The sequence below is a fragment of the Nonomuraea rosea genome (assembly GCF_039539705.1).
Taxonomy (GTDB): Bacteria; Actinomycetota; Actinomycetes; order Streptosporangiales; family Streptosporangiaceae; genus Nonomuraea; species Nonomuraea rosea.
Window position 1 is genome coordinate 55,641 of sequence record NZ_BAABDQ010000034.1, and the last position, 57,671, is coordinate 113,311.

The 57,671-nt window shown below is 68.8% G+C and carries 41 protein-coding genes and 1 pseudogene; 19 read left to right on the plus strand and 23 right to left on the minus strand.

Annotated elements, in window-relative coordinates; genetic code table 11:
- Positions 1-88: 88 nt before the first annotated feature.
- Positions 89-1,021, plus strand: coding sequence for an HNH endonuclease (locus ABEA43_RS49000; RefSeq protein WP_345572977.1), 933 nt, complete (start codon positions 89-91; stop codon positions 1,019-1,021).
- 186 nt (positions 1,022-1,207) lie between these two features.
- Here the strand turns inward: ABEA43_RS49000 and ABEA43_RS49005 are convergent, their stop codons facing one another.
- The gene (locus ABEA43_RS49005) at positions 1,208-1,504 is read right to left on the minus strand and encodes a hypothetical protein (RefSeq protein ID WP_345572978.1); all 297 of its coding nucleotides are present in this window, start codon (positions 1,502-1,504) and stop codon (positions 1,208-1,210) included.
- A gap of 213 nt (positions 1,505-1,717) precedes the next feature.
- Here ABEA43_RS49005 and ABEA43_RS49010 point away from each other — a divergent pair.
- The 8 genes and pseudogenes from ABEA43_RS49010 to ABEA43_RS49045 all read left to right on the plus strand — a co-directional run bounded on the left by ABEA43_RS49010 (position 1,718) and on the right by ABEA43_RS49045 (position 10,859).
- Positions 1,718-2,526 (plus strand): annotated as a pseudogene (locus tag ABEA43_RS49010) (SAM-dependent methyltransferase).
- A gap of 483 nt (positions 2,527-3,009) precedes the next feature.
- Entirely contained in the window at positions 3,010-4,104 is a 1,095-nt protein-coding gene (locus ABEA43_RS49015) for a substrate-binding domain-containing protein (protein ID WP_345572979.1), read from the plus strand.
- A 185-nt stretch (positions 4,105-4,289) separates the two neighbouring features.
- Positions 4,290-5,555 (plus strand): ABC transporter substrate-binding protein, encoded by a 1,266-nt coding sequence (locus ABEA43_RS49020; protein ID WP_345572980.1) that lies wholly within the window; start codon positions 4,290-4,292, stop codon positions 5,553-5,555.
- Positions 5,556-5,621: 66 nt separating this feature from the next.
- Positions 5,622-6,518, plus strand: a complete 897-nt coding sequence (locus tag ABEA43_RS49025; RefSeq protein WP_345572981.1) for a carbohydrate ABC transporter permease — start codon at positions 5,622-5,624, stop codon at positions 6,516-6,518.
- Entirely contained in the window at positions 6,515-7,432 is a 918-nt protein-coding gene (locus ABEA43_RS49030) for a carbohydrate ABC transporter permease (protein ID WP_345572982.1), read from the plus strand. The genes ABEA43_RS49025 and ABEA43_RS49030 overlap by 4 nt, the downstream gene beginning before the upstream one ends.
- Complete coding sequence (locus ABEA43_RS49035) at positions 7,429-8,427, plus strand: hydroxyacid dehydrogenase (RefSeq protein WP_345572983.1); 999 nt, start codon at positions 7,429-7,431, stop codon at positions 8,425-8,427. Before ABEA43_RS49030 ends, ABEA43_RS49035 begins: the two co-directional genes overlap by 4 nt.
- A gap of 13 nt (positions 8,428-8,440) precedes the next feature.
- Positions 8,441-10,249, plus strand: a complete 1,809-nt coding sequence (locus ABEA43_RS49040) for a DUF2264 domain-containing protein (RefSeq protein WP_345572984.1) — start codon at positions 8,441-8,443, stop codon at positions 10,247-10,249.
- Between the two features lie 220 nt (positions 10,250-10,469).
- Positions 10,470-10,859, plus strand: a complete 390-nt coding sequence (locus tag ABEA43_RS49045; RefSeq protein ID WP_345572985.1) for a hypothetical protein — start codon at positions 10,470-10,472, stop codon at positions 10,857-10,859.
- Positions 10,860-11,141: 282 nt separating this feature from the next.
- Here ABEA43_RS49045 and ABEA43_RS49050 read toward each other — a convergent pair whose 3' ends face one another.
- The 8 genes from ABEA43_RS49050 to ABEA43_RS49085 all read right to left on the minus strand — a co-directional run bounded on the left by ABEA43_RS49050 (position 11,142) and on the right by ABEA43_RS49085 (position 21,813).
- Complete coding sequence (locus ABEA43_RS49050; protein WP_345572986.1) at positions 11,142-11,876, minus strand: phosphotransferase enzyme family protein; 735 nt, start codon at positions 11,874-11,876, stop codon at positions 11,142-11,144.
- A gap of 87 nt (positions 11,877-11,963) precedes the next feature.
- Positions 11,964-12,830, minus strand: coding sequence for an amidohydrolase family protein (locus ABEA43_RS49055; RefSeq protein ID WP_345572987.1), 867 nt, complete (start codon positions 12,828-12,830; stop codon positions 11,964-11,966).
- 36 nt (positions 12,831-12,866) lie between these two features.
- Positions 12,867-13,919, minus strand: a complete 1,053-nt coding sequence (locus tag ABEA43_RS49060; RefSeq protein ID WP_345572988.1) for an aldo/keto reductase — start codon at positions 13,917-13,919, stop codon at positions 12,867-12,869.
- 124 nt (positions 13,920-14,043) lie between these two features.
- On the minus strand, positions 14,044-16,386 hold the full coding sequence (locus ABEA43_RS49065) for a glycoside hydrolase family 95 protein (RefSeq protein ID WP_345572989.1): 2,343 nt from the start codon (positions 16,384-16,386) through the stop codon (positions 14,044-14,046).
- Positions 16,387-16,415: 29 nt separating this feature from the next.
- Complete coding sequence (locus ABEA43_RS49070; protein ID WP_345572990.1) at positions 16,416-18,605, minus strand: alpha-galactosidase; 2,190 nt, start codon at positions 18,603-18,605, stop codon at positions 16,416-16,418.
- A 63-nt stretch (positions 18,606-18,668) separates the two neighbouring features.
- Positions 18,669-20,003 carry an ABC transporter substrate-binding protein gene (locus ABEA43_RS49075; RefSeq protein WP_345572991.1) on the minus strand — a complete coding sequence of 445 codons (1,335 nt, stop codon included), beginning with the start codon at positions 20,001-20,003 and terminating at the stop codon, positions 18,669-18,671.
- 31 nt (positions 20,004-20,034) lie between these two features.
- Positions 20,035-20,982: a carbohydrate ABC transporter permease gene (locus tag ABEA43_RS49080; protein WP_345572992.1), complete on the minus strand. Its 948-nt coding sequence runs from the start codon at positions 20,980-20,982 to the stop codon at positions 20,035-20,037.
- A 9-nt stretch (positions 20,983-20,991) separates the two neighbouring features.
- Complete coding sequence (locus ABEA43_RS49085; protein WP_345572993.1) at positions 20,992-21,813, minus strand: carbohydrate ABC transporter permease; 822 nt, start codon at positions 21,811-21,813, stop codon at positions 20,992-20,994.
- 436 nt (positions 21,814-22,249) lie between these two features.
- Between ABEA43_RS49085 and ABEA43_RS49090 the strand changes: the two genes are divergently transcribed.
- From ABEA43_RS49090 to ABEA43_RS49110, 6 genes are all read left to right on the plus strand, one after another.
- Positions 22,250-23,383 (plus strand): ROK family transcriptional regulator, encoded by a 1,134-nt coding sequence (locus ABEA43_RS49090; protein ID WP_345572994.1) that lies wholly within the window; start codon positions 22,250-22,252, stop codon positions 23,381-23,383.
- A gap of 25 nt (positions 23,384-23,408) precedes the next feature.
- Positions 23,409-23,993, plus strand: coding sequence for an enolase C-terminal domain-like protein (locus ABEA43_RS68360; RefSeq protein ID WP_425570551.1), 585 nt, complete (start codon positions 23,409-23,411; stop codon positions 23,991-23,993).
- A 236-nt stretch (positions 23,994-24,229) separates the two neighbouring features.
- Positions 24,230-25,759, plus strand: coding sequence for a UxaA family hydrolase (locus tag ABEA43_RS49095; RefSeq protein ID WP_345572995.1), 1,530 nt, complete (start codon positions 24,230-24,232; stop codon positions 25,757-25,759).
- 112 nt (positions 25,760-25,871) lie between these two features.
- Positions 25,872-26,633 (plus strand): SDR family NAD(P)-dependent oxidoreductase, encoded by a 762-nt coding sequence (locus tag ABEA43_RS49100; protein ID WP_345572996.1) that lies wholly within the window; start codon positions 25,872-25,874, stop codon positions 26,631-26,633.
- Positions 26,630-27,418 (plus strand): SDR family NAD(P)-dependent oxidoreductase, encoded by a 789-nt coding sequence (locus tag ABEA43_RS49105; protein WP_345572997.1) that lies wholly within the window; start codon positions 26,630-26,632, stop codon positions 27,416-27,418. The genes ABEA43_RS49100 and ABEA43_RS49105 overlap by 4 nt, the downstream gene beginning before the upstream one ends.
- Entirely contained in the window at positions 27,415-28,431 is a 1,017-nt protein-coding gene (locus ABEA43_RS49110) for a LysR family transcriptional regulator (RefSeq protein ID WP_345572998.1), read from the plus strand. The genes ABEA43_RS49105 and ABEA43_RS49110 overlap by 4 nt, the downstream gene beginning before the upstream one ends.
- Before the next feature lie 130 nt (positions 28,432-28,561).
- Here the strand turns inward: ABEA43_RS49110 and ABEA43_RS49115 are convergent, their stop codons facing one another.
- A complete protein-coding gene (locus ABEA43_RS49115; protein WP_345572999.1) occupies positions 28,562-31,423 on the minus strand; it encodes an alpha-L-rhamnosidase-related protein in 2,862 nt (953 codons plus the stop codon).
- Positions 31,424-31,767: 344 nt separating this feature from the next.
- On the opposite strand from ABEA43_RS49115, the gene ABEA43_RS49120 reads away from it, so the two are divergent.
- The gene (locus ABEA43_RS49120) at positions 31,768-33,579 is read left to right on the plus strand and encodes a glycoside hydrolase family 76 protein (RefSeq protein WP_345573000.1); all 1,812 of its coding nucleotides are present in this window, start codon (positions 31,768-31,770) and stop codon (positions 33,577-33,579) included.
- 93 nt (positions 33,580-33,672) lie between these two features.
- Here ABEA43_RS49120 and ABEA43_RS49125 read toward each other — a convergent pair whose 3' ends face one another.
- The 6 genes from ABEA43_RS49125 to ABEA43_RS49150 form a co-directional block, all read right to left on the minus strand.
- Positions 33,673-34,476: a carbohydrate ABC transporter permease gene (locus ABEA43_RS49125; RefSeq protein ID WP_345573001.1), complete on the minus strand. Its 804-nt coding sequence runs from the start codon at positions 34,474-34,476 to the stop codon at positions 33,673-33,675.
- Positions 34,473-35,447 (minus strand): carbohydrate ABC transporter permease, encoded by a 975-nt coding sequence (locus ABEA43_RS49130; protein WP_345573002.1) that lies wholly within the window; start codon positions 35,445-35,447, stop codon positions 34,473-34,475. The genes ABEA43_RS49125 and ABEA43_RS49130 overlap by 4 nt, the downstream gene beginning before the upstream one ends.
- Positions 35,429-36,760 (minus strand): ABC transporter substrate-binding protein, encoded by a 1,332-nt coding sequence (locus ABEA43_RS49135; RefSeq protein WP_345573003.1) that lies wholly within the window; start codon positions 36,758-36,760, stop codon positions 35,429-35,431. The genes ABEA43_RS49130 and ABEA43_RS49135 overlap by 19 nt, the downstream gene beginning before the upstream one ends.
- Positions 36,761-37,009: 249 nt before the next feature.
- Positions 37,010-38,743 (minus strand): substrate-binding domain-containing protein, encoded by a 1,734-nt coding sequence (locus ABEA43_RS49140; RefSeq protein WP_345573004.1) that lies wholly within the window; start codon positions 38,741-38,743, stop codon positions 37,010-37,012.
- Positions 38,744-38,803: 60 nt separating this feature from the next.
- Entirely contained in the window at positions 38,804-40,138 is a 1,335-nt protein-coding gene (locus ABEA43_RS49145) for an enolase C-terminal domain-like protein (protein ID WP_345573005.1), read from the minus strand.
- Positions 40,135-40,995 (minus strand): NAD-dependent epimerase/dehydratase family protein, encoded by an 861-nt coding sequence (locus ABEA43_RS49150; protein ID WP_345573006.1) that lies wholly within the window; start codon positions 40,993-40,995, stop codon positions 40,135-40,137. The genes ABEA43_RS49145 and ABEA43_RS49150 overlap by 4 nt, the downstream gene beginning before the upstream one ends.
- 461 nt (positions 40,996-41,456) lie before the next feature.
- Here ABEA43_RS49150 and ABEA43_RS49155 point away from each other — a divergent pair, with 461 nt between their 5' ends.
- Together ABEA43_RS49155 and ABEA43_RS49160 are read left to right on the plus strand one after the other, a co-directional pair.
- Complete coding sequence (locus ABEA43_RS49155) at positions 41,457-44,549, plus strand: glycosyl hydrolase family 95 catalytic domain-containing protein (RefSeq protein ID WP_345573007.1); 3,093 nt, start codon at positions 41,457-41,459, stop codon at positions 44,547-44,549.
- Between the two features lie 77 nt (positions 44,550-44,626).
- Positions 44,627-46,552 carry a fibronectin type III domain-containing protein gene (locus tag ABEA43_RS49160; RefSeq protein ID WP_345573008.1) on the plus strand — a complete coding sequence of 642 codons (1,926 nt, stop codon included), beginning with the start codon at positions 44,627-44,629 and terminating at the stop codon, positions 46,550-46,552.
- 469 nt (positions 46,553-47,021) lie between these two features.
- Here the strand turns inward: ABEA43_RS49160 and ABEA43_RS49165 are convergent, their stop codons facing one another.
- Positions 47,022-47,696 (minus strand): helix-turn-helix domain-containing protein, encoded by a 675-nt coding sequence (locus ABEA43_RS49165; protein ID WP_345573009.1) that lies wholly within the window; start codon positions 47,694-47,696, stop codon positions 47,022-47,024.
- Positions 47,697-47,940: 244 nt separating this feature from the next.
- Here ABEA43_RS49165 and ABEA43_RS49170 point away from each other — a divergent pair, with 244 nt between their 5' ends.
- Positions 47,941-49,149 (plus strand): serine hydrolase domain-containing protein, encoded by a 1,209-nt coding sequence (locus tag ABEA43_RS49170; protein ID WP_345573010.1) that lies wholly within the window; start codon positions 47,941-47,943, stop codon positions 49,147-49,149.
- A 540-nt stretch (positions 49,150-49,689) separates the two neighbouring features.
- Here ABEA43_RS49170 and ABEA43_RS49175 read toward each other — a convergent pair.
- The 6 genes from ABEA43_RS49175 to ABEA43_RS49200 all read right to left on the minus strand — a co-directional run bounded on the left by ABEA43_RS49175 (position 49,690) and on the right by ABEA43_RS49200 (position 56,732).
- Positions 49,690-50,520 carry a carbohydrate deacetylase gene (locus ABEA43_RS49175; protein WP_345573011.1) on the minus strand — a complete coding sequence of 277 codons (831 nt, stop codon included), beginning with the start codon at positions 50,518-50,520 and terminating at the stop codon, positions 49,690-49,692.
- On the minus strand, positions 50,517-51,914 hold the full coding sequence (locus ABEA43_RS49180) for an MFS transporter (RefSeq protein WP_345573012.1): 1,398 nt from the start codon (positions 51,912-51,914) through the stop codon (positions 50,517-50,519). Before ABEA43_RS49180 ends, ABEA43_RS49175 begins: the two co-directional genes overlap by 4 nt.
- A gap of 141 nt (positions 51,915-52,055) precedes the next feature.
- Positions 52,056-53,696, minus strand: a complete 1,641-nt coding sequence (locus ABEA43_RS49185) for an FAD-dependent oxidoreductase (RefSeq protein WP_345573013.1) — start codon at positions 53,694-53,696, stop codon at positions 52,056-52,058.
- 359 nt (positions 53,697-54,055) lie between these two features.
- Positions 54,056-54,820 (minus strand): class I SAM-dependent methyltransferase, encoded by a 765-nt coding sequence (locus ABEA43_RS49190; protein ID WP_345573014.1) that lies wholly within the window; start codon positions 54,818-54,820, stop codon positions 54,056-54,058.
- A gap of 57 nt (positions 54,821-54,877) precedes the next feature.
- Positions 54,878-55,516 carry a sulfotransferase family protein gene (locus ABEA43_RS49195; protein WP_345573015.1) on the minus strand — a complete coding sequence of 213 codons (639 nt, stop codon included), beginning with the start codon at positions 55,514-55,516 and terminating at the stop codon, positions 54,878-54,880.
- Between the two features lie 46 nt (positions 55,517-55,562).
- Positions 55,563-56,732 (minus strand): cytochrome P450, encoded by a 1,170-nt coding sequence (locus tag ABEA43_RS49200; RefSeq protein ID WP_345573016.1) that lies wholly within the window; start codon positions 56,730-56,732, stop codon positions 55,563-55,565.
- Positions 56,733-57,671: the final 939 nt, after the last annotated feature.

Genomic DNA, 57,671 nt, shown 5'->3' on the forward strand with positions numbered 1-57,671 from the left:
TGCGCTGCTTTCCGAGGAGAAACGTCCTCGCGCGGATCAAGCATCGGCCCTCTGGCAAGGCTGATCAAAAACATGCACAATTGCGCCCGTGAAAGCGTACGTCGGGATCACTGACGGAAGTTGGTACCGGTTCCTCTCCGCACGCCCGACGCTCACCGAGGTCAATTTCTGGCGACCCTCCAGCAGCCGCGAATTCCGTGCGCTCGACCACGGCGAACCGTTCTTCTTCAAGACCCACCACCCGCACAACCGCGTGGTCGGCGGTGGCTTCTTCAGCGGCTTCGCGCCCCTTCGCGTGTCGGAGGCATGGGAGTTCTTCGGGCAGGGCAACGGCTCTGCGAGCCTTAGCGAGTTGCGCCACCAAGTCGGGCGATACCGCAGCCAGCCGATAGACCCGGGAGAGGACCCGGCCATCGGCTGCGTCATCATCCGAGACGTCTTCTTCTTCCCAGACGATCGAATCGCCGGGCCACCTCCAGACTTCGCATCCAACATCGTGCAGGGCAAAAGCTACGACCTCGCACGTCACGTGGCCGCCGCATACTTCCATGACCTGTTGCAAAGGATCGGCATCGGCGTCAACATCGACCTGTCCGAACCGTGGCACCGTGACGGTCCGGTCTACGGCGACCCTCGGCTGGCCCCCCGTAGGCTCGGCCAGCAGGCCTTCCAGGCCGTGGTCCTGCATGCGTACGAACGCCGGTGCGCGATCAGCGGTGACAGGATCCGACCGGTCCTGCAGGCGGCCCACATCCGCCCGGTCGCAGCAGGCGGCGAACATCGCCTGGACAACGGACTACTTCTCCGCTCGGACGTGCACACGCTGTTCGATCGCGGCTACCTGGCGATCGACCCCAAGCGCCGACTGCTTGTCAGCCCCAGACTGCGCGAGGAGTTCGGCAACGGAGAGGACTTCTACCGCCGAGCCGGACAGGAGATCAACGTTCCGAGCCGACCTCGAGACCGGCCCCATCCCGAGACTCTCGAGTGGCACCTCGACGAGGTGTTCTTGCGCGTGTAGGCGAGCGGAACACTCGGGAATGGATGAGCCGCGGCGCAACATGGCTTACCCGCCGAACCCAGAGCACACCGGCGCCTCCCCGAAAGCCGGAGCGGTTCAGCCCTAGCAATCAACCGCTGAGGTCCCCATCAAAGTCGGGGCGGTTCACTCATCGACGACCATCTCTCTACCGTCTGGGGAGTGTCGTCATCGAACCGGGTCGCGGAGCCAGATCCTGATCGAGGCAACGTCGACGGTGCCCTGATGGATGCGCTCGCGCTTGTCGGCGCGAAGGGCCACCGCACGATGACCCTTCATCTTGTTGATGCACCGCTCGGCGGCGTTGCGCTCCTTGTACCGCTCGGCGTCAAACCCAGGCGGTCGGCCAGCACGCGCCCCGGGATGTTTGCGGGGACGGCCCAGCCCGCGGCGTGGGATGCGCAGTTTGTGATCTACGCCGTCCCCTTCGACGGAAGGTCGGCCGGTGGCGGGTTCCGGCGGCATGCTGACTGGGCACGCATGTTGGTCCGGACCCGGAAGCCTCCCACGATGTGCCGCGACGCGACCCTAGATCGTTGATCTACCGGTACGCGGGACGCGGCCCGCTGACTGGTGGCACAATGGCGCGCAACACGCCATACAAGGATCTTTGACCGAGTTCGCATGCTATGAGTCAAAGGCGTAGTGGCTCCCCCCACAGTTCATGGAAAGGCTGAAATGGCCGACGAATCCGTCTTTGCGGACAAACTCCGGTCACACGTCCCGCACACGGCACGGATCTGGAATTACTGGCTGGGGGCAAGGACAACTACGCCGCGGACCGGGAGGTCGGCGATCGCGTCCGGGAGATCTTCCCCGTGGTGATCGAACTGGCTCAGGCCGACCGGCTGTTCCTGGGCCGGGCCGTGCGCTACCTGGCCGATGAGATGGGCATCCGGCAGTTCCTCGACATCGGTACGGGGCTGCCGACCGAGGACAATACCCACCAGGTCGCGCAGGGGGTGGCCCCCGAGTCGCGCATCGTCTACGTCGACAACGACCCGCTGGTGCTGGTGCACGCGCGAGCCCTGCTGACCAGTACCCCGGAGGGCGCCACCGACTACATCGAGGCCGACCTGCACGACCCGGACCACATCATCCGCGAGACGGCCAAGACGCTGGACTTCTCCCAGCCGGTGGCGATCATGTTGCTCGGCATCATGCACTTCATCAGCAACGACGACGATCTGCAGCGCATCATCGACCGGCTGCTGGCCGCCGTGCCACCCGGCAGCTACATAGCGGTGGCCAACACCACCACGGCGGTGAACGGCGAGGTCACCGCCGAAGCGGTACGCGTGTGGAATCTCGACGCCGAGCCGAAGCTGAAGCTACGCACCCCCGAGCGGATCGCCGAGTTCTTCGGCGGCCTCGAGGTGGTGGAGCCGGGCTGGGTCTCGTGCTCGCGCTGGCGCGCCGAGCCGGACGACGACGGCAATCTGCCCATCGAGGTCGACCAGTGGTGCGGGATCGTCCGCAAACACTGACCTCGTCGCGACGGCCCAGGCTCTGCACGACGCCGTCGAGGCTGACGTTCATGACGACACTGATCGAACGCATCGGAGCGCCCCGGCACGATCACCTCCTCCATGAGCGCCGGACGCCCGGATCGAGCAGGGCGCCTTCGGCCTGCCACCCGCTGAGCCAGGAAGCGTCAGCTCGCGCCGCCTCGGCCGGCGATCTCCTCCGCCGCCCAAGCACGGCTCCACCCTGGCCGATGATGTGATCAGCGCCGATGGCCTGCCCGCCCTGCACAGCTTCGCCCGCAGCCTGGAGCGCACGAACAGGGCGTCGTCGCCGGGCTGATCCCCTCTCTGCAGCGGCCTGAGTGGCGTGACGGCGGGCCGTCCTGACGCGATACTCCTCTGCGGAGACGATCGTCGTATCCAGAAGCGGAATCGCTCGTTTTCGAAAGCGAACGTCAGCGGTACGATGACGAATGAAACACATGGACGGAGAGGAGCTCTTACGTGCTGGCCGAGGAGCGACACGGGGCGATCTTGCGAGAGCTGAGCCGTAAGGGCTCGGTCAAGGTGGCGGATCTGGCCGCCGGCCTCGGTGTCTCGGCCGTCACCATCCGGCACGACGTGCGGGAGCTGGCCGGGCGCGGGCTGCTGGTCCGGGTGCACGGCGGCGCCGTGTCGATCCCGGACGCGCCACCGCGAGAGAGGGAGGAGCCGGCCGCCGGCGAGCAGGACAGGGAGCGCGCACGGTCCGAGCCGTACCTGCTCGGCATGCTCGTGCCGCAGACGGCGTACTACTTCCCGGCGGTGATCAGGGGCGCGCAGGAGGCCGCACGCGAGCTCGGCGTGCGCATCACCCTCGCGGTCTCCCGGTACGACCTGCAGGAGGACCGCCGCCAGGTGGCGCAGCTGCGGGCCTCCGGCGTGGACGGGCTGCTCCTGACGCCGAGCGACAACCCCACGCTCTCGCCGGCCACAGAGCAGTGGGTGAACGAGCTCGACATGCCCCTGGTCCTGGTCGAACGGCAGGCGGGCTGGTCGATCCAGAAGGCGGAGCAGGTGGCCACCGACCATGCGTACGGCGCCTATCTGGCCACGTGCCATCTCGCCAGGCTGGGACACCAGCAGGTGGCGCTGTTCGCCTGCGAGAGCAGGACCACCCCGTGGATACGCCAGGGGCACGAGCTCGCCCAGCGCTCACTCGGCCTGCGGGAGGGACCGGTGCGGATGTTCCCGCGCGCCGCCCCGGGCGCGCCGGCGGCGATGGATGAGCACGTCGACGATCTCCTGGGCATCTTCAGGGACGAGGGCGTGCGTGCCGCTCTCGTGCACAATGACATGGACGCTCTCTCCCTGGTCAGGCAGCTGCGCAGCCGTGGGGTCTCGATACCGGAGGATCTGGCGATCGTGACCTATGACGACGAGGTCGCCGCCCTCGCCGACATCCCCCTGACCGCTGTGTCGCCGCCCAAGAAGGAGGTGGGGGCCACGGCCGTGCGGATGCTCGTCGATCGGCTGAACGATCCGGACCGGCCGCTGCATACCCAGCTGCTGCGGCCGAGGCTTCGGATCCGGGCTTCGTGCGGCGCGTCTCCTGAGTGATCCATACTTTCGTTTACTTTCGTTTTTCCGTCCCGTAATACAACTGTAACTGATCATCGTTCTTGGGTGCATTGACAGGCTTCATTCGAAATCAAATGATTGCAGCCATCTTCACTCCCCTCCCCTGGACGGTGCACATGAAGCCTGGATGCCTGCGGATTTCGGCCCTCCTCGCGAGTGTTGTCGTGTCGCTGCCGACACTCGCCGCCTGCGGGGGCACGGACTCGGGTGCCTCCGGTGCGAAACCGGGGCCGGAGGTCATCACGTTCCGCTCCTTCGTCAAGGCCTCTGACGCCGTCACCGCCGCTTTCAACAAGACCCACAAGGACTTCCAGGTCAAGTGGGAGAACGTTCCGAGCGGCGGGGACTACTACACCAAGCTCGCCAGCTCGGTGAAGGCCGGCAACGTTCCCGACGTGGCCATCGTCGAGTACAACCAGCTGCCGGACGTGGTCAGCCAGGGTGAGCTGGAGGACCTCACCGAGACGGCGGGCCCGGTGGTCGCCAAGGACTTCCCCCCTCAGGTCCAGCAGCTGGTGAACCTCGGCGGCAAGACGTGGGGCATCCCCCGCGACGTCGCCCCCTTGGTGTTCTTCTACCGGAAGGACTTCTTCGACAAGCACAAGCTCAAACCGGCGAAGACCTGGGACGACTACACGAGGCTCCTCGAGGAGGTGAAGAAGGCCGATCCGAAGGCGCGCGGCGGGATCTTCGCGACCGCCGACGCCGGGGTGGTGGCCGCGCTCTCCTGGCAGGGCGGCGGACGGTGGTACGGCACCGAGGGCCAGTCGTGGAAGGTGGCCATCGACGACGAGCCGTCCAAGAAGGTAGCCGCGTACTGGAACGACCTGGTCCTGAAGAGCTTGGTCGGCACGTACAACTCGACGAGCGACGACGCGTTCTTCCAGGCGGTGCAGAAGGGGGAGGTCGTCTCCTACATCTGCGCCAACTGGTGCGCGGGCGCCCTCCAGTCCACCGTTCCCGACCAGAAGGGCAAGTGGGCCATCGCGGCGGTGCCGAGCCTGGACGGCCGACCGGCCTCCGCGATGCTCGGCGGCTCGGCCTTCACCGTCCCCAAGGGCGCCAAGCACCCGGAGCAGGCCTTCGAGTTCATCAAGTGGATCACCACGGATCCCGAGGGCATGAAGGCCTGGCTGTCCAGCGGCACCAGCAGCATGTTGCCCGCCGCGCCGGCCCTGCTGCCGGCCACCACAGCCTTCAAAACCGACTTCTACGGAGGCCAGGACATCTTCTCCGTCGTCTCCAAGGCGTACGAGTCGGTGCCGGCCGGCTGGACGTGGGGGCCGAGCGCCGGTGTGACGGGGACGACGATCTCCGACTCGCTGGGCAAGGTCGCCAGCGGGGAGACGAAGCTGGCCGACGTACTCACGAGTGCCCAGCAGGCCACCGTGGCCGACTTCAAGAACCGCGGCCTGAGCGTCGCCCAGTAGTGCCATCCAGGATCGGTGTCCGCCCAGAGAGGCGGACACCCCCCTTCGACCTGTGAAGGAGATGCCGTGGCGCCTCGCTTGACCCGGCGGCAAGGACGCACCGCCGCCCTGCTCATCGGCCCGTTCCTCCTGCTCTTCCTCACCTTCTCCATCGCACCGCTGGTGTACGCGACGTGGCTGAGCCTGTTCACCGAACGCAGCTCCGGCCTCGGTTTCGGGGGCGTCGAGACCTTCTTCGCCGGCCTCGGCAACTACGGCCGGGCACTCGGCGACGCGGCGTTCCGCGACAGTTTCCTGGTCATCGCGATGTACGTGCTGCTGTACATCCCGGTGATGATCGGGGGCGCGCTCGTGCTGGCGCTGCTGCTGGACTCGGCCATGGCACGGGCGAAGCGCTTCTTCCAGCTCGGCCTCTTCCTGCCGCACGCCGTACCTGGACTCATCGCCGCGATCATCTGGGTGTACCTGTACGCACCTGGGCTCAGCCCGGTGATCGACCTGCTCGAGTCGGCCGGCGTGAGGTGGAGCTTCCTGTCGGCCGACCACGCCCTGTTCTCGGTGGTCAACATCTCCACCTGGGAGTGGATCGGCTACAACATGGTCATCCTCTATGCCGCCCTGCAGGCCATCCCGAGGGACGTCCTGGAGGCGGGGACGGTCGATGGGGCGACCGGGCTGCGGATCGCCCTGCGGATCAAGATCCCGCTCATCCGCCCGGCGATCGCGCTCAACCTGCTCTTCACCGTCATCGGCGCGCTGCAGCTCTTCACCGAGCCGAAAGTCATCTACCGGGCGTCGACCGAGATCGGCAGCTCCTGGAGCCCGAGCATGTACGCGATGCGGGCCGCCTTCGACAACCACGACTACGGCCTGGCCGCGTCCGCCTCGATCCTGCTCGCCCTGCTCGGCGGGGTCCTGTCCTTCATCGTGACCCGATTCTCCGCGCGGAGGACGCAGCCATGACTCTCACCGCCACGCCCGCACCGGCGGTTCGCGCTTCCACACCGCACAGGAAGCGCCGTACCCGCCTCATGCCGCGCCTGCTCTCACGTACGGCCGTCAACGGCGTGCTCGCCCTCGCCATGCTCTACACGGTGATGCCGCTGCTGTGGCTGCTCATGGCGGCCACCAAGAACATGCGCGACCTGTTCGGCACCAACGGCTTCACCTTCGGCCGGACCTTCGACCTCGGGACCAACCTGGCGCACCTGTTCGCCGCGGACGACGGCATCTACCTTCGGTGGCTCGGCAACACCGCCCTCTACGCCGTGGGAGGCGCCTTCATCGCGACCTCGCTGTGCGTCGCGGCGGGATACGCCTTCGACAAGTTGTCGTTCCCGTTCAAGGAGAAGATCTTCGGGCTGATCCTCCTCGGCGTACTCGTGCCGGCCAGCGCGATGGCCCTGCCGATCTACCTGCTGGCGTCGAAGGTCGGCATCGTCAACACCTTCTGGGGCGTCTTCCTCCCGAGCCTGGTCTTCCCCTTCGGGGTCTACCTGGCCAGGGTGTTCAGCGCCGCCTACGTGCCGGCCGAGGTGATCGAGGCGACCCGCGTCGACGGCGCCGGTGACCTGCGGACCTTCTTCAGCATCGGCTTGCCGATGCTCCGCACGGCCTTCGTCACCATCTTCCTGTTCCAGTTCACCGGCATCTGGAACAGCTTCTTCCTGCCGCTCGTCATGCTGACCGATCAACATCTCTATCCGCTCAACCTGGGTCTGTACACCTGGCAGACCACGTCGCTGAACCAGGGCCACCCAGAGGACTACCTGCTCGCCATCACCGGCTCGCTGGTGGCCGTCGTGCCGCTGGTCATCGCCTTCGTGGTGCTGCAGCGTTACTGGAAGGCCGGCATGACCACGGGAGCCGTCAAGTGACCCTGCCCCGCGCGTTGCTCGCCATGGAGCCGCGATTCATGGACGGCCTGTTCGGGCCGGACGGGCTCGACCGGCTCACCCGCCTGGTGGACGTCGACCCCGGCCTGGTCGTCAACGACTTCACGGACGTGCCGGAGCTGGCCTCGGCCGAGATCCTGGTCACCTGCTGGGGTTGTCCGGCCATCGACGCGGCCGTCTTGCGACGGGCGCCCGATCTGCGCGCCGTCGTCCACGTGGCGGGCACGGTCAAGAGCCTGATCACGGACGCCTGCTGGGAACGCGGCATCGCAGTCTCGTCGGGGGCCGCCACCAACGCGGTCCCCGTGGCCGAGTACACCGTCGCCGCGATACTGTTCGCCGGCAAGCGCGTCCTCGGCATCAGGGACCTCTACCGGACCGAGCGCCGCGCCCTCGACTGGGCCGCGCACTTCCCTTCGCTGGGCAACTACCGCAAGACCGTCGGGATCATCGGGGCCTCTCACACCGGCCGCCGCGTGCTCGACCTGCTCCACTCTTTCGACCTCGACCTGCTGATCAGCGATCCCTACCTCGACGAGGCCGGAGCTGCCGCGCTCGGTGCCCCGCTGGTGGGCCTCGACGAGCTGCTGACCGCCGCCGACGTGATCTCCGTGCATGCCCCGGCGCTGCCCGAGACCCGTCACATGCTGGACGCCCGCCGCCTGGGGCTGCTCTCCGACGGCGCCACGCTCATCAACACCGCACGCGGCTCGCTGGTGGACATGGCGGCGCTCACCAAGGAGCTGGTCTCGGGCCGGATCGACGCCGTGCTCGACGTCACCGAGCCCGAGATCCTCCCGGCGGACTCCCTGCTCTACGACCTGCCGAACGTCCTCCTCACCCCGCACATCGCCGGCTCGGCAGGCGGCGAGCTACGCCGCCTGGCCCACTCGGCCCTGGACGAGCTGGACAGGTACAGCCGTGGCCTCCCGTTCGCACACCCCGTTCTTCCCGAGACGATCGGCCGCTCGGCATGATACGGACAAGCCCATGACGAATCCGCTCGCCGGCAACCCGCTGCGTACCCGTGCGGACCTGCAGGAAGCGGTGCGTGACCTGTGCACGCCTCTCGCCCCCGCGTTCAGCCCCGGCGGAGCCCGGGTACGGCTCGGCAGCACGGGAGCGAGCTTCGACGACACCGCCGCGGAGCTGGAGGGCTTCGCCCGTCCGCTCTGGGGCCTCGCGCCGTTGGCCGCGGGGGGAGGGCACTTCGACGGCTGGGAAACCTACCGCCGAGGGCTGGAGAGCGGCAGCGACCCCGGGGGGCCGGAGTTCTGGGGCGATCCGGTCGACCGCGATCAGCGTCTGGTCGAGATGGCGGCGATCGGCTTCGCCCTCGCCCTCGTCCCTGAGCAGGTGTGGGAGCCGCTCGCGCGGCCGGCGCGCGACAACCTGGTGCGCTGGCTCTCCCAGATCAACCAGCGGGGGACCCCGGACAACAACTGGCTGTTCTTCCGCGTGCTGGTGAACCTCGGCCTGGCCAGGATCGGCGCCGCGCACGACCCCACCGCGACCGGGGAGGCGCTGGACCGCCTGGAGAGCTTCTCCCTGGGGGACGGCTGGTACTCCGACGGCCCGACGACGCAGCGCGACTACTACATCCCGTTCGCGATGCACTTCTACGGCCTGATCTACGCCACGCTCGCCCCCGGCGACGTCGAGCGGGCGGCGCGGTTCCGGGAGCGGGCCGCGCTGTTCGCCCGGGACTTCGCGCACTGGTTCACGCGCGACGGCGCGGCCGTGCCGTACGGGCGGAGCCTCACCTATCGCTTCGCACAGGGCGCCTTCTGGGGCGCGCTCGCCTTCGCCGACGTGGAGGCGCTGCCCTGGGGCGTGCTCAAAGGGCTCGCGCTGCGCCACCTCCGCTGGTGGAGCCGCCGTCCGATCTTCCAGCCCGGCTCGACGCTCTCCATCGGGTACGGCTACCCCAACCTGATCATGGCGGAGGGCTACAACTCGCCCGGTTCGCCCTACTGGGCACTGAAGTTCTTCCTGCCGCTCGCGCTGCCCGGCGACCATGCCTTCTGGCAGGCCGAGGAGGCGGCCCTGCCCGAACTGCCGCAGGTCCACGCGATGCCCCAGGCCGGCATGGTGATCATCAGGGACCGCGGCGGCCGGCACGTGACCGCGCTGGCCGGCGGGACCCAGTGGGCGGAGTGGGGGCCGCGCCACGCGGCGGAGAAGTACGCCAAGTTCGCCTATTCCTCCGCGTTCGCCTTCAGCGTTCCCGCCGGGGGCCACGGCCTCGCGCAGGCGGCGGCCGACAACATGCTGGCCCTGTCGGACGACGGCGTGCACTACCGGGTGCGCGAGCGGTCGGTGGAGGCGGCGGCTGACGGTGATGCGCTGCGCTCCCTCTGGCGGCCCATGCCGGGCGTGGAGGTGGAGACCTGGTTGCTGCCGAGCCCGCCGTGGCATCTGCGCGTCCACCGCTTGCGCTGCGAGCGGCCGGTGGACAGCGCGGAGGGTGGCTTCGCCGTCGGCCGCGACGGCATCGAGCCGCTGGAAACCGCGGGCGCCGCCTGGGCGGTCGGTCCCTCTGGCGGCAGCGGCCTGCTCGATCTGCCGGGTGCGTCGTCTGATGCGCGTGACGGGCGGGTCATCCTTACCGAGCCCAACACCAATCTGATCAACCCGGGCACCGTCCTGCCCACCCTCGTCGCCCGCCACGATCCGGGAGAGCACTGGCTGGCGTGCGCCGTCCTGGCCGACCCCGACGGGGATGCCTGGCGATCCGCGTGGGCGCAGCCGCCCGTGCTCCCCGCATGGGTCGCCGAGCGTGCAACCGGGACGAGATGATGTCGATCAGTTACCGGTGCGAACAGGACTGCCGCGGACCTGCGCGGTGCCCGCGAATGTGGACCTCAAAGGCCGGGCAGCGCGTTCGTTCCTTCTTCCAGGCGCGTCGATGGAGCGGCGTGAGCGGCCAGAGAATCGGTTGAACCATCCGTCATCCCGGAACGTGTTGGGGGCGAACAGTCGCACGTGTCGTTGTTCATCGGCAGATGGGAATCAGCCAATGTCTCGTCGCGCAATCGCTCTGCTCTTAGGCGCCTCGCTCGCCGCCTCGGTTCTCACCGGGCCGGCCGCTGCCGCCACTGACACCACCCCGCCCAGCGTCCCCACCATCCTGTCGGTCTTCGAGTACCAGTTCCTCGAGCTGTCCTTCAGTTACTCGCTCTCGACGGACGATGTCACACCGAAGGCCGCGATCACGTACGAGCTCTATCTCGACGGCGCATTCGAGAGCGACATCAACCCGTTCATCCGCCCCCAATTCCCGAACAGCTCCGTGGCCTTCGCCTACGCCCACGCTCCCGGACCGGTCACCCTCACCATGCGGGCAGTGGACGCCGTGGGCAACAAGTCGGCGTTGAGCAACGCCATCACGGTCACCGCGATCGAATAGATCCGAAGGCCGGCATGATGGTCGTGCGCCAGGGGGCGTTGTGCGGGCACCCGTCACGTGCCTGAGGTCGGCATGCAGGACGACGCCGCGCTGGACCAGCAGGGCCACCCGCATCCGGCGGGATCACCACCGGGCAGATTCTCGATCTGCCCGGTCGGCTGGAGACCGGCCAGGCCGAGGGCGTCACCCCGCTGGCCCGCGCCCTGCACGCCCCGGTCTTCGACAGCCCCGCCACCGCAGAGCACCGCCGCGCCAGCATCACCCGCTACATCTTCGCGTTGCCTAGACCGCTCGAACTTCGGCGAGCCGCTTGACTGCGAACTCGTCGTCCCAGCAGACGGCGGCTTCCCATGCGGCCGACGCCTGCGCGGCGATGTCGTACGCGCCGTCGTCCAGCCCTGCGGCGTTGTCAGGCAGCACGAGGTCGAGGTCGGGGACGTCGACGTGCGACTCGTCCCAGTCGATCAGCGCGACCTGATTCGCGGTCATGCGGACGTTGCCAGGGTTGTTGGGGTCGCCGTGGACGACGCATGGCTGACGCCCGGTGAGCCGCGCCCACGCTGCCCGGCATCGAGCGACGCTCTCAGGGGGCATCGCGCCGAGGTCGATCCTCGTCCCGGTCTCGGCGTGCAGGAGGTCGGTCGACGATCGCCAACCCGGGCGCTGCGGCCAGCCCTGTGTCAGCCGATGCAGCTCGCGGAGCGTGCCGGCCACGCGACGCCAGTCGGCCTGCGTCTCGGGCGGTCCGCCATCCAGGTAGGTCATCACCACCAGACCCTCGGCGAACAGGCGGCCGTCCGTAGTCGGGATCGGCACCGGCACGGTCAGACCTTCACGGTCGAGGTATTGGAGGAGCTCGGTCTCCCACGCGAGATCAGCGTCGCTCCTGGTACCGAGACGACCGACCGCGAGGTGCCCGTTGACGCGCACGCTCCACACGTCGTTGGCGACTCCGCCGGCGAGCGGTTCGATGCGAGCGACGTCTTCGCCCCACTGCCCGAGTGTTTCCCACCCCACTGGCCACATGGTATGGGTCCCGAACATCTGAACGCACCATGCCTTATCTGCCCGTGAGCCGGGCCGCCTGGGGCGCACCTGGCGGCCTCAGATGCCCGGCAGACGATAGTACGTCTGGGCGTTGCGGCCGAAGACCTGTTCTGATTCCGCCGGGCTCAGCCCGCTCAGGACGGTGGAGACGGCATCCACGACGTCGCCGTAGGCCGATGCCGCGAGCAGGCAGACAGGCCAGTCGGAGCCGAACATGACGCGGTCGACGGTGAACAGGTCGACGACACGCTCGATGAAGGGCCGCAGGGTGTCCGCGGACCAGTTGGTCCAGTTCGCCTCGGTGACCATGCCGGAGAGCTTCACCCGCACATGGGGAAGCGCGGCGAGGTCGGCGATGGCCGCCGCCCAGGGTTCGTCCCAGCCGGCGACGATGCCGGGCTTGGCGATGTGGTCCAGCACGAAGCGAAGGTCGGGCAGGGCTACGACGGCGGCAGTGGCGGCAGGGAGTTCGCGGGTCCGCACAAGCAGGTCGTAGGCGAGTCCGCGGGCCGCCACCTGGCCAAGCCCGTGCCGGACGTCGGGACGTTCCAGCCACGCGGCGTCGTCCTCGTCATGGACCTGATGGCGGATGCCGACGAGGAGCGGCCCGTACTCGTCGAGCAGTTCGTCGAGGACCTCGCCGACAGCGGGCGTGGTGAGGTCCACCCATCCGACGACGCCGTGGACGAACCGGGTCTCACGGGCGATGTCGAGGAAGAGGCGCGTCTCGGCGAGGTCGGAGACGGTCTGGACGAGGACCGTGCCGTCGATGCCGTTGGCCGTGAGCTCGCCGGCGAGGTCGTCCGGCGTGTACGGGCGGCGCACCGGGTCCAACGCGGCGTCGTCCATCCATGGATAACGGAACCTGGCGGGGTCCCAGAAGTGCTGGTGCGCGTCGATGCGAACAGCGTGCCGGTCGTCCATCAAGGCGTGTCCCTCCGGATCGCGTCAGTGATCGCGTCAGTGGCCGGGCCCGGCCGTGACGCCGGAAGGGACGTGGGCGTCCTCGGGCAACAGGTCACTCGAGCGCAGGTCGTGCCACAGCGCAGCCGGGATGTCCACCTGGAGCAGGTCGAGGTCCATGTTCAGCTCGTCGGGTGACCGGGCTCCTATCAGAACGCTGGCGACCTGGGGATGGGCGAGGGGGAACTGTATGGCCGCCGCTGCCAATGGCACGTCGTAGCGGTCGCAGATGGCCTTGATCCGTCGGGCTCTCTCGACGATGACACCGGAAGCGGGAACGTAGTCGTAGCGCGCCTGCGGCGACGGATCCAGCAGGATGCCGCTGTTGAACACGCCGCCCACGACGACCTTCGTTCCTCGCCTGCGGCAGGCCGGCAGGAGGTCGGTCATGGCGCTCTGGTCGAGGAGGGTGTACCGCCCGGCGAGGAGGACGAGATCGAGGTCGCAGTTCTCCACGAGCCTGGTCAGCACCGGCGTGCGGTTCATGCCGGCGCCGATCGCCCGGACCGTTCCGGCTTCGCGCAGGTCTCGCAGGGCGGCGTAGGCGGTGGTACCGGCGTCCTCGTAGTGATGGTCCGGGTCGTGGAGATAGAGGATGTCGGCCCGGTCCAGGCCCAGCCGGTCGAGGCTCTCCTCCAGTGAGGTGCGGACACCGTCATAACTGAAGTCCCACACCGGGCCGGTCGCGGGTACCTCGGTGTAGAAGGGCTCTCCCTCGTAGTACTGGCTGTCGTCGCGGGGTGCGCCGGCGCGCAGGAGCCGGCCGACCTTGGACGAGATGACCAGGTCCGTACGTGGCTTGGCGTCCAGGGCCGCGGCGAGGCGCCGTTCGGCGAGGCCGTGCCCGTACAGCGGCGCGGTATCGAAATAGCGGATGCCTGCGTCGTATGCCCGGCGGATGGTTTCGACGGCCTGCTCCTCCGGGACGACACCGAGGAAGTTGGCCAGCGAGGCGGTACCGAGACCGACGCGCGGCAGGTCGAGTCCATGATCTCCGACCGGGACACGAGCATCGTCGATCGCTCCGGCGGGGCGGTGTGTCTTCGGCACGCTGGCTCCCCTTTCGTGTGTGCCTGCATTGATTCAGCCGGCGCCGCCCGGGCCTGGCAACGTCGAACAGCGGATGTCGGACTTTCGGATAAGGGATGTGCCGGGCGGCCCATCTCGCCACCGGTCAGCGAGCCGGAGCGATCCGGTACGGTCTCCCGGGCCGGACCTGGCATAGATGCACGTCATCTCGATACCGGACGCGCGTTCGCACGGGCTCGGCTGACCGGAAGGTGGCGTGGTCCAGGTGGCCGCCGGTCCAGGTGAGGTCGACTTCGAGGCCGCCGCGGGCCCGGAGCCCGCGTACCGATCCGCTGGGCCACGCGGATGGGAGCGCGGGCAGCAGTTCGATCTCCTCCCCGTCGGACTGGAGCAGCATCTCGGCGATGCCCGCCGTGCCGCCGGCGTTGCCGTCGAAGGAGTAGATGTTCTGGGCGGCGCCGGCGACGCCGCCGGCGGAGAAGGACAGCAGGTTCGCCTCGCTGGCGTCCGTGATGAGACTGCGGACGTGCCGATGGGCGGTGTCGCCGTCGAGCAGCCGGGCGAAGTAGACGGCGAGGTTGGCCTCGACCCACTCGGTCTGTTCCCATCCGGGCGCCGCCTCGCGGCGCTCGATGGTCACCCGGGCCGCGCGGGCGAGGCCGGGGGTGGTCCGCGGAGTGATCTGCCGCTCCGGGTAGAGCGCCATCAGGTGCGAGGTGTGCCGGTGGCTGGGCACCGCTTCGTCGAGATCGATCAGCCACTCCTGCAACTGGCCGTGGCGTCCGATCCGGAACGGCGGGAGTCGCCGGCGCGCCTCACGGATCCGTTCGCGGAGTGAGATGTCGAGGTCCAGCCTTTCCGAGGCTTCGACGTACATCCGGAAGATCGCGTCGACGAACACGCGGTCGCAGGTCGCCCCCATCGACACCGAGCATTCCTCTCCGGTGGGTGCGAGATACCAGTTCTCCGGCGAGTCGGACGGGCCGGTGACGAGCCAGCCGTGATCGGGCTCGGGGACGAGGTAGTCGAGGAAGAACTCGGCGGCCTCCTTGATCACTGGATAGGCGCGGTCACGGAGGAATCGCTCGTTCCGGCCGTACTCCCACCGCTCCCAGTGCTGCATGGCGATCCAGGCTCCGCCGGTGACGTTCAGCCCCCAGCCCATGCCCCATCCGGGTGCGGTGTAGCCCCAGGCGTTGGTGATCGTGTGGGCGACCCATCCACGTGCGCCATAGAGCCGGCGGGCGGTGTCGCGGCCGTGCAGCCGGAGGTTCTCGACGAGGCGGAGCAGGGGTTCCTGGCATTCGCCGATGCCGGTCGCCTCGGCGGCCCAGTAGTTCTGCTGGGTGTTCATGTCGAGGTGGAAGTCGTTCGTCCACGACGCGCTGCTGGCCAGGCCATCGTTCCAGAGTCCCTGCAGCGCCAGGGGCAGCGGCGAGTCGTGCCGCGATCCGGCGATGGTGAGGTACCTGCCGTACTGGAAGTAGAGGGCGATCAGCTCCGGATCCTCTTCGCCGGCGGACAGCCGGTCGCGACGCTCGCCGGTCGGCAGCTCCCGGAGGTCTGGGCCGGTGCTGCCGAGGTCGATCGATACCCGCCGCATCAGCTCGGAGACGTCCGCGAGGTGGGCGCCCCGGAGCTCCGGCCAGCTCCGCGACGCGGCCGCGTCCAGCGGGTGGAGGGCGTCCTCGTCCGGCCGTCCGTGCTGCCAGGTCGTCCCGATCGCGACCAGGACGGTCGCCGAGTCGGCGCCGTCGAGCAGGAGCCGCCCGTCCGTGGCGGTCTTTGTCCCGCCGTCATGCAGGAGCCTGATCCGGATGGTGAGGTCGACGCCGTCGCGGCCGTTGCTGTGCAGCGTCTCGACCGCTCGCCCGGACAGCGCGAGATCCTCGTTCTCGATCCTCGTCGTCAGCGGGAAGACACTCTCTCCCACGGACACCTGGAGGCTGACGGCGCCCGGGGCGGTGGCCTCGAGACGGTAGGCGATCAGCCGGGCGGGATGCGACGCGAACGCCTCGGTCGTGTACCGGATGCCGCGGCGGGTGAAGGCCGACCGGACGACGCCTTCGGTGAGATTCAGGCCGCGGCGATAGTCCTGGACCGGGCCGCCGTCGTCGTGCTCGATCACGACCTCCGGCAGCGGGAGATTGGTGCCGAACGATGTGGGGCGGCCCAGCAGGTGTTCGGCCGTCAACCGCTGCGCCTGGGCGGGCTCGCCGGCGAACAGGAGCGCCCGGATGCGATCGAGCTGATCGAGCCCGGTCGGGCTGACATCGTTGCCGGACGGCGCTCCGGACCAGGCGGTCGACTCGGACAGCTGGATCCGTTCGGCGTCGGTGCCGCCGTAGACCATCCCGCCCAGGCGGCCGTTGCCGATGGGGAGGGCCTCGAACCAGCGCGTCGCGGGCTCGCGGTACCACAGCTCGCCGGCCTCGGCCGGTGCCGGCGAGCTGTCGTCACCCAGGTGGTCGGTGCCGGCCAGAGGCATGGTCGCTCACTTTCTCGGGTCGTGTCGGTCTAGGCGGCGTGAAGCTGCAGGATGATCGCCTGCTGGGGCTGCAGCGTGGGCATCGGCAGTCCGAGCCGCGCCAGGACGTGCCCGCTCAGGGTCACGGCGCCCTTCTCGGTTGCGGCCAGCCATTCCGGGGCGTGCTCGTGCAACACCGGCGCACCGATTTCGGTGCGCAGCCGCAGCCGGTAGCTGCGCCTGGGATCGAGTCCGGGCAACGGCACCCGGCCGGCCTGGATCGCCGTCGAGGTGCCGAGCCGGGCCCAGCTGAACACGGCCTCGCTCCTGTCCTGGCTGACGACACCGTGCAGCAGGGTCTGCTCGTCGGCGACGTCGGCTCGGACGACGCGTCCGTTGTGCAGCAGCGGTCGCAGCTCCTTGTAGAGCTTCCCCCATGCCCGGATCGTCCCGAGCTCTTCGTCGCTGCACGCGGTCAGGTCCTGCTCGATGCCCGCGTGCCCGAACAAGGCCGTAGCGAGGCGGAACGACAGCGAGGTGACGCGCTTCGTCGTGTGGGCCTCGGCGGCTCCGAGGTGGGTTCCGATGAGTTCGGGCGGGATCAGCTGCCCGGTCCAGCGCTGGATCTGCTGTCTCTCGACCGGATCGTTGCAGTCGGATGGCCAGACGCGATCGGTGTGCTGCAGGATACCCAGATCGACCCGGCCGCCACCGCTTGCGCACGACTCGATCTCCAGGCTGCGGTGCTTGGTACGGAGTGCGTCGAGGAGCCGGTAGAGCGCCTCGGTCTGCGCCCGGACGCCGGCTCGCCCACCGGCGTCTCGGCGGCTGGCCTCGTGCAGTTCGCGGTTGTGATCCCACTTGATGTAGTCGATCGCGTATTCGCACATGAGCGCGTCGATGCGGTCGAACAGGAACTGCCACGCGTCCTCGTCCGCGATGTTGAGGACATGCTGGTGCCGGACGGCAGGGCCGGCGCCGGAGGCCGGTGCGAGCACCCAGCCCGGATGCTCCTGGGCGAGGCGCGAGCTGAGGTTGATCATCTCGGGTTCGAACCAGAGGCCGAACTGCATGCCGTGGGAACGGACTCGCTCGACGAACGGCGCCAGCCCCTGCGGCCAGACGTCGGGATCGACGAACCAGTCGCCCAGGCCCGTCCGATCGTTTCGGCGCCCGAGGAACCAGCCGTCGTCGAGGACGATGCGTTCCACGCCGACCGTCGCGGCGCGGTCGACGAGGTCGACGAGGGTGTCGAGGTCGTGGTTGAAGTACACGGCCTCCCAGGTGTTGAGCATCAGCGGTCGTGGGCCGGCCGGGTGCTGCGGCCGGGACCGGAGCATGTCGTGGAAACGTCCGGCTATGCCGTCCATCCCCTGGTCGGACCAGGCGAAGTAGAGCGTCGGGGTGCGGTAGGAGTCGCCCGCGCCAAGTGCGACCTCCCCGGGCAGCAGGAGCTCCCCGCCGCCGAGGACGGCCCGATGCGCACCCGCTCCCTCCGGCAGCTGCTCGACGTAATAGCGCTGGTTCCCGCTCCAGCCGACGTGCAGCGCCCACACCTCCCCCGTGCGGAAACCGAAGGCCCTCGTCCCGGCCAGCAGCAGGTACGGGGAGTCCAGGGACGGCCGCCCGCGGCGGCTCTCGCGCAGGTGGGACCCGAACGCGATGTCGGCACGCTGCGGACTGCGTTCCCGAGACCACTTGCCGGTGAAGTCCACGAGCTCCACGGCGCGTTCGGGCAGCGGGAGAATGATCGTGAGCGCCGAGAGATCGAAGACGTCGGCAGATCGCTGATCATCGCCGTCCATCCGCCTGACATCAGCGCCGGCTGCGACGACACCGTGCTCGTCGAGCGCGTACCGCAGGTGGACGGTGAGGCCGAAATCGCCGGACCGCAGTGCGATCACGAGAGCCGAGCCGGCCTCCTCAACGGTGTGGCCGACGAGATCGAAGCGCGGATAGGGCATGCCGGTCGAGCGGAGCCGTCCTTCGATACCCGGGGTGCCCGACCAGGCGTCCGCTTCCGTCGGGAGAACGCTCAGCCGGCGTGGCATGTCGGTCGAGTTGTGGGTGACGCCGGGCACGGCGGTCGCGCGGATCGTGTCGAGCTCGGCGGGGGACAGCTCGCCGAGGTCCGCGCCCCAGTGCAGCACTCGCGGCACCGGGGCGGCGACCTCCACGATGAAGCTGGTTGAGCCGCCACGCAGGTGAACGATGGGCGCCGGCTGTTCTGTCGTAGACATGCTTCCTTCGTGTGATCGTGGGATGGGCGCGTTCGGCCGCAGCCGATTCGGGCCGACCCGGTATCAATCGGAGATGATCTGCGCGGTCTGCTTCTGAAGGGCCGGCCACACCTCGTCGTTCACCTGGTGCAGGAAGAACGCCTCGAACTGTGGCCTGATCTTCGACTCCATCGCCGCGCCGTTGTTGTAGGCCGGCGCCGGGAAGAGCTCACCGTCGGCCTGGTACTCGCCGAACACGGACAGGTCGAGGCCGTCCTTGGCCGAGGAGTCGACGAGCGCCTGCATGGAGGCGGCGATGGACGGGAAGAGCGAGCCGTTGAAGGTGGCGGCCGCCGTTTGGCACTCTTCCGAGCCCATGTAGGAGACCCATTTCCAGGTCTGCTCGGGGTGGGCGGTGCCGGACCAGATGTTGTTGCCGTTCATGTTGCTGATGACAGAACGAGTGCCGTCGGGCGACTTCACCACCGGGGCGACGCCGAGCTTGAGGCCGGGCAGCTTCGCCAGCGCGGCTGCGTCCCATGAGCCGGCGGCCACCATCGCCACCGAGCCCGAGCCGATCTGGTCCGCATTGCCGGTGGTGAACTGGCCGAGCTCGGGCGCGTAACCGTCGTCGGACAGCTTGCGCATGAAGTCCATCGTGTCGATGAAGCGTTTGTCGCCGTAGTTGAACTGGCCGGGCCAGTTGGGCTTGTCGGTGAGCTGGAAGCCGGTGGTGGCGGCGAACGGGCCCCACGTCGTCTGGCCGAGGTTGTCGTCCGAGGCCACGGTTCCGATCCCGTACACGGCGACGTTCTCCTTGTCGAAGCCAGGCTCGTTGCCGCGGACGCCCTTCTTGTCGACGGTGAGCCGCTTGACCACGGACAGGAAACTGCCGCCGTCCGCTGGATTCCAGGTGAGGTTCTGCAGGTCCTTGTCCGTCAATCCGGCCTTGGTCATGAGGGCCTTGTTGTAGTAAAGGGCGCCGGCCGCCCAGTCCAGTGGGAGGGCGTACTGCTTGCCATCAGTGAACTTCCACACATCGACCCCTTTGGCGAACACACCGAGGTCGTATTTCGACTGCTTGATGAGGTCGTCAATGGCGAGGAGCTGGCCCTGCCTCGCGTAGGACTGGAAGAAGGTCACACTGTTCTGGAACGCGTCAGGCGCGTCGCGGGCGACGAAACCACTCGTGAGCTTGGTGAAGTAGTCGCTCACGTTGTACTGGGAGATCTTGACCTTGATGCCCGGGTTGGCCTTCTCGAACGCGGGGATGCATGTGCTGTAAGCGGCGGTCTGATCGGGCGACCAGGTCCACCAGTTGACGGTGGTGCTGCCGCCTTCGGCACTTCCGCCGCAGGCGGCGAGGGCGAGCAGGGCGGTGACGCCGGCCGCTGCGGCGGCGATCTTTCCGGTTCTCATGAGATGCCTCTCTGTTAGCTGCCCCGCAGGGTCACTTGATCCCGCTGAAGCCGATGGAGTTCACGATTCGCTTTCCGAAGATCACGAACAGCAGCAACATCGGCACCGCGGCCACAAGCGTGGCGGCCATCAGGCCGGCGAAGTCGGGCTGCGTCTGCGGTGATGCCTGCTGGAATACGCCAAGCGCCAGTGTGAGTGGCCTGACCTGCGGATCGTTGGCGACCAGCAGCGGCCAGAAGTAGTCGTTCCAGGTCCCGATGAACGTCAGGACAGACAGGGTGGTGAGCGGACCGGACATCATCGGGAAGGTGATCCGGAACATGAGCTTCACCGGTCCGGCGCCGTCGATCAGCGCGGCCTCCTCGACCTCCCTGCTGAGCCCGAGCATGAACTGCCGGAGGAAGAAGATGTTGAAGGCGGAGAAGAGCGCGCCGGGCAGCATGAGGCCGGCGAAAGTGTTGACCAGCCCGAGGTCGTTGATCAGCACGAAGTTGGGCAGCAGCATCAAGATGCCCGGCACCATCAGGCCGGCCAGCAGGATGGAGAACACCAGGTTCCGCCCAGGCCACTGGAGCCGCGCGAACGCATAGGCGGCGAACGCCGAGCATGTGACGACGAGGAACGTGAGCAGCCCCGCGTAGATCACGGAGTTCCGTACGAAGAGCGGTATGTCCAGCGACGCGCCGGATCCACCCTGCGCGAGCGCCTCGGCCTGGCTGGTCAGGCCGAAGACCCGCTCGAAGGCGCCCAGCGAGAATCCGACAGGGAGCATCGACGCCGGGTCGGTGCTGAGCGCGAAGTTGTTGGAGAGTGCGGTGCGCAGAATCCAGTAGAACGGGAAGATCGTGACCAGCAGAAAGCCTGCGATGTACGCCCAGGCAACCGCCCGGCCGATCGAGAGCCGCCTTCTGCGGCCAGGCGGCGTCGCCGTGTGCGTGGCGGCCCGGCCCTCGGGAGCGATCATGGCAGTCGTGGTCATGGCTCGTCCTCAGTTCGTGTCGGATTCGTTCGCGCGCAGCAGGCGCAGCTGGATGAAGGTGATGACGATGAGCATCACGAACAAGGACAGCGACATCGTCGCCGCGTAGCCGAAGTCGAACTGGTTGAAGGCCTTGTCGTAGATGTACATCTGCAGGACGTTCGACGCGTTGGCCGGTCCGCCCTTGGTGGTCACCTGCACGATGTCGAACACCTGGAACGAGCTGATGACGGTGAGGACGACCACCATCGCCATGATCGGCCGCAGCAGCGGCACCGTCAGCCGCCGGAACATCTGGTACTCGTTCGCCCCGTCCAGGCGACCTGCCTCGTAGACCTCGCCGGGGATGGTCTGCAGGCCGGCGACGATGAGGATCGTGCTGTAGCCCATCGACTTCCAGACGCTGATCAGCGCGATCGACGGGATCGCCCACTCCTGTGAGCCGAGGAACTTGATCGGCTTACCGGTGAGGTTCTCGATCAGGACGTTGACGATCCCCAGCTGCGGGTCGAGCATCCACTGCCATACGAGCGCCGCGACGACACCGGAGATGAGGAACGGGAGGATGACCAGCCCGCGGATCACCGTCGACTTGGTCAGCCGGTGCAGGACGACAGCTGTGATCAGCGACACGAGGAGGCCGAACACGACGGACAGCACCACGAAGTACAAGGTCACGCGCAGCGAGTGCCAGAACATGTCGTCGTCGAGCAGGGCACGGATGTTGTCCAGGCCGGTCCACTTCGGCGGGCTCAGTACCTGGAAGTCGGTGAAGCTGAGGTAGACGCCGCGCACAGTGGGATAGACCGCGAACACCGCGAAACCCACCACGGCCGGCGCTATGAGGAGCAACGCGAGCCGCCAGTCGTTGCGATGCGACGGGTTACGCGACGCTGCCCGGTGGTACGCGCGCTCACGCCCTCCTGGCCTAGGTCTCGCCATTATCGGCATGGAGTCTCCCTTGACCTTTCACCTTCGGGCGGTGCCGTCGGTTAGAAGCTGACGGTGGTCGGTGACGATAGGCTCGGTTACATTCCAGTGTCAAGTAATGATTTGTGCACGACGTGGGAACGCCGCGTTGGCTTGGCGTTGATATAATTGCTAAAGGAAACAAAGTTCCTTGAAGCGGTCGGCCGGGCCGTCCATAGCGGCGCAGAGAGGCACTGTGATGATCGAGCCACCTCGCACCGTTAGCGGCGACGTAGCCGGTGTAGCTGTCAGCGGCTCGCTGAGCTCGGAGCTGGGGTCCGCACGCGACTCACCCGCCGTGACGACCGTGCTGGCCGAGATCCTCAAGCACGGTCCCATCCCCCGCATCGAGGTCGCCCGCCGGACGGGGCTGTCCCAGGGGGCGGTCACGAAGGCCGTGGCGCGGCTCACTGAGCAGGGTCTGATCTCGACCCATGACAACCGACGGTCGTCCACGCCGGGCCGCCCCGTGCAACCGATCAGCGTTCAGGAGGAGGCGCGCCTGGCCATCGGGATCACCGTCCGCGTCGACGAGGTCTTCGGCGTCGCCACCACGATGCGCGCGAATGTGCTCCACTCGATCCACCGGCCCCTGGCCAGCACGGCGTCACCGGTGGTCGTGGAGGGCGTGGCCGACGTCGTGCACGATCTCCTGGACCGCCTGGGCGCCGACGCCGAGCGAGTGGTCGGCGTCGGCGTGGCGGTCTCCGGCGACGTCGACAAGGCCACCGGCATCGTGCGCAACTCGCCACGGCTGAACTGGTCGGCAGTCCCCTTGCGAGAGCTGATCCACGAGCAGTGCGATCTGCCGGTCGTGGTGGACAACGACGTGCGTGCGCTGTCCATCGCGGAGGAGTGGTTCGGCATCGGGATCGATTCCGGCTCGTTCGCGATCGTGACGATCGGCGCCGGCATCGGCTGCGGCCTGTACGTCAACGGCGACGTCGTCGAAGGTGATCACGGGGTCGCCGGCGAGATCGGCCATCTTCCACTCGCACCCGGCGACCTGCTCTGCACCTGCGGGCGCCGTGGGTGCGTGGAAACCGTCGCATCATCGAGCGCCATCGTGCATGCCGTCCGGGACGCCAAGAACGACCCGCTCATGACCATGCGGGAGGCCGTCGCGCTCGCCCGAGCCGGCGACGTCGAAGCGCGCGCGGCGTTCGAACGAGCCGGCTCCATGATCGGACTCGCCCTCGCGACCATGGCCAACCTTGTGGGCCCGAGCGTCATCCTCGTGGCCGGCGAGTCGGTCACCAACTACGACCTGTTCGAACGTCGCGTGCGCGAAGCGTTCGACGACCACGTATTCGGATCGGCCCGCGCATGCAAGATCATCGCGCGGTCGCATACCTTCGAGGACTGGGCGCGAGGCTCGGCCGCGTCGGTCATCCGCTCGATGCTCGACGGAACCCTGACCACGCACTCGTGACGGCGGCGGGCACGCGACCCGAATGATGTGGAGAACGGAACCGAACGGCCCTGGAACTCGTCTGGCTCAAGACGTGGATCGAAGTCGTCGACACCGCCAGCTCGGCATTCCTGCCGGCGGTGGTGCGGGAGCTTCGCGACCAGCATCCGGCCCTCGAAATCGGCATCCTCGACGGCGACGTCCAGTCGATCGAGACCGCGCTCTACGACCGCCTCAGTTCCGCGGCTTCAGACACCACGGCGCGATCCGGGTCGTCCAGGCCGACGCCACGCGCGTCGGTGGCGTCACCGAATGGCTGCAGGCCGCTGCCCAGGCATCAGCCCGGGGCCTGCGGGTCGCACCCCACGGCCCCGGGTGCGTCGACGGCCATCGCCCCCGACGCCCGCCGAAACTGGCAGATCCGCGGCGTCGGAGCCGTCCGCCGTACGTAGCCGGCATCACCACGGGCCGACGGGCGGGGAGTCGCCGATTCGATTATCGGATCGTTGCCTGCCGAAACACGCGCTTCACACCTCGGACCTCGGGCTTTAACGTTCTCAGCATTCCCCGGGGACGCCGCAAGGCTCATGGCCGGGTGAAAGGCGTCAGCGACTCATGGAAGGACCTGTGAACCGAGCATGGTGAGTCCGGTGATCACGGTCCGGCCGGCGGCCCTGCGGCGCGCCACCACTCCCATCCTCCAGCGGGTCGGCGCCGGTTTCGGCCCGGAGGCCGTCGTAGGCCGGGCCAGGTCCTTCCCGGGACCGGGACCGGCCCAGTTTGATAGGTGATTTTCGTGACAACCACTGAATCCGGAATTGCACTTTCGCGGAATAGCTGGATCTGCGGGTATTCACGGGAACGTGGATGACCGCGCCGATGCCGGCCGATGTCTCGATCCCCTTGGTACCGCTGGAGGGCGTGGACGACGTGGGGCTCGTGCGGGAGCCGCTCAGTCGCGGCACGCTCGTACGGGTGAACGAGGGTGCCGCCGCCGCGCTCGACGACATCCCGGCGGGCCACAAGGTCGCCGTCCGCGCAGTCGCCAAGGGCGCGGCCGTCCGCAAGTACGGCGAGATCATCGGCATCGCGCTCCGGGACATCCCGCCCGGCGCCCACGTTCACACGCACAACCTCGGGGTCGGGCCGCAGAGCCTCGGCCACGGGGCGGCCACCGCCGCACCATCGCCGTGGTCCCCGCCGGCCGCCCCGGCACGCGAGCACTTCCTCGGCTACCGCAGGCCCGACGGACGGGCCGCGACCCGTAACTACCTCGCCGTGCTGCCTACGGTGAACTGCTCGTCGACGGTGGCCAGGATGGTCGCGCAGGCCGCCAACACCCAGGTCAGGGCTCCCGGCCTGGACGGGGTCATCGCTCTCACCCACGAGCTGGGCTGTGGCATGGCCGAGGGCACCACCGGCGACGACATCCTGCGCCGCACCCTGCGCGGGTACGCCGGGCACGCGAACATCGCCGGAGTCGTGCTGGTCAGCCTGGGCTGCGAGATCAACCAGCCGGAGAACATCTTCGGCGGCAGCCTGGCCGTCGAGACCCTCACCATCCAGGACCTGGGCGGCACGGCCGCCACCGTCAACGCCGCGCTGGACGCTCTCACGGCCATGGCGTCGCAGCTCGCCGGCCTGCGGCGGGAGCCCATTCCGGTCGCCGAACTGGTCCTGGGGCTGCAGTGCGGCGGCAGCGACGCCTACTCGGGCCTGACGGCCAATCCGACGCTGGGCGTGACGGCCGATCTGCTCGTGGCCGCCGGCGGCCGGGTCATCCTCGGCGAGACTCCCGAGATCTACGGCGCCGAGCACATGCTGCGCCGGCGGGCCGCCGCGCCCGTGATCGCCCGCCGGATCGACGAGCTGATCGCCTGGTGGCAGGAGTACACGGCCGACAACAACGCCGAACTGGACAACAACCCCTCCAAGGGCAACAGGGACGGCGGCATCACCACCATCTGGGAGAAGTCGCTGGGGGCGGTGCTGAAGAGCGGCACGAGCCCGCTCAACGACGTCGTCGCCTACGCCGAGCCGGTCACCGCCGCAGGGCTGACCTTCATGGACACCCCCGGCTACGACCCGGTCTCGGCCACCGGCATGGTCGCCGGCGGGGCCAACCTGCTGGCGTTCACGACCGGCCGGGGATCGGTCTTCGGATCGCGCCCGACCCCCTGCCTCAAGATCAGCACGACGACGCGGCTGTACGAGCACATGCGTGCCGACATGGACTTCGACGCGGGCCGGGCGATGTCGCGAGAAGAGCAGATCCGGCATGGAATCCTGCTGTTCGAGGCGCTGGTGGACCTGGCATCGGGTGCGCCGAGCAAGTCCGAGGCGCTCGGGTTCGGCGCGGAGGAGATCGTGCCGTGGCGGATGGGAGCCGTAGTGTGACGTCCGATTTCTGGGACGGAGCCCACGTGACCCGCTTCACGCCCGGCGCGGCGGGACGTCGGCCCCCCGGGACGGCCGTCCACTCCGTTCAGGTTTCACGAGAGGTCAGCGCATGAGATTCAGCGACAAGCTCGCCGTCGTCACCGGCGCCGGCTCCGGCATCGGCCGGGCGACGGCGGTCCGGCTGCTGCGCGAGGGCGCCACGGTGGTGGCTGTCGATCTGGAACACACCCAGCCCTGGCCGGACGACGTGGTGGACCGCGTTCGCCCGCTCGACCTGGACGTCGCGGACCAGGACGCGGCGCGCTCGCTGGAGGAGTACCTGCGCACGGAGTTCCAGCACGTCGACGTGCTGGCCAACGTCGCCGGGATTCTGCGCATCGCGCCCTTCCTCCAGGTCACGAGGGCCGACTGGGATCGGGTCGTGGCGGTCAACCTGACGGGTGTCTTCTTCCTGACCCAGGCCGTCGCTCGCATCATGGTCGAGCATGGGATGCCGGGCCGCATCGTCAACGTCTCCTCGGTGCACGCCGTGGTCTCGGAGCCGAACGCGGCACCGTACACGGCGACCAAGGGCGGGCTCGAGGCGATGACCCGCACGATGGCGTCGGAGCTGGCTCCTCACGGCATCACCGTGAACTGCGTCCGCCCGGGCGCGACCAGGACCAAGATGAGCGAGCCCATCTACACCCCCGAGATCGTCGCTTCGCTGAAGGCGAAGATCCCGCTGGGGACGATCGCGCCGCCCGAGTGGGTGGCCGCCGCCATCGCCTACCTCGCCTCCGAGGAGGCGTGCTACACCACGGGCGCCTGCCTGGACGTGGACGGCGGGTACGCCATGGACGGCTCGCTGCCCGGTCCGGCGTACTCGTGAGCACGGGAACCGGGCCGGTGACCGGCACCGTCGCCGTGGTGACCGGTGCGGCCTCCGGCATCGGCCGCGCCACCGCCCTGCGCCTGGCCCGCGATGGCTACGAGGTCGCGATGATGGATCTCGACGCCGCCGGTCTCGCCGAGACGGGTACGCAGATCCAGCAGGCGGGTGGCCTGGCGCACCCGTTCACCGTCGACCTGTGCGACCCGGTGGCCGTGGGGTCGGTGACACGGGAGATCGCCGTCACCGTCGGCGCTCCGGAAGTGCTGGTGAACGTGGCCGGTATCGGCCTGGCCGCGAACGTGCTGGAGACGAGCGACGCGGACTGGAACCGCGTCATGTCGGTGAACCTGACCGGGCCGTTCCTCACCATCCGGGCGACGCTGCCGTTGATGCTCGACCGCGGCAGCGGCGTGATCATCAACATCGCCTCCGTCGGCGGTCAGATCGGGCTGGCCCGGCGGGCGGCGTACTGCGCGTCCAAGGCGGGGCTGGTCGGCCTCACCCGGGCGGTTGCGGTCGACCATGCGCGGGCAGGAATCCGTTCCGTGGCGATCTGCCCCGGAACCGTGGAGACCGAGTGGATCGGGAAGATCCTCGCGAAGGCGCCGGAACCGGCGGCGGCCCGCGCGGCGATGGCTGCTCGGCAGTTGGACGGGCGCATGGGGGCACCGGACGAGATCGCGGCCATGGTCGCCTTCCTCGCGGGGCCTGAGGGCCGGTTCGTCAACGGGGCTGCGCTCGTCCTCGACGGAGGGATGACAGCGGGAACGGATCAGGGATGAGCGGCTCACCCACCCCTTCGGACGATCATCCCGACGACGAGATCGACCTGGCCCCGCGCGACCCGCGGGATGCCATGTCGCTGCAGACCGCTTGGTTGCGCAGCTTTCTCGCGGTGGCGGACAAAGGCGGATTCGGTGCCGCCACGCTCGTCCTGCACCTGTCACAGTCGCGGGTCAGCGCCCACGTCGCGGCCCTGGAACATGCGCTCGGCGTGACCCTCTTCGACCGCAAGGCCCGCCCCATCTGCACGACCGAGGCGGGCGAGCTGTTCCGGGGGCACGCCATGAACGCCCTCCTCGAGCTCCAGCGCGGCGTCGAGGCCGCCCGCAGCACGCTCGACAACCTCGTCGCGCACCTCAAGGTCGGGAGCTATCCGAGCGTCAGCTCGACCTACCTGCCCTCGGTGTTGCGAGAGCTGACGTCGAAGCACCCGGGCGTCACGATCGAGCTTCACGAGGGCACCGCCGCGGCGCTGGAGGAGATGGTCGTCAGCGGGGCCGTGGACCTGGCGTTCCGGCCGCTGCTGCCGAAGATGCACGAGACCACGCTCTGCCATCGGACCATCTGGCGTGAAGACATCGTCGCCGTGCTGCGCGAGCAGGACGAGCTCACCCGGAAGTCCACGGTGAGCGTGGAGGACCTCCTGGGGCGGCCACTGATCGGCAACCCGTCCGGCAGCGCGGAAGAGGGCGGCGGATTCGACGTGCGCAACGCCCTCGGCGATGAGGCCGACCGGGGCGACCGGGGCGACATCGCCTACCTCACCGACCAACCGGCGACTCTGGTCGCGCTGGTCCGCTCCGCCTTCGGCATCGGCGTCATCAACCGCCTCGCCCTGGACACCACCAGCATCGAGGGCCTTGCGATCCGCACCATAGACTCCCGGACGGCCCTGCGGGAGGTGGCCCTCTTCTGGGCGAGACGCCGCTCGAACGCCGCGGTCGTCAAAGCCTTCCTGGACGCCCAGGAGCAGGCTCAACTACCTCCCGGTGTGCAGGCCATCCCGGACTGACGTGGTGCCCCCGCGGCCAAAGGCCGGATCTCGATCTTGAGAGTCCGGCCTTTGACCGTCAAGTGCCTGCGGGCCTGGGACGATCCCGATATCAGGCTCGCGCTCGCCCGCTGGTCCAGGCCACAGGAGATCAGGGTGTGCGGAAGCACCCCTTCCGTACGCCTGGCAGCGGATCGGTGCCGAATGCCGCCGTCGTACAGCCGGTGCCGCCGGTGAACGACTTGTACACGAACCTGCCCCGGGCGCCGTACGCGACGGTCTGCTGTCCGCCGAAGGCGCACGTCCCGGTCTCGTCCGAGCAGGCCGTGGCGTAGCCGGCCGGGCCGCCGGTGGCGGTGTAGCAGCCCTTCGACTCGCCGGGAATCGGGTCGCCGAACGTGGCGTCGGTGCAGGGGGTGTCGCCGGTGGCAGCGATCGTGGCGAACGCGCCGAAGGCGCCGTACATCACCGGCTGTCCCGCTGCGGCCGGGCACGTGCCGTTCTGAGACGCGCACATGGTCCAGCCGCCGGGCGGACCTCCCGCGGGCGGCAGGTAACAGGACTTGGCGACTCCGTCGATGGGATCGCCGAAGTGGGCGTTGGTGCACGGCACGGAGCCGTTGGCGACCTGGTGCGCGAAGTTGCCGTTGGCGCCGTAGGCGACGTCACGGTTGTAGCCGGGCACGGCACAGGCGCCGCCCTCGGCCGCGCAGACGTTGTATCCGGGCGGGCCGCCCGCGTCGGCGACGTAGCAGGACTTGACCAGATTCGCCGCCGGGTCGCCACCGAAGGAGGCGCTGGTACAGGCAGTGCTGCCGGTCGCCGTCTTGTAGGTGTAGGACCCTGCCCCGTAGGCCACCGAGCGGATGCCGGTGAAGGAGCACGTGCCGCCCTCACCCGCGCACCGGGTGTAGCCCGCGCGCAGGGCGCCCGTACCCGGCTCGGCGGGCGGGGAGGGATTGCCCAGCCCGGAGGCGTTCACCGTGTAGCTGCCCGGAGCGACGCCGGTGAGGTAGACGTAGGTGTCGTCCTGGCTCCCGCTGGTGATGCCCGTGGCAGGCGTGAAGGCTCCGTTGCTCCAGACGACGTTGCCGTTCACGGACACCGAGATGTTGCCGCCGCCGAGCTTCGGGACGCCGATGCGGCCGGTGGTGCCGGCGGGGCTGGTGAGGCGCGCCGCGTACGTGCCGGCGGCGGGGACGCGCGACCAAGAGGCGTTGACGGCCCCCTGGGGCATGGTGATCCGGCCCTCGGCGCTGGTCAGGTCACCGGGGTGCGGAACGAAGCGGTACGCGCCGGTCGCCGACTCCGGTGCGGTGCCGAGCACGTCGAAGGTGAGCGTGGAGGTGGGCGCGGTGGACCAGCCATGGGCCAGGCTCATGAACGAACCCCCGTAGGCGTGGCCGCCGTCGGCCCTGATGCCCTCCCAGAAGGTGCTCTTGGTGCCGATGCCGCTGTTGAGCATGTGGCCCCAGGTACGGCGGATCTGCGCCAGGGCGGTGTGGTCGTCGTTGGCGGCGAAGTGGGCGTTCAGCTCCATCCCGCCGGCGAAGGGTGAGACGTTGCCGCCCCATTCGGGGGTGGCGGGGCCGTAGATGCCCCAACGGGTCGCGAGCCGGCTGACGATGGTCCGCGACTTCGCGGGGGAATCGGTGAGCCCGTACCAGACCGCGAGCGAGTTGCCGTCCTGCGGGTACAGGCCGCTGGTCGGGTTGTCCCTGTACAGACCCTGCGAGGCGTCCCACAGCCGGGAGTTGGCCGCGCTCTTGAGGGTGGTCGCCCTGGTGGCCCAGTTCGTGGCGAGCGCGCTCTCACCCTTGACCGAGGCCAGGGTGGCGCCGCCCTTGAGCGTGGCGTACAGCAGCGCGTTGGCGGAGATGTTCTCGCCGCCTTGGCCGACGCGGGCCCAGTCCTGGGTGCGGGTCACGTTGAGGAGACCGGTGCCGCCGATCTTGGCGATGATGAAGGCCATGCCCCGCTTGTAGCCGGCCCATTGGGAGTCCAGCCAGGCCCGGTCGGCCGAGTACGTGTAGTACGTCGCCGTGCTCAGGAGTGTCCACAGGTGGTAGGTGTCCGAGCCGGTGAGGTTGAACGGCGGTCCTGACCAGGGGATCTCCCCCTCGGCGGACTGCACGCCGTACATCGTGCTGATCGCGTTGCGCGTCGAGGTGAGGTCACCCGAGTAGGCGTACTGCGTGGGTACGGCGATGCCCAGGTCGCCGGGCCACACCGTCCGGTCCCGCTTGGCCCCGTCGACCAGGACGGAGTCGCCCACGCCGACCGTGGCGGCGTTGTTCCACGCGGTGGCCGGCGGGGGCCAGGCGCGGCCCTGGTTGGAGGCGATCGTGTTGAGCTGCACGGTGTACGCCCCGGCGTACCAGATGCGGTTGAGAAGGTCGTCGCTGGAGTGGAAGTAGTTGGCGTAGTCGGCCGGGTTGGCCTTTCCCGGAGCCGCGGTGAAGGCGAGGCTGACGCCCTTGAGGTCTATCCAGCCCGAGGTGTCGAGGAAGACGGTGAGATAGCGGAAGCCGCCCCGCTGTTGTGCGGTGGGCATGGTGTAGGTGCCATTGGTGGAGGCCGTGGCGTGGAGCGCTCCGTCCTCGCCGTCGCGGCCGCTGCTCCGGTCACTGTTGGTGCCTGCGTACAGGGACGACTCGCTGAAGGCGAGGCCGACCTGTTGGCCGCCGCTGGTGTCGCCGAAGGACAACGTTGTCATTCCGGCGACTTCTTTGCCGAAGTCGAGGGTGATGGCCGACTGCGCGCCGGAGATCCGCGTAGACAGTCCGCTGAGGACGTTCTGCGGGTTCGCGACGCTGCCGGACGTGGCGTACACGGCGGTCGGCTTGAGGGTGCGGGAGGTCGGTGAGTAGCTCAGGGGGTCAACGGCCGCCGAGTTGGCATCCGTTGTGGGTGTCGAGGCCCCCGCGGCGGCGGACGGCAGCGGGCCTGCGGTCAGCAGCGCGGCGGGCAGAGCGGCGAGCAGAGCGAGGCTGGGTAAGTGGTGCCGGCGCACGGAAACCTCCTGGGGCTGGGGGCGAAAACTGTTTGATCGTTTTAATGTGTGACGACAAAACCCCGACAGCCAATCGGAAAGTTTGTTACAAGATGAGTTCCCACCGAATGATGGACGTGTGGAAACAGTGTGTCAACCCGTCGCCGCTCCCGTGCGGCCCGCTCTTAAAACGTTCCTTCTGAAGCTATTGACAAGGCTCGTCAAGCCGGTTTCACTGCGGTCGGAAACAGGTATGGACCAGTGCCCGATTCCCGCCCATGGCGGCATCCCCCATCGTGAAATCGAGGCGAGCTCCGGTGTCTTTACGCAGCGCCGACAACGTTGTCAGATCACTCCTCACCTTCTTGCTGACGGCCGCTCTCGCGTGTGCGGCACTGGTACCGGCCGCGACGCCCGCGGCCGCCGCCACCCCGGTGTGCGTACTGGCCTGTGACACGCGGGATCCCTCGCTGGCCCGGCAGGAGAGCTTTCCGGTACCGGCCAAGAACCTCAACGGCCGCCGCCTCCAACTGCACGTCTCCAACGCGGACGACATGGCGTGGGCCAGCATCGACGACGGCGTGATGGGCGACTCGGCGTGGCTGGACCGCTCCTGGGACGGCGGCGCCACCTGGGAGGGGCTGCTGGGCAAGGCGAGCATCCCGGGAACCTGGACCGGCACCAGGACGCTGATGTACAACATCACCGACCCCCGCAACCACCGGCGCGGACTGGTCCGGGCCTGTGGCGACGCCGCCGCCGTCGGCTGTACGGACTGGGTCTACCCCGCCGTCTGCGACACTCTCTGCGACGGCGCCAACGCCGGCCAGGCGGCCGGGGACGATCAGCCGGTGCCGGCCACGACCCTCTACGGCCGCACGATCCGGCTGCATGTGAACCAGAAGAACTCCATGGCCTGGGCCGGCATCGAATCCGGCGGCGGCGGCGACGAGATCTGGCTCGACCGCTCCTGGAACGGTGGTTCGACCAGGCCGGGCGGCTCATCGCTCGGCCGTACCAGCACCCCGTCCGGAGCTGCCGGCACGCGTACCGCGATGTACGCCACCCGCGATCCGCGCGGCCTCCTCTACGGCGGCGCGGTCCGCGCCTGCGGCCGGGAGGCCTCCCACCAGGAGGGCAGTTGCACCACCTGGGTCAGACCCGCGCCGACCAGGGCACGCGCCGCGGCAGACGCGCTCATGTACTCCTACGACCCGTACAACGGCTGGTGGCCCAGCAGTTGGTGGAACTCCGCCGCCACCCTCAGCTCCCTCATCGGCTTCGCCAGGACCACCGGCACGCACGACTACGACTGGATCGTGGCGCGCACCTTCGAGCAGAACAAGGGCGTCTTCGCCGCCGGAGTGCGCAGCTCGGACGCGCTGGAGGGCCACTTCATCAGCCGTTCCATCGACGACTCGGCCTGGTGGGCCATCGCCTGGATCGACGCGTACGACTACACCGGCGACGCCCGCTACCTCAATGAGGCCGTCATCATCGCCAACTACGTCCAGCAGTACTGGGACGCCGGCAGCTGCGGGGGCGGCGTGTGGTGGGACCGGGAACGCACCTACAAGAACGCCGTGACGAACGGGCAGTATCTCTGGCTGACCACGGCGCTGCACCAGCGCATCCCCGGCGACACCGGATGGCTCCAGCGGGCGAGGACGGCCGCCGGCTGGTGCCGGTCGAGCGGGATGATCAACTCCTCGGGACTCGTGAACGACGGACTGAACTCCTCCTGCGCCAACAACGGCAGCACCGTGTGGAGTTACAACCAAGGACTGGCCATCGGCGGCTTCACCGAACTGTGGAAGACGACCGGGGACGGTTCGCTGCTGGCCACCGCGCGTGCCCTGGCCGATGCCGCCATCAGCAGCACGGCGCTGACCCGGGCCGGAGTGCTCACCGAGTCCTGCGACATCGGCTCGGCCTCCTGCGACGACAATCAGAAACAGTTCAAGGGCATCTTCATGCGGCACTTCGCCGACCTCGCGAAGGCCACCGGTTCCAGCACTTACCGGAGCTACCTTCAGCGGCAGGCGGACACGCTGTGGGCGCAGGACCGCAGCTCCCTCAACGTCCTCGGTCAACGCTGGGCCGGCACCGGCCCCAACCAGAGCGACTGGCGCACGCAGGCCAGCGCGCTCGGAGCGCTCACGGCCGCAAGCGGGTGACCCGGCTGTTCTGCACCACCGAATCGTACAGTGACGGTAATTCCGGCAGCTCCTGCTCGGCGGCGGCAAAGCAGGCGGGCCGGCCGGGCGCTCTCAGCCCTTGAGCGCGCCCGCCAGCCCGTTGACGAAGTAGCGCTGCAGCAGCACGAACAGCGCGATGACCGGCAGCACGAGGATGAGCGAGGCGGCCATCACCTCGTTGTATCTCGGCACCTCGCTGGAGATCAGCGACTCCAGCCCGAGCGGCAGCGTGAACAGCGACCGGTCGGAGATCGACACGCGGGTGAGCACGTACTCGTTCCAGGTCGGCACCGCCGTCAGCACCGCGATCGTGATGTGCGCGGGCCTGGCCAGCGGCAGGTGGACCGACCAGTAGATGCGTGCCTCACCCGCGCCGTCGGAGCGGGCGGCGTCCCGCAACTCGGCGGGGATCGACCGGTAGCTGCTGGTCAGCAGGAGCACGGCCAGCGGCGCGGTGCCGTTCACGAACGGCAGCACCAGCCCCAGATGGGTGCCGAGCAGCCCGAGGTTCTTCTCCAGGACGACCACCGGGAGCAGCACCGTGATACCGGGCACGAACAGCAGCGCCACGAAGAACCAGTACAGGAACCGCCGGCCGGGGAAGTCCAGCACCGCGAAGGCGTAGGAGGCCAGGCTGTAGACCACGAGCACGCCGAGCACGGTCATCGCGGTGACCTTGAGGCTGTTGGCGAAGAAGTCAAGGAAGTGCAACTGGCTCCAGGTGGCGACGAGCGTGTCCAGCGTCGGCTCGCGCGGGATCAGGCCGCCCTCCAGGATCTCGGTCCTGCTCTTGAAGGCCCCTGACACCATCCAGACGAACGGGTACACGCTGATCAGCGCGTACGCGATCAGCCCCAGGTAGGCGAAGCGCCTCATTCGACCCTCCTCAGCATGCGGGCGTTGGCCAGCGTGAGCAGTACCGCTCCGGCGAACAGCAGCCAGCCGAGCGCGCTGGCCACCCCGAGCGTCGGCGACAGCCCTTTCATGAACGACAGCCGGTACGCCATCAGCCCCAGCACGTCGGTGTGCCCGCCGGGCCCGCCGTTCGTCATGACCAGGAAGATCTGGAAGCCGTGCAGCGCATCGCGTACGCCCAGCAGCACGATGGCGACCGTGATCGGGCGCAGCAGCGGCCAGATGATCCGCCGCAACACGTGCCGCGGCGCGGCCCCGTCGATCTGCGCCGCCTCGACCAGGCCGCGGTCGATGGCCTGCAAGCCGCTCAGGTAGAGCAGGGTCGCGATAGGCACCGCCGACCACACCAGCACGAGGATGAGCGTCGGGAGCGCTGTGTCCGGGTTGCCGAGGAAACCCTGCGGTTGCCGCAGGGTCCCCAGCCCGAGCGCGCCCAGCAGCAGGTTGATCGCGCCGTCCGGCTCCAGCACATACCGCCAGGCGTAATAGACGGCGATGCCCGAGGTGACGTACGGCAGGAAGTACACCGATCGCAGGAACGCCCGCAGCCGGGTGATGGAGTTGAGCATCATCGCCAGCGGCAGCGCGATTGCCACGGTCAGCGCCGGCACGGCGACCATGACCTGCAGTGTGTTCCAGCCCGCGCGGCGCAGGTCGCCCGCCAGCGACGGGTCCGCGCCGAGCAGGTCGGCGTAGTTGTCCAGCCCCACCCATTTCCACTCGGGCGTGAACCCGTTCCACTTGGCGAAGCTGAGCAGCAGCCCGTTGGCGATCGTGTACGCCCCCATCAGCAGGAACAGCGCCACGGCGGGCAGGACGAACAACCAGCCCGTCACCCACCGCGGCCAGCGCGGGGGCCGCGGGGCGGGCCCGTGGGTGAGCCCGCCCCGCTCGTCGCGGGTGAGCGTGAGCGTCATTGCGTGGACTTCCACATGGACGCCATGACCTTGTCGAGCTGAGTGCCCGCCTGCTGCGCGTCGAGCTCCTTCAGCGGCGTGAGCTTGACGGCCACGTCACCGGACTTGACGTGGTCGTAGTCGGAGGGGAAGAAGGCGGTGTCGCCGGCTTCGTAGGCGGTCGCCGGCGGCCCGGTGAAATGCTGCTGCAGGGCCGCGAGATCCTTGCCGAGCAGCTTCTCCGCGTCCGCGCCCAGGTCGGTGGCGGGCAGGTCCAGCGACTCCTTCGCCACCAGGCCGGCGCCCGCGGGAGAGGTCACCCAGTCGAGCCACTTCACCGCCGCGTCCCGGTTCTTCGCGGTGGCGGTGATGCCGAGCCCGGTCAGCGCGAGCGGCGACATCGAGATCTCCTTGTTCTGCCCCTCTTGTGACGGCGGCACGGGGAAGGTGAGCACCTTGTCTGGGCTCAGCCCGTTCTGCGCGAGGAACGCCAGCGTGAAGGTGCCGCCGACGCCGAATGCCGACTTGCCCTGCGCGAAGGCGACATCGGCCTCGTCGATGCCGAGCGATGTGGTCCCCGGCATCCAGTACGGCGTGAGCTCGGCGTACTTCGCCAGCGTCTTCACCCCGTCGGGAGTGCCGAACCCCTGCGTGGTGCCCTTACCGAACAGCGCCTGGTACCGCTCCTTGCCCAGATAGGCGTAGGCGAGCGGCTCATAGACCCAGTTGAACCCGGTCGAGCTGACCTTCAGCCCCAGCGCCAGCCCGCCCTGATCCTTCTCCGTGGTGGCCTTCAGCGCAGCCAGGAACTCCTCCCACGTCTTGGGCGGCGTGTCCGTACTCAGCCCGGCGGCCTTCAGCTTGTCCTTGTTGGCGTAGACGATCCCGAACGCGCCGGCCGTGAACGGCACGCTGAACCGCTGCCCCGCCTTGCCGTTCTTGATCGGCGAGTCGGCGGCCACGGTGTCGAGGCGCTGCTGCGTCAGCACCCCGCTCTCGCGGGTGGTCGGTAGGAACCGGTCCTTCCACTGAGCGCCCACGTCGGCCTGCAGGTCCTGCAGCAGCCCTGACCCGCCCATCTCCCAGTCCTCGCCGCTCGCGTGCATCTCCAGCACGTCCGGCAGCCCGCCGGTCTGGGCCGCGGCCTGCACCTTGCTGACGAACACGTCGTCCGGTGTGACCGCCTCCACCTTGACGGCGATGCCGGTCTCACTCTTGAACCGCGTCGCGGCCTTGTTCAGCGCGTCGGCGTGGGACTTCTTGAACGTCCACATCGTCAGCGACTGCCCGTCGCTCGGCTGTCCGCCGTCCGTCCCGCCGCCGGAGCACCCGGCCACCAGGAGTGCCACGGCGAGCGCCCCGGCCGCCGCCCTTCTTGTGCTCGCCCTTGTGCTCGCTCTTGTGCTCGCCCTTGTGCTCGTACGTGTTCTCCGACATGACGCACCGGCTGCCATCGGTGTCCTTTCGCGGAAGAGGGGGGTTGTCTCCACGTGGCGAGTCGCCTGCCCGGTTTCCTCGCGATCCGGAAACGCAAATCGTTAAGACTTGTGCGGAAATCTACACGCAACATCGCGCGTGTCAAGAGCGCGGCGGACGGGTCAGGCCGACTCGCGACTCTCCAGCCGGGCGGGGATGATCACCTCGGTGTTGGGTTCGGCCACCTTGCCCCCAAGGCGGTCGAGCAGCCTGCGCGCGCTGGCCTGCCCGATCGCCCTGGCCGGGTTGGCCATCGTGGTGAGCCGGGGCGTGACCATGCTGGCCGCCTCGATGTCGTCGAACCCCATGATCGCCACGTCGTGCGGCACGCGCAGGCCGCGCTCCACGGCGACGTCGAGCGCGCCGATGGCCATGAGGTCGTTGGCGCACAGCAGCGCGTCGGGCGGCTCGGGCAGGTCGAGCAGCCGCGCCGCGCCCGCGGCACCGCCCTGGCGGCTGAAGTGCGTGTGCACCACGAGCCCAGAGCCCGCGCCGGCGTCCGTGAGCGCGGTCAGATAGCCGGCCACGCGCTCGGCGGCCGGTCCCTCCTCGGCCGGCCCGCACACGAAGCCGATCCTGCGGTAGCCGCGTTCGAGCAGGTAGCGGGTGGCTTCCCGGGCGCCGCCCTCGTCGTCGCTGTGCACGACGTCCACGCCCTGCTGGATGAGCCGGCCGCCGAGTCTGACCACCGGGATGCCCGCGTCGATGACCGGCAGCAGGTCTTCGGCGTGCGTGTTGAACACCGCGAACGCCAGCCCGTCGACCTGCCTGGCGATCATCTGCTCCAGCGCGGAACGCTCAAGCCGCCGCTCGCCGTCGGTGTTGCTGATGATCTGGTCGTATCCGGCGGGCCCGAGGATGTCCTGCATGCCGCGGGCGAGCGCCGGATAGAACGGGTTGGTGATGTCGGGGATCACCAGCCCGATCGTCTGGCTCCTGCTGGTCCGGAGGCTGCGCGCGAGCACGTTCGGCCGGTAGCCGAGCTCCTCGATGGCCTCGTGGACCCGGCGCCTGGTCTTCTCCGCGACCGGGCGACGGCCGTTGAGCGTGTGTGACACGGTCGTCGCGCTCACCCCGGCCAGTTCGGCCACGCGGGTGATGCTCGCCCGCTCCCCCCGCCGCACGGCCACGCCTTCGCGCACCCCGGCGCCACCGCTCGGCCATCCGGCGCCACTGCCTGGCGCCCCGACACCGCTGCCTGGCACCCCGGCGGCGCCGTCTGGCGCCTCTCGCGCAGCGCCCCTGGACAGGCTGGGAAACCCCCGGCCGAGCACGGTCAGCGCCTCGTCGAGAGCCCGGGTTCCCTGCCTGAGCGCCTCCTCGGGTGGCGTGCCCGCGGCCATGCGCGCCAGGATCGTCTCCCACACCTCGCGCACCGGGCTCAGCACCACGGCCGCCAGCATCCCGGGCGCGACCCCGCCCAGGTCGCGGTCGCGGGCCAGCACCCCGGCCAGCGCCCGCTCCTGCTCGGCGAACGTCTCCCGCCCGAAGGCCCGCAGCGCCGGACTGCCGTGGTAGACGCGCGCCCGCACCACCAGCCCGGCCGGATCCGCGACGACGGCGGGCAGCAGCGCGCGCAGGGCTGCGACCACCGGCTCCCCGGCCGGCCGCCCGCCCACCACCTCGGACGGCACTCCCGTCAAGAGCGGCTCGTCGTCGAAGTAGAGCTGCTCCTTGGCGGGAAAATAGTTGAAGACGGTCTTGGCGGACACGTCGGCCGCCTCCGCGACCTCGGCCACCGTCACCGCGTCGAACCCCCGCTCGCGGAACAGCCGCAGCGCCGCCGCGACGATCGCGCGTCGCGTCTCCGCCTTCTTCCGCTCCCGCCGGGCGTGGACCCGCTCACCAGAGGCCATGGGTGAGATCTTACATTGACCCAATCCTTACGTTGACTAAAACTTATAGCCACTGAACGATCAGGGCGCCTCCAGACCACCGTCGGGCCGCCGCACCCGGGCCGCCCATCGTTCGTGCAGGTGCGTCACGGGCGGATACCGCGCGGCCAGGACCTCGTCCAGCTCGATCCCCCACCCGGGCGCGTCGCTCGGGTGGAGATAGCCCGCACGCGGCCGCAACGTGCCGGGAAACACCTCGTGCACGGCCTCCCCGTACACATGGCCCTCCTGGATCTGGAACGCGGGCGTGGTCACGTCGAGCGCCACGTTGGCGGCCGCGCCGACGGGTGAGACGTCCGCCGGGGAGTGCCACGCCGTCCCCACGCCCGCCAGCTCGCACAGGGCGACCAGCTTTCGCGCGGGCGTCAGCCCGCCGACGGCTGACACGTGCAGCCGCAGCAGATCCACCCCGCCCTCGCGGACCAGCCTGGCCGCGTCGGTGACGGAGCCGAGCTGCTCGCCCGCCGCGATCGGCATGGGCGCGGCCGCCCGCACCTCGGGCAGCCGGTCGTAGAACTCCGGCGCGATCGGGTCCTCCAGGAAGAGCAGCCGGTACGGCTCCAGCCGTCGCGCGAGCGCCACGGCCTGCTTGGGGGTGAGCCTGGAGTGCACGTCGTGCATGAGCCCAGGCTCCTCGCCCAGCACACTCCTGGCCCGTTCGAACAGCGCCGGCGTGTCGCGGAGGTAGCGCTGCACGTCCCACCCGTCCGGGTAGGGCCGCCCCGGATAGCCGCCGGCCGTGCCGGGCGCGCCGTAGTGCCCGAGGCCGGGCGCCCCCACCTGCAACCGGACGTGCCGGTACCCCGACGCGAGGATCTCACCGGCCGTCTCCAGCGTCTCCTCCACCGTGGCGCCGCCGGCATGCAGGTACGTGTCCGCGGCGGCACGCACCCGCCCGCCGAGCAACTCGTACACCGGCATGCCCGCCCGCTTGCCCGCGATGTCCCACAGCGCCTGGTCGATGCCGGACAAGGCGCTGTTCAGTACGGGTCCGTTACGCCAATAGGACGAGAAATGCACCATCCGGGTGATGTCCTCGATGTCGGCAGGGTGACGGCCGATCAGCATCGGCCCCACGTGCTCGTCCACGGTGACGGCCACCGCCATGAAGCGCTGGGTGAACGTGGCGCAGCCGAGACCGTGCAGGCCGGGTTCGCTGGTATCCACCCGTACCACCACGAGAGGCACTCCTTCGGGAGCGGTCACGACGGCCCGTACGCCGGTGATGCGCAACCCGTCCCGCCCCGGCCACGGCGCCTGCGTCTCCGCCATCGCCTGCGCCGTTCCGTCCTGGACACCGGCGTCGACGACGCCCCGGCCGTGCGGCGCCACGCGATCCGGCCGCCCCGTGCTCATGAGGCGCCGCCCCTTGTGTGCTGGGCGGTGAAGCCCAGCAGGCGCTCGGCCGCGCTGAGGTCGATGGGCACCGTCCTGCCCGGCAAGGCGCCCCGCCGCTCGCTCCCCGGATGGAACCGGCTCAGCAGTTCTTCCGTGGGCGCGGCCGACAACGTGGTCGGCGCCGCCACCGACACCACGTGATGCCCGTGGACGGGCCGCGTGACGGCGAGCCAGGCGGCCCGTGCCGCGTCCCGCACGTCCAGGTAGGCCCACAACTCCCGGGCTCCCGCCGCAGGGTCCCCGGCCCACTCCTCCTCCGTACGCCGCAGCTTTCCCTCCACCTCTCCCAGCCGGGGGAACCGCAGCGCGACGGTCGTCATCCCGAACCGCCGCGTCATCATCCCCGCGGTGGCCTCGTCCGCCTGCTTGGACAGCGCGTAAGGATCCTCGATCTGCAACGGCAGCCGCTCGTCCACCGGCACGTACGCCGGATGCAGCGGCCGCGTGGCCCAGGCCAGGCCAAGGATCGACAGGCTGCTGGCCACCGCCGCACGCCCGATTCCGGCCTGCCCGGCCTCCTCCAGCACCACGAAGGTGGCGCGGGCGTTCATGGAGAACACCTCCTCGGCCGGCCCCAGCACCGGCGCGGGCGTGGCCGCGAGGTGGATCACGGCCTCGACACCGTCGAGCGCGTCGCGCACCACGCCGGGGTCGCACGCGGTACCCACCACCATGCGATCCGCGCGTATCTCACCGGGATCGCGGAGGTCGAGCGCGGTCACGGCCACCTCTTCCGCCGCGAGCAGGGAGAGCACCGCCCGCCCCAGCCCACCGGCCGCCCCGGTCACCAGCACCCGTCGAGGACGGTCGGCCATCCGATCCCCCAATGCAAATCGATTTGTTATGCTCACGCAGCATGCACGCGAAGGGATGGGAGTGTCAACGCTCAACGGACGGAAAGCCGTGGCCCGCGCGCCTCCGCTGCGGCGACGCGCCGGACAGCTCGGCAAGACATCGGAGGTATTGATGGACTCTTTGCAGCTAGACGACAGATCTCTGCAAGCGAATAGCAATCTTCAGCAATTTATCTCTGTTTCTGCTCGACAGTGGCCTTGCTTGTCTATTGACGGTCAAATACATCCAATGTTAACTACGCCTGACAGTCCGACTCACTGAGCTGTGCGGCATCTCGTTCCGGGGATCGCCGCCGTTCCGCTCGGGACTGCGTCTTGTGGAGAGGTCCGCGACAGCATGCCCTGCGCTGGGCGCGGCGAAGGGCCGCCGGCAGCAGGAGAGGAAGCCCATGTTGCACCGTCTGTTACGCTCACTGCCTCCGTTGACGCTCGTCGCCGGCCTGCTGACCGCGGGCGCGGCTTCACCCACCTTCGCCTCGACGACCGACGCGGCCTTCGACCAGGCGGCCGGCGTACTCAACGTGGACTACCAGGGATACCTGTCCAAGCACGACATCGTGTACAACCGGCCCACCACCAATCCCCTCCACGGCCTGACCGTGGGCAACGGCCGCACGGGCGCCATGGTCTGGAATCAGAACGGGCTGACGATGCAGATGTCAGGCGTCGACCTGGCACAGCAGTCCGCGTTCGCGGCCGGTCTGGTGAACCTGTACTCCACGCCCGGAATGGACACCGGTAACTCCACCTACCAGCAGCGGCTGTCGCTCTACGACGGGACGCTGACCACCAGGTACGACTCCAACCGGACCGTCACCATCCTGGGGTCGCCCAACTCCGAGGTGATGGGCATCCACGTCGACGACACCCGCGGCGGGGTCTCCGGCGTGGCCCTGGATCTGAGCATGTGGGATCCGGCAACCGTCACCAACAGCGGCGACGTGCCGGATCTCACCACGTGGAAGACGATCTCCACCTACGCCGACTCCGCGAGCGCCGGCCTGAGCCGCGGGCAGACCGACGCCAACGGTTTCGGGTACACCCTGGCCGCCACCGTGGAGGGCGCGGGGTTCACCACTCAGGTCGTGGACGGCAGGAAGGTGCGGCTCAACATCGCGCCCACGTCCAGCTACACCATCTGGATCACCGCATCCAGCAGGATCAACGCACCCAACCGCGACTCGGTGGCTCAGGCCCGCAACCAGCTGTCCTCGGTCAAGAGCACCGGGTACGCCACCACGTACACCAACTACCGCAACTGGTGGCACGCTTTCTGGGGCAAGTCGTTCGTCCAGTATGCCAACGGCTCCGGTGACGCGGACTACATGGAGAACGTCTACTACCTCAGCACGTACATGATCGCGGCCGGCGGCTACGGCGCCTACCCGCTCCACTTCATCAACGGGGTCTTCCGCGCGACCCAGGACACCACCAAGTGGAGCAACGCCTACTGGTACTGGAACCAGCGCGACGTCTACAACTCCTTCCTGGCCGCCAATCACACAGACCTGATGGACGGCTTCAACAGGCTCTACAGCCGCAACTACACCGCGCTGAAGGCGTACACGCAGACCAGATACGGCGTGGATGGGCTGTGGGTGCCGGAGACCATGGGCTGGGACGGCAACGCGCGCGGCACGGTCGGCAGCGACTACACCAAGAACATCCTGTCGACCGGCTACGAGGCCGCGTACAACATGTACCTCCGTTACCGGTACACGAACGATCTGACCTACCTGCGCGACGTCGCCTATCCGTACATGAGGGAGACGGCGAAGTTCTACTCGGCCATGCTGTCCCACGACAGCGCCACCAACACCTACTACATGGCCGGCTCCAACTCCCACGAGACCTACTGGAACGTCCGCAACGCCATCACCGACCTGGCCGCCGTGCGCAGCATCTTCCCGCTGACCATCCAGGTCAGCCAGCAGCTCGGCCTGGACGGCGGCCTGCGCGCCGGCTGGCAGAACGTGCTGGACCACCTGGTGCCCTACTCGGTCGTCAGCGGCGCCTACCAGCCGCATCAGCCGCCGATCGCCCAGACCAGGAACAACGAGAACGTCTCGGCCGAGCTGATCTGGCCCTACGACATCACCGGCATCGGCTACCCCGACTACCAGACCGCGGTCAACACGTGGAACCAGCGGCCCTTCCCCTACGGCAACGTGTGGTCCAACGACGCGGTGCAGGCGGCCCGGCTCGGCCTCGGCGACCAGACGTACCAGGGCATGAAGACCATGCTGCAGAAGTACCAGAACTACCCCAACGGCATGACGAACAACACCAACGGCGTCTTCGAGTATCTCGGCGTGCACCTGTCCGCGATGAACGAAGCACTCATGCAGAGCTACAACGACAAGATCAGGGTGTTCCCCGCGGTGCCAGGCGACTCATCGTTCGTCGGGAAGTTCACCCTGCTGGCCAAGGACGGCCACCTCGTCAGCTCCGAACGCGAGGCCGGTGAGATCAAGTACGTCGGCCTCAAGAGCCTGTACGGCAAGCAGGCCACGGTGGTCAATCCCTGGGGCACCCAGCAGGTACGCGTGCGCAGGACCTCCGACAACGCCATCCTGGCAACCGGCTCCGGCGCGGAGATCTCCTTCGCCACCGCGGCGAACACCGTCTACGTCGTGGAGCGCACGGCCAAGCCGCTCAGCTCCTACGCCTCGGTGCGGCTGACCGGCACGGCGAACCAGAGCGCCAAGACGTTGAGCGGCACCAGCTCAGCCCTCGGCACCGGCTCGACGCCGAACTCGATGGTGAACGACACCGAGCTCACCTACGACGCCAACTGGTATCATACGACCGCCCGCGGCTACGGCGACTACAACGACGACACCCACCACAGCAACACCGTCGGCGCCGCCGCCCAGCACACCTTCACCGGGACCGGCGTCGAGTACCTCTCCGAACGCAACGGCGACATGGGCAACGTGGACGTCTACCTCGACAACGTCTTCCAGTCGAACGTGAGCCTGTACGTCTCCGGCGCCCGGCAGGCGCAGCAGGTGGTGTTCAGCAGGAGCGGGCTGCCCAGCGGCCAGCACACGATCAGGATCGTCAACAAGAGCACCGCCGTCGGCATGGTCGACGCCCTGCGGATCCTCACCCAGCCGGCGGGCGCCCCGGCGGTCAGCCTGCGATCCAGAGCCAACAACCTCTACGTCACCGCGACCCCCGGCGCGCCCCTGGTCGCGAGCAAGACGAGCGCCGGAACGGGCGAGCAGTTCGACCGGGTCGACCTGGGCAACGGCAACGTCGCGCTGCGGGCCAGGAGCAACAGCCAGTTCGTGACCGCGGAGAACGCCGGCGCCGAGGCCCTGATCGCCAACCGCCCCTCGGCCGGTGCCTGGGAGACCTTCCAGCTCGTCACCAACCCCGACGGGACGGTCAGCCTCAAGGCCCAGGTCAACGGCAAGTACGTGTGCGCGGAAGGTGGCGGCGCCCAGCCGCTGATCGCCAACCGCACGGCCATCGGTCCCTGGGAGTCGTTCGACCTCATCACCGGCTGACCTTCAGGCTTACGCGGTCTTCGCCCAAGGCCGGTGGCCTGGCATGCCCGAACGCCCCCTCGACAGAAGGAGTACTCGTGACCGTCTCACGCCGGGGATTCCTGGCCTCAGCAGTGACCGGATCAGTGGTGGCCGCTGTGTCGTCGTCGCAGCTCTTGTCCGCGCTGACCAGTGCGGCGAACGCGGCCAGCCCACCAGGTGACGTAGTGGGGAAGATCACGGTCGGCTATCAGGGGTGGTTCGCCTGCAAGGGCGACGCGGCACCGATCAACGCGTGGTGGCACTGGAGCGCCGACAATCAGCAGCCTCCCGCACCGGGCAACACCACCATCGTGTCCTGGCCGGACATGCGGGAGTTCACCAGCACCTACCCGACCGCCTACGCCAACCTGAACAACGGACAGCCGGCCACCCTGTTCTCCTCCTACGACCAGCAGACCGTCGACACCCACTTCCGATGGATGCGGGAGAGCGGCATCGACACCGCCGCTCTGCAGCGGTTCAACCCGAACGGCGGCGAAGGCGCCACCCGCGACGCGATGGCGCAGAAGGTCCGCACCGCCGCGGAGGCCAACGGACGCAAGTTCTACATCATGTACGACGTCACCAGCTGGACGAACATGCAGCCGGAGATCAAGGCCGACTGGCTGAACAAGATGTCCGCCCACACGACCTCCCCCATGTACGCCCGCCAGAACGGCAAGCCCGTGGTCGGAATCTGGGGATTCGGCTTCAACGACTCCGGACGCCCGTGGGCCCCCGCACCCTGTCTGGATGTCGTGAACTGGTTCAAGAACCAGGGCGTGTACGTGATGGGAGGAGTGCCGACGTACTGGCGGCAGGGGATCAACGACTCCCGACCGGGATTCATCGACGTCTACCGGGCATTCCACATGATCTCCCCGTGGATGGTCGGGCGGATCAGCACGATCGCGGACGCGGACCACTTCTACACCAACCTCACCGTTCCTGACCAGGCCGAATGCAACGCCCGAGGCATCGACTACCAGCCGTGCGTGATGCCCGGCGATGTCACGCTGCGGCACCGGCGGCACGGCGACTTCATGTGGCGGCAGTTCTACAACGTCATCCGAGCAGGGTGCCAGGGCATCTACATCTCGATGTTCGACGAGTTCAACGAGGGCAACCAGATCGCCAAAACAGCCGAGACCGCCGCGTGGTTACCCGCCAACTCCGGAATGCTGGCGTTGGACGAGGACGGCACGTTCTGCTCCTCCGACTACTACCTCCGGCTCACCGGTGACGGCGGGCGCATGCTGAAAGGCCAGATCGCCCTCACCGCGACCCGCCCCACGCCGCCCGTGGTCAGCGGCAACGACACTCAGCCGCCGACCGTGCCAGGCGCCCTCCAGGTGACCGGCACGACGCCGACCAGCGTGACGCTGGCCTGGACGGCCTCCTCCGACAACCTCGGCGTGGCCGGGTACCAGGTGCGGCGCGGCACCACGGTGGTGGCCGCGCCGACGAGCTCGCCGTTCACGGTGAACGGGCTCTCGCCGTCCACCGCCTACAGCTTCACCGTCACCGCCCAGGACGCGGCCGGCAACGTCTCCGCCCCCTCGAACGCGGTGACCGTGACCACCCCGGCGGCCGGTGCGTTCATCGCCCTGCGGTCCCACGCCAACAACCAGTTCGTGACCGCAGGCAACGGCTCGTCGCTGATCGCCAATGGCGGCTCCCCCGGAACAGCGCAGCAGTTCGAGCGGGTCAATCTGGGCAACGGCAACATCGCGCTGCGGTCCAGGTCCAACAGCCAGTATGTCTGCGCGGAGGCGGCCGGCGCCCAGCCGTTGATCGCCAACCGCACCGCCATCGGCCCGTGGGAGACCTTCGCTCTGATCACCAACCCGAACGGTTCGATCAGCCTTCGCGCCCAGGCCAACAACCAGTATGTCTGCGCGGAAGGGGCGGGCGCCCAGCCGTTGATCGCCAACCGCACCGCCATCGGCCCGTGGGAGATGTTCGACATCGTCGCCACATGATCCGATACCGCTTGGGCGTTCGCACAAGCCGTTAGCCCACCTCACGCCGTCATGAAGCTCCCTTCTCCGCTCTTCTCACCACCTCAAGGGTCACAACACAGGCCGCCGAAGCCGCGGTCGCATCGCAGCGCGCGGCGGAGGCCCTCGGGGCCGCGACCCCGGCCGGCGCCCGCTTCAGCGTCGCCGTGGAGTTCCTGCTCCTGGTGAACGCGAGCCTCGGACAGGTCATGCAGCAGTGGCAGCAGAACGAGGCCAACCGCCAACGCCGGGCACCGGTCATGATCACTCGCGGCTTTCGGCGAGGCCCAGGAAGGGACGCCCTATAGCTCGCTCCTGCGCGGCATGCCATGTACGTGATAAGCGGGCGAGTCGGGGCGCGAACTATTTTCGCGTCACCGTCGACGGTGCCCTTGCGGGGTCGGCGCTGAAGGACGCGCCCGGCGAGCCTGCTCGGGTGGCTGGAGTTCTGTCACGTCAGGAGGTGGCGCCAGCGGTCGGCGGACTCGATGATGTCCAGGCTGACGCGTTCCAGGAACGCCGCCGTCTTGGCCAGCCGTTGCCCGACGGGGCCGTCGAGCCCGTAGGTCTCGGCCACCGCCATCGTGGCCCGTACCGTCTCAAGGGTCTGCTGCCTGCTGATCACGACGGCGTGGTACCAGGCGCCGTCGTCGATCACGTAGATGTCGCGCCGGCGCCGCGGATCGCGCTCGCGACGGGCGTATCCCTGCTGGACCAGGAAGTTCACCGCCACGGAGACCGAGGCCGGGCTGACGTTCAGCCGGCGGGCCAGCTCGGTCGCGGTGCGCCTGCCGTCCTCGGCCAGTGCCAGGTCGTGGTGCACGCGTGCGGCTGTCCGCGGCATCCCGGCTTTGACCGCTATCTCGATGATCTCCTGTTCCATCGTGGCGATGGGCGGTGTGGCTGCGTTCGGGGGTGCCGGCGTGCCACGGCGGGCCCGCTGGATGGTCGCCTGGTGTGCCTGCTGGGGCCGATAGCAGGTGGGGCCGCCGTTGCGGGTGATCTCCCGGGTGATCGTTGAGGTCGGCCGGTCGAGTCGCCTGGCGATCTCGCGGTAGGAGAGTCCGGCGGTGAGTCCGGCCGCGATGCGCTGACGGTCCTGCTGGCTCAATCGTCGTCGAGGCATGCGTCAATGTTGCCTTAGGCGCCAATCATTGCAACAGGATGTTGCTTTCGGGTGCAGCGTCATTGCGCCAATTTATGGGCGTTTACCTGCGGTAACGCCTTTCTGGAGATTGACGCTATTCCGAATGCAACGTAGCTTTCGAGTTGCACCAAACACGTACTATCGCGAGATGAGACCAACCATGAGCGCATCCCCCCACAGGGTCAAGAACAACAGAGGCCGGGCGCCGAGGATGCACCGGCCGGTGGCAGTCACAGCGCTGGCGGCCGCGTTGCTGGCCGGGACGACCGCACCCGCGGCGGCCACGGCGGGTGCGGCCCCCGCGGACAGCGGCGCGGCCGTGCCGAAGGCCGCAGCTGGGCAGGATCGCCCGGAACTGCAGAAGGCCATCCAGGCGTTCGTCGACGCCGGTTTCCTCGGGGTGCAGCTGCGCGTGCACGACGAGCGGGGCGAGTGGGCCGGCAGCGCCGGGGTGCGCAAGCTGGGCACGAGCGCGAAGCCGCCGACGAACGGGCACTTCTGGGTGGGCAGCGTCACCAAGACCTTCCACGCGACCGTGGTGCTGCAGCTGGTGGCCAAGGGCAAGATCGGGCTGGACGCCCCGGTGGCCCGCTACCTGCCCAAGCTCGGGCTGGACCGGCGGATCACGGTGCGGATGCTGCTGCAGCACACCAGCGGTCTGTTCAACTACACCGGCGACCTCGACCCCGACGGGACCTGGGTACCGGGGCTTCCCGCGACGGGCAAGGAGTGGCTGGACAACCGGTTCCACTCCTACCGGCCGGAGGAGCTGGTGCGGTTCGCGTTGTCCAAGCCGGCGAAGTTCGCGCCGGGGACGGACTGGAGCTACTCCAACACCAACTACACGCTGGCCAGGCTGCTGATCGAGAAGGTCACCGGTCATTCGTTCGACGCGGAGCTGAAGCGGCGGATCGTGGGGCCGCTCGGGCTGAAGGGCACCGTGGTGCCGGGCAACCGGACGCAGTTGCCCGCGCCGTACGCCCACGGCTACTTCCGCTACCAGGACGCCGGCCAGTGGAAGGTGGCCGACGTCTCCCGCCAGAACCTCTCCCTGGTGGCCGGCGCCGGCGACATGCTCTCGACCACCCACGATCTCCACACGTTCTTCTCCGCGCTGAACGCCGGCAAGCTCCTGCCGGCCAAGCTGCTGGCCGAGATGCGCACCCCGCACCCGAAGAGCGACCCCCTCTACGGCCGCTACGGTCTCGGGATGTTCGTGCAGGACCTGGGCCCGGCCTGCGGCACCGTGCTCAACCACAACGGCAACCCGCCGGGGGGCTACGCGGCGCTGATGTACAGCTCGCCCGACGGCAGCACGACCCTGACCGCCTCGCTGACCGCCGGCGACGCCGCATTCGACCTCGCCAAGTACCCGAAGCTGCTGGACGGGCTCGTCAAGGCGGCGTTCTGCGGCGGGCAGACCGCAAGCTGACCAAGCCGGCGGCAGGGGCCGTCGGCGCGATGCCGGTGACTGCTCCGACGTGCGCCAACAGCAGCCGGGAGTCGGAGCAGGTACGCCTGTACTCCTGACCTTGGGAGCAGGATCGGCTCTGCAATCGTGGCCCGATCTCGGGGCGGTGACGGCCTCGGCGGTCACGACCAAACCCGAACTTCGGGCCGCGGCTGTTGCGGCGCACGAAGTTCGGGTTTCCGGGAGGCGCTCCGCCGGCGGACCCCCCTCGGCTGCCGCCTGCGCGAGTCACTCCCCCACGTCATCCCGAGATCAACACGCGGGCGGACATGACCGACGCCAAGACCGTCACCGAGACCTGAACAAGCATCACGGCCTCTTCTGGTGACGGCCCTGACATCTCAACTTCTATAAGGAATCAGCGGAAGGGGCCGGCCAGTTTGCTCATGCCGTCCGCGAAGCCGCCCTTGAAGGTGTTGTAGGGGGACCACATGCCCTGTCTCCGGGGTTGCGCGGCCGCGGGTACCGCGCTAGCCTCCGGGCCGTGCTGGCCGTCATGGGTCAGGTCCACCAGTCTCCGACGACCTCGACGCCCTCGCTCTCGAGGGCGTCGTGCCAGGCCGGGTCACGCAGCAGCCGCGCCTCCCAGGTCCGCACGATGCCGTCCGGTCCCGTGACCGCGTCCTCGCGGGACGGGTGCAGGAACAACTCGCTCGTGCCCTCGGGGAGGGCCGCGAGCCGGCGGAGGTAGTCGTCCCGGAGTCGCTCGTAGGCACCGAGCTCGTGTGCCGTGCGCCGGTTGGTCGCGATCGTCTGCGGGATGGACACGCCGAGTGCGTCGGCGACGGCGACGGCACGCTCGTGTGCTGCCGCGAGCTGCGGCGGGAGCGGCCCACCGAAGTACGGCTCCGGGTCACGGGGCAGCCGGAAGGCGAGGCCGTGGCGCGCGCACCACTGGAGCGCCTCGGCGAGCCACGATCGGCCGTGCAGGCCGTAGAGGGTGCCGGCGTGGGAGTCGGCCGCCTCGGGCACGGGGCCCCGGTCGCGCATCCAGTGCAGCTGCGCGTCCGCCTCCCGTATGACGTCCTGGGCCTCGCCGCGGGCTCCGAGAGCCAGCGGATCGTCACTGAGTGTGCCGTCCGGATCGACGAGGCTCGCCGCGCCGTTGAGGGGCCGCCAGCGCGGGAGCCCGCGCTCGCTCGTGAGCGTCACGTGCAGTCGCGGCACGACGCCGAGCTTCCAGACCTGGCTCGCGGCGTGCTCCGCGGCCGGCGAGACGCAGATGAGCGTCGTCGCGGTGACATGTCCCTCGGCGAGCAGGGCGACGATGACCTCCGTCGTCCCGGGTTCCCGGCCGAGATCGTCGGCTGTGATCACGACGCGGCGGGTCATCGGGGGCGCTCCGCGGCGGACTCGTCCACGGGACCGGGGGGTGGCCCGACCGGCCCGACCGGCTCGGCCGCCTCAGGCGGCGTCTCGATCGGGACCGAGACGAGACGCGCCGCGACCGCGCCGATCGTCGTCAGCACGAACGGGTACACGCATAAGTACACCCGGAACGCGAGCCCGGGGTCGGCGCCAGGGTCGGCGCCCGAGTTGTAGCCGAAGAACACGCCCAGCGAGGTGAGCGCGAGCCCGGTCACGATCCCGTTGAGCCGGGCGAAGAAACCGAACGCGGACAGGAAGAGCCCTTCGCGGTGCTCTCCGTTGCGCGCCGCGTCGGCGTCCAGCACACGCGCGACGATGAGGTCGTTCGTCGCGAGCATTCCCGACCACCCGGCCCCGACGAACACCCCTGCGGCGATCGCGGTGACGAGGTCGGTGGCGAAGAACAAGGCGGCGAAGCTGACCGCGAGGATCGCGAAGGCGAACCGCCAGGTCCACAGGGCGCCGCGGCGGGTGACGACGCGCGTCCACACCACGAGGCCGCCCGCCGAGACGAGGATGACGATGCCCTGGAGGTAGAGCGAGTTCCCGACCGGGAGCCCGAGCGAGTAGCGGACGTACAGCTGGATGCCCGAGAGCACGAGCGCCATGGCTATCCCGTAACAGGCGCCGGTGAGCCCGACCGTCCAGAACACCGGGTTGCGCACGATCGACCACACGCTGGGCAGCAGCTGCGGCCGCTCGCGCGTGGAATAGCGGGGTCTCTCGCGCGCGCCGAGCGCCATGAACACGATCACGACGAGCGCGACCGCGCCATAGATGATCGCCGTGGTCTGGAAGCCTTGGGTGGAATCCTCGGTGCCGAACACCTGCGTCGTGAGCAACGGGGTGACCGCGAGCGAGATCACGAGCGCCACGAGCTGGAAGCCCTGGCGCAGACCGTTGGCGACGGCGCGGTCGCGCTCCTGCGGGTACAGCTCAGGGAGCAACGCGCCGTAGTTCGCGTTGAGCATCGAGTCGAACGCCTCGCACAGGATCGCGAATACCGCGAACCAGAGCACGAGGCCCACGCCCTGCAGAGAGGTCGGCGCGGAGAAGAATGCGATCATGCAGGCCGCGAGCATCGGCGCGCCGACGAGCAGCCATGGCCGGCGGCGCCCGAACCGGGTTCTGGTGCGGTCGGAGAGGTGGCCGAGCAGCGGGTTGTCGAGCGCGTCGATGACCGCGTAGATCACCATGACCACGCCGTAGGCGCGAACGTCGAGCCCCAGGATGTCGACGTAGAAGAGGATCATCGATCCCTTGATCATGTTGATCGGGATGGACGTGCCGAACATCCCGACGGCGTAGCGCCACGCGGGAGTGCGCTCCGGGGCCGAGGCCGTACCGGGCTGGGACACGCGATCACCTTCCTTGCCGATGCCGATGCCGATGCCGACGCCGATGCTGTGCGCGACGTTACCTTCACATCCGAAGGAGAACAGCGGGTGAAGAGGAGTCGTGCCGCGCCGGACGTCAACTGCCGGTTCGGTCCCGGTGCGTCACTTCGGTGGTTTCGCGGACAGTACGGCGGTGAACGCGGCGAGCAGTTCCGCGGCCGGGTCCGATGCCGGTCCGGTGCTTCGCCAGGCGACGAACCCGTCCGGTCGCACCAGCACCGCACCACCGGCTCCGATGCCGTGCCTGGCGACTGCATCGCCCGTGTCGCCCGTGCCGGCCGTGATGAGGTCGATCCCGAACTGCCGGGTGGTCAGCGGTATCGGCATCTTGCCGGCCGCCGTCACCCAGTCCTGGCCGTCCGGCCCGGCCAGCAGGACGAAGCCCCCGCCGTACAGGTCGATCATCGACCGCTCGCCGGCCAGGGCCAGGTGGGGAGCCCTGGTGCCGGGCTCTCCGCGCAGGCCGGCCACCTCTGCCGGCGCCGTCGAATCGGTCCCGCCGCCGATCGTCGCGGTCGATCGATACCGGTGTCCCATCATCACGGTCGAGCGGCCCACCAGCTGCTCGTCGGTCGTGGGCAGCTGAGCCAGTCCGTCCTCCCCCGTCCCGGTGGCGAACCGAGCCCGGTAGCGTGCGACCGCCTGCCGCAAGGCGAATTGCGCGACCGGGCGGCGCTCGTCCTGGTAGGTGTCGAGCAGCCTCTCACCGGCGTGCCCGTGCACGACGGCGGCCAGCTTCCAGGCCAGGTTGTGCGCGTCCTCCACGCCCACCACGCCGCCGAATCCCCCGGTCGGAGGCATCAGATGCGCCGCATCGCCGATCAGGAACACCCGGCCCTGACGGTAGGCGGCCGCCACGGCCGCGCCGACCTCGAACCGCAGGACGGTCTTGGCGGTGCCGGGTATCTGCGGCCGAAGCCGCACCGGGGCCGTCGGCAGGCCGACCGCTGTACGAACCAGGTCGACGCATTCGTTCTCATCCGGCTCGGCGCCTTCCGGATCGTCTGTGGTGCCGAAGACCCACCGCTGACCGGTCCGGTCAAGCGCCATCAGGAACGTCCTCGGCCGGGGTTGTTCGAGGAAGGCCATGTGCACGGTACGGCCGGCCAGCGCGGGCCGGAGATCGGCGTCGACCATCAGCGTCAACAGCCGGAAGAAGTCGACGGGCCCTTCCATCGCTATGCCGAGCCCGCGCCGGATCGAGCTGCGCGCGCCATCGGCCGCGACCAGGTACCGGGCCCGAAGCCGATGCTCGGTGTCGTCGAGATCGCGCAGTCGCGCATGCACCGCACCGTCATCATGCTGGGTGACTTCCAGCAACTCGGTGCCGAACCGGATGCATGCGCCCAGTTCGCCCGCACGCGTCCGCAGGAGGGCCTCCACCCGGTTCTGATCGATGGGCGTGCCGGTGCACGGGCTGAACGCGGGGCCGCGTACGGCGTCATCCTGTTGGTCCACAGGCAGGTATCGAGCACTGGCCAACGTTTCCGCGCGGATCGCTACATACTCAGCCGAACCAGCGAAATCTACCCGATTCTCCTGGATCTGGGATTCCAGTCCGACCTGCCGGTAGATCTCCATGAGACGAGGCACCAGACTGCGTTGCCGGGGATGACTCAGCAGGTCGGGGTGGCGTTCCACGAGGGTGCACCGCACGCCGTGATGGGCCAGGAACATCGCGCAGGACAACCCGGTCAAACCACCTCCGACGACCAGAACCTCGGTGTCGTGCGACCCGGACATCAAGCCGGCCTCGCCCGGCTCGTCCGGCCGCCGCCCCACGTCGGGCCCGGCCGCGCGTCCCGCATCGCCTCCGCGGCGTCAACGGTCATCTCCTGTGCTCCTTGTCGCTTCCGGCGTCGGTACCCCTCCCAGGCCACACCTGGCTGGATGCCAGGCCGTGGCCTGACCTCAACGGGTCAGGCCACGACGGGAACTCGCTCAGTACCAATAACGCATGGCGCACCTCCTTGACTCGCTGCCGTGTCCATCGGGCCGTGAACCGTCCGCGGTCCGATGGATGGGTTTCGAGGCCGGAGCGGGGCCCGGCGACCTGGCGGGAAGGTCGCGGCCGTCCTGCGGAGACCTCGAGCTCCAAGTGATCAGTTTTCGTGCCGGGCGATGAGCGTTCCCTTGTCGTCGAGAGGAGTCACCTCGTCGGTCACGGCCGAGCCGCCCACGGCGGTCAGGCCGGCCGCGCGCAGGTCGGCGAGCACGTCGGCGGGCCGATGGAGGTGGTACTCGCACTCCACGGTCTCGGTGGCCACCAGCGTGTCGTGGTAGTACGTCCGGTAGACGCGCCGCACTCCGGCCAGGTCGGGGCCGAGCGGCCAGACGGCCGACGACAGGATGTAGTGGCACTCCCCCTGACGCGCGCTGCGCACCTCACGCTCGGGATGGTCAGGGACGGCCTCGTCGTGCACCATGTCCATGGCCAGCACACCGCCCGGCGCGAGGTGCTCGGCCAAGCCGGCGAAGAGCGGCCGGCGTGCCTCGGGCGGCACGTCCTCGAACACGGCGGCCAGGTAGATGTAGTCGAAGCGCCGGTCGAAACGGAAGTCCGGTGCGGTGCCGTCGATGACGGTCACCCGATCCCGCATGCCGGGCTCCCCAGCCAGCTTGGTCAGGAGCACCGCACGCATTGCGGAAGAGGGCTCCAGACAGTGCAGGCCGGCCATGCGCCTGGCCACCGCCAGGGTCATCCGGCCGGTGCCGGGGCCGATCTCCAACGCGTGCCCGCCCACCGGCGCCAGATCGGCGAAGAAGGAGACCAACGTCGCCGAGTTCGGCCCGATGTGCAGACGGTCCCAGTAGGCCGCCGACGACCCATACGGGTCAGTGGCGGATGAAACGGTAAGGCGCGGCATGGTCGCCACTTCCCTGTCCTCTCCTGTAGGGGCCACCGGTCCACATACAGCGCTTTCTCACCGTGGCGCGATAACTCCTGCCTGCTCGGCTCGGCGCACATACTCGTCGGTGGTATTGGCCACGGGAAAGGGCGCGTCCGGCACGTCGGCCCCCAGCGCCGCGCAGAGCGGCTTCCAACCACTCGATGGCGTGAATTCGATGAGCCGCCCGGACGGTACGGCATCGCGAACCTCGTCCAGCTGGGCACGGTAAACGCCGATGGCGTGTTCTCGATCCGCGAATCGCCCGGAGAATGTTCCTTGCCAGACGATTCGCTCAATGACCCGGTCCCGTACACCAAGGCTCGGCTCCGTCCCGGTGCCCACCGGGCGGGTGCGATACAGAGTGCGGCTCATGCTGGCATACCACGAATCCGGATCCCGCACGATCAGCAGGACCTTGGCCTCCGGGTAGGCCGCGGCGAGCTCTCGCCAGAAGAACGCGGCCGGCCAGGCGATCGTCGATGTGAAATCACCGAGTAACCGTTCCCAGTCGGGTCTGCCGCCGTCGACGACCCGTAGCCATTCCTCGGCATGGGCCGGGTCGGTGAAAAGCTCTTTCATGTAATGACAGGGACCGAACCCAAGGGTCTCCAACGCCAATCGGACCGAAGAAGTCCCGGTACGCCCGAACGAGGCTCCGACGACCTTCAGCAAACTGAACCTCCTTTGGGCTTTACTTCGGGGTCCGGCGCGACGCCCTTCAGCGAAGGGCCACCTCGAAGCGATCGATGCTTCGCGCCGTCAGGTTGGGCAAGTACGTCGGCGCGCTGACCGCCCTGATGCCGGGATACCGCTCGGCGAGTACGCGGAGCACCACCCGGGTGAAGATCGCTGTGAACGGGGATCCGAGACAGGACTTGGGCCCCCGGCCGAAGCCGAGATGTGGGTTGGGATGCCGGTCCAGCCGTGCCGTGTCCGGGTCGGGAAACCGGGCCGGGTCCCGGTTCGCCGCGCCCAGCAGCAGCGTCACCGCCTGCCCGGCACGCACTGTGGTGCCCCCCAGTTCGGTGTCGTGCACGCACGCGCGGGCGACCGCCTGAATCGGCGAGGCGTACCGCACCATCTCATCCACGGCCAGTGCGGTGTCGGCCGCACGGAACCGCTCGAGCTCGGCGGCCCGCTGATGGAGCAGGGCGACCGCCACCAATCCGAGGAGTTTGCTCCCCGAGCTGTAGCCGCTGAACAGCAGTCCCCGCACCGTGTTGGCGATGATCGCCGGAGCCACGCCGCTGCCGGCGGCCCGTTTCGCGATGCTGGCGACGACGCCGGAGGGCGGCGGATGGGCAAGCCAGTCATCGACCAGGCCGGCCAGCTCCTCCTGGGCCGCCAGCACCGGTTTCGCCCGCTCGGGCCACAGCCCGGCGTCCATTCCGGCGACGATGGCACGGGCGACCCGGCTGGCCCAGGCCGCGTCGGGTGCGGGCACACCCAGATACGCGGCGGTCGTCGACAGCGCCAGCGGCTCCGCGAACTCCGTGAGGAACTCGAACGATGGCCGGCGTTCCAAGGCCGTCAGCAGCTCTGCCGTGTGGTCCCCGATCACCCGCTCGATGTCCGTGTGGCCCCGGGCGCGCAGTGCATCCATGAACAGCCGGCGCACCACGGTGTGCTCAGGCGGGTCCAGCGTCAGCATATTGATCGCCCGCGGCGGCATCCTCTCACCGACACGACGCCAGTCGGCGGCGAATTTCGCGCTGTCCTTCAGTACGGCAATGCAGTCGTCGTACCGGCTGAAAATCCACGAGTTAAGGCGGTCATAGAAGAAGACGGGCCGTTCCTGGCGGAGTTTTTCGTAAGCGGGATAAGGATCGAGAAGAAGCTCGGGAGAGGAGAGGGCGATAATAGGGTCGCGGTGCACCGTATCCGGCAAAGGGGCTCCTCTAACAGGTATATAACCTGACCAAGAGACCAGACGACCAACACTAGGATTAGCCCAACCAGATTGAAGCTCTTAGCAGAGATCTTGCCTCAGTTTAGGACGGAACACAACCCTCGTCCGGTCGTTGCGAAACTCGACCGAAGCCGATCATTCACCTTTACTCGTTCGGCTTAAGCGTGTCAAGTCGCGATAGTAGATGAATTCTCTCAGTGAGTGACCCAGTGCCCATGGTCAGCACGGCATCCGGTCCTGGCGCCGCCCGTATGCGCTTTTACTGCGGTTCTCCACAGGGTGCGGCCGCTCCCCTTGCAAGGAGCGGATGGGTGGGTTGTAATCGGGCCACGCCACCGTACGCGGCCGGGGTGACAGGTGCCGGAGGTGAGCGACGGGAGGGGCAGGATCATGCCCGAAGAACCGCAGAGTCGTACCAAGGCCCGCAGGCCGCGCTCCCATTGCCAGGTCGATGAGCCGGTCCTTTGAGCACCGTCGCGACCGGGCTGATCCTCGACGAGGGCGGGAATCCGTGGAGCGGCGCGACGACGTCGCCGCGCAGACGCTCGCGCTCGACCCCGTGACCATCAGGCGCACGAGAGCCACCAATCCCGTTGAAATCGCCGGCCCTCTGCCCCTGATCGCGTCCAGCGCCTCGGCTCGCTTCTTGCCTGATAACCCCGTCACTCCGTCGACGTGCTCCAGAACCCAGCCTGCCCCCGGGCCGAGCAACCAGATCAAGCCCGCCAGCAGAATCAGGCCGGCGGCCGCCACGAACGTCAGATCCAGCCTTCGCACGCGAACGACCGTGCGCGAAGCCGGCACCGCCCGAAACATCTCAGCCAACCGCACCTTGCGCCTCCACCCGCTGGGCCTTCCGCCACGTGAAGGCCCAGGCCGGAGCGTACTCACTCGCTCGAAGACACGACCAGGAAACGA

Bases quoted from the DNA above. Each gene is read 5' to 3' on its own strand.
- ABEA43_RS49140 (WP_345573004.1), bottom strand. From the start codon at position 38,743: ATGGCCTCTGGTGAGCGGGTCCACGCCCGGCGGGAGCGGAAGAAGGCG.
- ABEA43_RS49095 (WP_345572995.1), top strand. From the start codon at position 24,230: ATGACCGCGCCGATGCCGGCCGATGTCTCGATCCCCTTGGTACCGCTG.
- ABEA43_RS49080 (WP_345572992.1), bottom strand. From the start codon at position 20,982: ATGACCACGACTGCCATGATCGCTCCCGAGGGCCGGGCCGCCACGCAC.
- ABEA43_RS49040 (WP_345572984.1), top strand. From the start codon at position 8,441: ATGACGAATCCGCTCGCCGGCAACCCGCTGCGTACCCGTGCGGACCTG.
- ABEA43_RS49070 (WP_345572990.1), bottom strand. From the start codon at position 18,605: ATGTCTACGACAGAACAGCCGGCGCCCATCGTTCACCTGCGTGGCGGC.
- ABEA43_RS49165 (WP_345573009.1), bottom strand. From the start codon at position 47,696: ATGCCTCGACGACGATTGAGCCAGCAGGACCGTCAGCGCATCGCGGCC.
- ABEA43_RS49045 (WP_345572985.1), top strand. From the start codon at position 10,470: ATGTCTCGTCGCGCAATCGCTCTGCTCTTAGGCGCCTCGCTCGCCGCC.
- ABEA43_RS49100 (WP_345572996.1), top strand. From the start codon at position 25,872: ATGAGATTCAGCGACAAGCTCGCCGTCGTCACCGGCGCCGGCTCCGGC.
- ABEA43_RS68360 (WP_425570551.1), top strand. From the start codon at position 23,409: ATGTGGAGAACGGAACCGAACGGCCCTGGAACTCGTCTGGCTCAAGAC.
- ABEA43_RS49190 (WP_345573014.1), bottom strand. From the start codon at position 54,820: ATGCCGCGCCTTACCGTTTCATCCGCCACTGACCCGTATGGGTCGTCG.
- ABEA43_RS49175 (WP_345573011.1), bottom strand. From the start codon at position 50,520: ATGACCCGCCGCGTCGTGATCACAGCCGACGATCTCGGCCGGGAACCC.
- ABEA43_RS49110 (WP_345572998.1), top strand. From the start codon at position 27,415: ATGAGCGGCTCACCCACCCCTTCGGACGATCATCCCGACGACGAGATC.
- ABEA43_RS49145 (WP_345573005.1), bottom strand. From the start codon at position 40,138: ATGAGCACGGGGCGGCCGGATCGCGTGGCGCCGCACGGCCGGGGCGTC.
- ABEA43_RS49055 (WP_345572987.1), bottom strand. From the start codon at position 12,830: ATGGACGACCGGCACGCTGTTCGCATCGACGCGCACCAGCACTTCTGG.
- ABEA43_RS49185 (WP_345573013.1), bottom strand. From the start codon at position 53,696: ATGTCCGGGTCGCACGACACCGAGGTTCTGGTCGTCGGAGGTGGTTTG.
- ABEA43_RS49150 (WP_345573006.1), bottom strand. From the start codon at position 40,995: ATGGCCGACCGTCCTCGACGGGTGCTGGTGACCGGGGCGGCCGGTGGG.
- ABEA43_RS49005 (WP_345572978.1), bottom strand. From the start codon at position 1,504: ATGCCGCCGGAACCCGCCACCGGCCGACCTTCCGTCGAAGGGGACGGC.
- ABEA43_RS49030 (WP_345572982.1), top strand. From the start codon at position 6,515: ATGACTCTCACCGCCACGCCCGCACCGGCGGTTCGCGCTTCCACACCG.
- ABEA43_RS49125 (WP_345573001.1), bottom strand. From the start codon at position 34,476: ATGAGGCGCTTCGCCTACCTGGGGCTGATCGCGTACGCGCTGATCAGC.
- ABEA43_RS49065 (WP_345572989.1), bottom strand. From the start codon at position 16,386: ATGCCTCTGGCCGGCACCGACCACCTGGGTGACGACAGCTCGCCGGCA.
- ABEA43_RS49075 (WP_345572991.1), bottom strand. From the start codon at position 20,003: ATGAGAACCGGAAAGATCGCCGCCGCAGCGGCCGGCGTCACCGCCCTG.